At 66.1% G+C, this 56099-nt stretch carries 58 protein-coding genes (1 of these 58 only partly in view); 23 read left to right on the top strand and 35 right to left on the bottom strand.

The window, feature by feature from the left end:
- Positions 1 to 82: 82 nt before the first annotated feature.
- On the bottom strand, positions 83 to 1933 hold the full coding sequence (locus LG299_RS01125) for a DEAD/DEAH box helicase (RefSeq protein ID WP_404434761.1): 1851 nt from the start codon (positions 1931 to 1933) through the stop codon (positions 83 to 85).
- A gap of 152 nt (positions 1934 to 2085) precedes the next feature.
- Here LG299_RS01125 and LG299_RS01120 point away from each other — a divergent pair, with 152 nt between their 5' ends.
- On the top strand, positions 2086 to 2946 hold the full coding sequence (locus LG299_RS01120) for an SGNH/GDSL hydrolase family protein (RefSeq protein ID WP_404432709.1): 861 nt from the start codon (positions 2086 to 2088) through the stop codon (positions 2944 to 2946).
- 4 nt (positions 2947 to 2950) lie between these two features.
- Here the strand turns inward: LG299_RS01120 and LG299_RS01115 are convergent, their stop codons facing one another.
- Complete coding sequence (locus LG299_RS01115) at positions 2951 to 3763, bottom strand: TrmH family RNA methyltransferase (protein ID WP_404432707.1); 813 nt, start codon at positions 3761 to 3763, stop codon at positions 2951 to 2953.
- A gap of 66 nt (positions 3764 to 3829) precedes the next feature.
- Here LG299_RS01115 and LG299_RS01110 point away from each other — a divergent pair, with 66 nt between their 5' ends.
- Both LG299_RS01110 and LG299_RS01105 read left to right on the top strand, forming a co-directional pair.
- Complete coding sequence (locus LG299_RS01110) at positions 3830 to 4672, top strand: Sir2 family NAD-dependent protein deacetylase (RefSeq protein WP_404432705.1); 843 nt, start codon at positions 3830 to 3832, stop codon at positions 4670 to 4672.
- Between the two features lie 28 nt (positions 4673 to 4700).
- Positions 4701 to 5315, top strand: a complete 615-nt coding sequence (locus LG299_RS01105) for a histidine phosphatase family protein (RefSeq protein ID WP_404432703.1) — start codon at positions 4701 to 4703, stop codon at positions 5313 to 5315.
- Between the two features lie 12 nt (positions 5316 to 5327).
- Here the strand turns inward: LG299_RS01105 and LG299_RS01100 are convergent, their stop codons facing one another.
- Genes LG299_RS01100 through LG299_RS01080 form a run of 5 tightly spaced genes read right to left on the bottom strand, consistent with a single transcriptional unit; the run spans position 5328 to position 11446 of the window.
- Positions 5328 to 6140: an HpcH/HpaI aldolase/citrate lyase family protein gene (locus tag LG299_RS01100; RefSeq protein ID WP_404432701.1), complete on the bottom strand. Its 813-nt coding sequence runs from the start codon at positions 6138 to 6140 to the stop codon at positions 5328 to 5330.
- Positions 6137 to 6637 (bottom strand): MaoC family dehydratase, encoded by a 501-nt coding sequence (locus LG299_RS01095; RefSeq protein ID WP_404432699.1) that lies wholly within the window; start codon positions 6635 to 6637, stop codon positions 6137 to 6139. Before LG299_RS01095 ends, LG299_RS01100 begins: the two co-directional genes overlap by 4 nt.
- 27 nt (positions 6638 to 6664) lie before the next feature.
- Positions 6665 to 7816: an acyl-CoA dehydrogenase family protein gene (locus tag LG299_RS01090; RefSeq protein ID WP_404432697.1), complete on the bottom strand. Its 1152-nt coding sequence runs from the start codon at positions 7814 to 7816 to the stop codon at positions 6665 to 6667.
- Between the two features lie 16 nt (positions 7817 to 7832).
- Positions 7833 to 9836 carry an acetyl/propionyl/methylcrotonyl-CoA carboxylase subunit alpha gene (locus tag LG299_RS01085; protein ID WP_404432695.1) on the bottom strand — a complete coding sequence of 668 codons (2004 nt, stop codon included), beginning with the start codon at positions 9834 to 9836 and terminating at the stop codon, positions 7833 to 7835.
- A gap of 5 nt (positions 9837 to 9841) precedes the next feature.
- A complete protein-coding gene (locus LG299_RS01080) occupies positions 9842 to 11446 on the bottom strand; it encodes a carboxyl transferase domain-containing protein (RefSeq protein ID WP_404432693.1) in 1605 nt (534 codons plus the stop codon).
- Positions 11447 to 11551: 105 nt separating this feature from the next.
- On the opposite strand from LG299_RS01080, the gene LG299_RS01075 reads away from it, so the two are divergent.
- Complete coding sequence (locus tag LG299_RS01075) at positions 11552 to 12148, top strand: TetR/AcrR family transcriptional regulator (RefSeq protein ID WP_404432691.1); 597 nt, start codon at positions 11552 to 11554, stop codon at positions 12146 to 12148.
- Between the two features lie 18 nt (positions 12149 to 12166).
- Here LG299_RS01075 and LG299_RS01070 read toward each other — a convergent pair whose 3' ends face one another.
- The 3 genes from LG299_RS01070 to pdhA are packed head-to-tail and all read right to left on the bottom strand — an operon-like array spanning position 12167 to position 15692.
- A complete protein-coding gene (locus LG299_RS01070; RefSeq protein ID WP_404432689.1) occupies positions 12167 to 13558 on the bottom strand; it encodes a dihydrolipoamide acetyltransferase family protein in 1392 nt (463 codons plus the stop codon).
- Positions 13555 to 14565, bottom strand: a complete 1011-nt coding sequence (locus tag LG299_RS01065; protein WP_404432687.1) for an alpha-ketoacid dehydrogenase subunit beta — start codon at positions 14563 to 14565, stop codon at positions 13555 to 13557. Before LG299_RS01065 ends, LG299_RS01070 begins: the two co-directional genes overlap by 4 nt.
- A complete protein-coding gene (gene pdhA / locus LG299_RS01060) occupies positions 14562 to 15692 on the bottom strand; it encodes a pyruvate dehydrogenase (acetyl-transferring) E1 component subunit alpha (RefSeq protein ID WP_404432685.1) in 1131 nt (376 codons plus the stop codon). The genes LG299_RS01065 and pdhA overlap by 4 nt, the downstream gene beginning before the upstream one ends.
- 165 nt (positions 15693 to 15857) lie before the next feature.
- On the opposite strand from pdhA, the gene LG299_RS01055 reads away from it, so the two are divergent.
- The gene (locus LG299_RS01055; protein ID WP_404432683.1) at positions 15858 to 16331 is read left to right on the top strand and encodes an Lrp/AsnC family transcriptional regulator; all 474 of its coding nucleotides are present in this window, start codon (positions 15858 to 15860) and stop codon (positions 16329 to 16331) included.
- Here the strand turns inward: LG299_RS01055 and LG299_RS01050 are convergent.
- Positions 16303 to 17316 (bottom strand): EamA family transporter, encoded by a 1014-nt coding sequence (locus LG299_RS01050; RefSeq protein ID WP_404432681.1) that lies wholly within the window; start codon positions 17314 to 17316, stop codon positions 16303 to 16305. The genes LG299_RS01055 and LG299_RS01050 overlap by 29 nt on opposite strands.
- A 73-nt stretch (positions 17317 to 17389) precedes the next feature.
- Here LG299_RS01050 and LG299_RS01045 point away from each other — a divergent pair, with 73 nt between their 5' ends.
- Positions 17390 to 17944, top strand: coding sequence for a CGNR zinc finger domain-containing protein (locus LG299_RS01045; protein ID WP_404432679.1), 555 nt, complete (start codon positions 17390 to 17392; stop codon positions 17942 to 17944).
- Here LG299_RS01045 and LG299_RS01040 read toward each other — a convergent pair.
- Entirely contained in the window at positions 17904 to 18803 is a 900-nt protein-coding gene (locus LG299_RS01040; RefSeq protein ID WP_404432677.1) for an alpha/beta fold hydrolase, read from the bottom strand. The two genes, LG299_RS01045 and LG299_RS01040, sit on opposite strands and share 41 nt — an antisense overlap.
- A 62-nt stretch (positions 18804 to 18865) precedes the next feature.
- On the opposite strand from LG299_RS01040, the gene LG299_RS01035 reads away from it, so the two are divergent.
- Entirely contained in the window at positions 18866 to 19576 is a 711-nt protein-coding gene (locus LG299_RS01035; protein WP_404434760.1) for an exonuclease domain-containing protein, read from the top strand.
- A 50-nt stretch (positions 19577 to 19626) separates the two neighbouring features.
- Here LG299_RS01035 and LG299_RS01030 read toward each other — a convergent pair whose 3' ends face one another.
- From LG299_RS01030 to glgA, 3 genes are all read right to left on the bottom strand, one after another.
- The gene (locus tag LG299_RS01030) at positions 19627 to 19878 is read right to left on the bottom strand and encodes a type B 50S ribosomal protein L31 (protein WP_404432675.1); all 252 of its coding nucleotides are present in this window, start codon (positions 19876 to 19878) and stop codon (positions 19627 to 19629) included.
- An 89-nt stretch (positions 19879 to 19967) separates the two neighbouring features.
- On the bottom strand, positions 19968 to 20753 hold the full coding sequence (locus LG299_RS01025; protein WP_404432673.1) for an ABC transporter ATP-binding protein: 786 nt from the start codon (positions 20751 to 20753) through the stop codon (positions 19968 to 19970).
- Positions 20754 to 20763: 10 nt separating this feature from the next.
- On the bottom strand, positions 20764 to 21957 hold the full coding sequence (gene glgA, locus LG299_RS01020) for a glycogen synthase (protein WP_404432671.1): 1194 nt from the start codon (positions 21955 to 21957) through the stop codon (positions 20764 to 20766).
- A 47-nt stretch (positions 21958 to 22004) separates the two neighbouring features.
- Between glgA and LG299_RS01015 the strand changes: the two genes are divergently transcribed.
- The 3 genes from LG299_RS01015 to LG299_RS01005 are packed head-to-tail and all read left to right on the top strand — an operon-like array spanning position 22005 to position 24668.
- A complete protein-coding gene (locus tag LG299_RS01015) occupies positions 22005 to 23249 on the top strand; it encodes a glucose-1-phosphate adenylyltransferase (RefSeq protein WP_404432669.1) in 1245 nt (414 codons plus the stop codon).
- 46 nt (positions 23250 to 23295) lie between these two features.
- Positions 23296 to 23937, top strand: a complete 642-nt coding sequence (gene serB, locus LG299_RS01010) for a phosphoserine phosphatase SerB (protein WP_404432667.1) — start codon at positions 23296 to 23298, stop codon at positions 23935 to 23937.
- A gap of 38 nt (positions 23938 to 23975) precedes the next feature.
- A complete protein-coding gene (locus tag LG299_RS01005) occupies positions 23976 to 24668 on the top strand; it encodes an alpha/beta fold hydrolase (protein WP_404432665.1) in 693 nt (230 codons plus the stop codon).
- A 7-nt stretch (positions 24669 to 24675) separates the two neighbouring features.
- Here LG299_RS01005 and LG299_RS01000 read toward each other — a convergent pair whose 3' ends face one another.
- Positions 24676 to 25386, bottom strand: a complete 711-nt coding sequence (locus tag LG299_RS01000; RefSeq protein ID WP_404432663.1) for a beta-ketoacyl-ACP reductase — start codon at positions 25384 to 25386, stop codon at positions 24676 to 24678.
- 112 nt (positions 25387 to 25498) lie between these two features.
- On the opposite strand from LG299_RS01000, the gene LG299_RS00995 reads away from it, so the two are divergent.
- The 4 genes from LG299_RS00995 to LG299_RS00980 all read left to right on the top strand — a co-directional run bounded on the left by LG299_RS00995 (position 25499) and on the right by LG299_RS00980 (position 27533).
- The gene (locus LG299_RS00995; RefSeq protein ID WP_404432661.1) at positions 25499 to 26017 is read left to right on the top strand and encodes a DUF4190 domain-containing protein; all 519 of its coding nucleotides are present in this window, start codon (positions 25499 to 25501) and stop codon (positions 26015 to 26017) included.
- A gap of 67 nt (positions 26018 to 26084) precedes the next feature.
- Complete coding sequence (locus LG299_RS00990) at positions 26085 to 26456, top strand: DUF3099 domain-containing protein (protein WP_404432659.1); 372 nt, start codon at positions 26085 to 26087, stop codon at positions 26454 to 26456.
- Positions 26453 to 26662 (top strand): hypothetical protein, encoded by a 210-nt coding sequence (locus LG299_RS00985; protein WP_404432657.1) that lies wholly within the window; start codon positions 26453 to 26455, stop codon positions 26660 to 26662. The genes LG299_RS00990 and LG299_RS00985 overlap by 4 nt, the downstream gene beginning before the upstream one ends.
- Positions 26663 to 26672: 10 nt before the next feature.
- A complete protein-coding gene (locus LG299_RS00980) occupies positions 26673 to 27533 on the top strand; it encodes an SURF1 family protein (RefSeq protein ID WP_404432655.1) in 861 nt (286 codons plus the stop codon).
- A 75-nt stretch (positions 27534 to 27608) separates the two neighbouring features.
- Here the strand turns inward: LG299_RS00980 and LG299_RS00975 are convergent, their stop codons facing one another.
- The gene (locus tag LG299_RS00975; RefSeq protein WP_404432653.1) at positions 27609 to 29207 is read right to left on the bottom strand and encodes an ABC-F family ATP-binding cassette domain-containing protein; all 1599 of its coding nucleotides are present in this window, start codon (positions 29205 to 29207) and stop codon (positions 27609 to 27611) included.
- Between the two features lie 187 nt (positions 29208 to 29394).
- Between LG299_RS00975 and LG299_RS00970 the strand changes: the two genes are divergently transcribed.
- Positions 29395 to 30027 carry a biotin transporter BioY gene (locus LG299_RS00970; RefSeq protein WP_404432651.1) on the top strand — a complete coding sequence of 211 codons (633 nt, stop codon included), beginning with the start codon at positions 29395 to 29397 and terminating at the stop codon, positions 30025 to 30027.
- A 62-nt stretch (positions 30028 to 30089) separates the two neighbouring features.
- On the opposite strand, the gene LG299_RS00965 is transcribed toward LG299_RS00970, so the two are convergent.
- Genes LG299_RS00965 through sufB form a run of 12 tightly spaced genes read right to left on the bottom strand, consistent with a single transcriptional unit; the run spans position 30090 to position 41693 of the window.
- Entirely contained in the window at positions 30090 to 31115 is a 1026-nt protein-coding gene (locus LG299_RS00965; protein ID WP_404432649.1) for an ABC transporter substrate-binding protein, read from the bottom strand.
- Positions 31116 to 31146: 31 nt separating this feature from the next.
- Positions 31147 to 31989, bottom strand: a complete 843-nt coding sequence (locus LG299_RS00960; protein ID WP_404432647.1) for an ABC transporter ATP-binding protein — start codon at positions 31987 to 31989, stop codon at positions 31147 to 31149.
- Positions 31986 to 32999 (bottom strand): FecCD family ABC transporter permease, encoded by a 1014-nt coding sequence (locus tag LG299_RS00955; protein ID WP_404432645.1) that lies wholly within the window; start codon positions 32997 to 32999, stop codon positions 31986 to 31988. Before LG299_RS00955 ends, LG299_RS00960 begins: the two co-directional genes overlap by 4 nt.
- A 14-nt stretch (positions 33000 to 33013) precedes the next feature.
- On the bottom strand, positions 33014 to 34036 hold the full coding sequence (locus LG299_RS00950; RefSeq protein ID WP_404432643.1) for a FecCD family ABC transporter permease: 1023 nt from the start codon (positions 34034 to 34036) through the stop codon (positions 33014 to 33016).
- A complete protein-coding gene (locus LG299_RS00945) occupies positions 34033 to 34965 on the bottom strand; it encodes a siderophore-interacting protein (protein ID WP_404432641.1) in 933 nt (310 codons plus the stop codon). Before LG299_RS00945 ends, LG299_RS00950 begins: the two co-directional genes overlap by 4 nt.
- 49 nt (positions 34966 to 35014) lie before the next feature.
- Positions 35015 to 36409 carry an MFS transporter gene (locus tag LG299_RS00940; protein WP_404432639.1) on the bottom strand — a complete coding sequence of 465 codons (1395 nt, stop codon included), beginning with the start codon at positions 36407 to 36409 and terminating at the stop codon, positions 35015 to 35017.
- Positions 36406 to 37569 carry a MalY/PatB family protein gene (locus tag LG299_RS00935; RefSeq protein WP_404432637.1) on the bottom strand — a complete coding sequence of 388 codons (1164 nt, stop codon included), beginning with the start codon at positions 37567 to 37569 and terminating at the stop codon, positions 36406 to 36408. The genes LG299_RS00940 and LG299_RS00935 overlap by 4 nt, the downstream gene beginning before the upstream one ends.
- A 34-nt stretch (positions 37570 to 37603) precedes the next feature.
- Positions 37604 to 37933 (bottom strand): metal-sulfur cluster assembly factor, encoded by a 330-nt coding sequence (locus tag LG299_RS00930; RefSeq protein ID WP_404432635.1) that lies wholly within the window; start codon positions 37931 to 37933, stop codon positions 37604 to 37606.
- A gap of 9 nt (positions 37934 to 37942) precedes the next feature.
- Positions 37943 to 38725, bottom strand: a complete 783-nt coding sequence (gene sufC, locus LG299_RS00925) for a Fe-S cluster assembly ATPase SufC (RefSeq protein ID WP_404432633.1) — start codon at positions 38723 to 38725, stop codon at positions 37943 to 37945.
- On the bottom strand, positions 38726 to 39052 hold the full coding sequence (locus tag LG299_RS00920) for a non-heme iron oxygenase ferredoxin subunit (protein WP_404432631.1): 327 nt from the start codon (positions 39050 to 39052) through the stop codon (positions 38726 to 38728). It lies immediately after the preceding gene.
- A complete protein-coding gene (gene sufD, locus LG299_RS00915; protein WP_404432629.1) occupies positions 39049 to 40239 on the bottom strand; it encodes a Fe-S cluster assembly protein SufD in 1191 nt (396 codons plus the stop codon). The genes LG299_RS00920 and sufD overlap by 4 nt, the downstream gene beginning before the upstream one ends.
- 35 nt (positions 40240 to 40274) lie before the next feature.
- Complete coding sequence (gene sufB, locus LG299_RS00910; protein ID WP_404432627.1) at positions 40275 to 41693, bottom strand: Fe-S cluster assembly protein SufB; 1419 nt, start codon at positions 41691 to 41693, stop codon at positions 40275 to 40277.
- 270 nt (positions 41694 to 41963) lie between these two features.
- On the opposite strand from sufB, the gene LG299_RS00905 reads away from it, so the two are divergent.
- Both LG299_RS00905 and LG299_RS00900 read left to right on the top strand, forming a co-directional pair.
- Positions 41964 to 42941 carry a heme A synthase gene (locus tag LG299_RS00905; RefSeq protein WP_404432625.1) on the top strand — a complete coding sequence of 326 codons (978 nt, stop codon included), beginning with the start codon at positions 41964 to 41966 and terminating at the stop codon, positions 42939 to 42941.
- An 87-nt stretch (positions 42942 to 43028) separates the two neighbouring features.
- Positions 43029 to 43448, top strand: a complete 420-nt coding sequence (locus LG299_RS00900; protein ID WP_404432623.1) for a dinucleotide-utilizing enzyme — start codon at positions 43029 to 43031, stop codon at positions 43446 to 43448.
- Between the two features lie 67 nt (positions 43449 to 43515).
- Here the strand turns inward: LG299_RS00900 and LG299_RS00895 are convergent, their stop codons facing one another.
- Positions 43516 to 44454, bottom strand: a complete 939-nt coding sequence (locus tag LG299_RS00895) for a heme o synthase (RefSeq protein WP_404432621.1) — start codon at positions 44452 to 44454, stop codon at positions 43516 to 43518.
- A gap of 309 nt (positions 44455 to 44763) precedes the next feature.
- Here LG299_RS00895 and tkt point away from each other — a divergent pair, with 309 nt between their 5' ends.
- Genes tkt through pgl form a run of 6 tightly spaced genes read left to right on the top strand, consistent with a single transcriptional unit; the run spans position 44764 to position 52870 of the window.
- Entirely contained in the window at positions 44764 to 46842 is a 2079-nt protein-coding gene (gene tkt, locus LG299_RS00890) for a transketolase (protein WP_404432619.1), read from the top strand.
- Positions 46839 to 47957, top strand: a complete 1119-nt coding sequence (gene tal / locus LG299_RS00885) for a transaldolase (RefSeq protein ID WP_404432617.1) — start codon at positions 46839 to 46841, stop codon at positions 47955 to 47957. Before tkt ends, tal begins: the two co-directional genes overlap by 4 nt.
- On the top strand, positions 47954 to 49576 hold the full coding sequence (locus tag LG299_RS00880) for a glucose-6-phosphate isomerase (RefSeq protein ID WP_404434758.1): 1623 nt from the start codon (positions 47954 to 47956) through the stop codon (positions 49574 to 49576). The genes tal and LG299_RS00880 overlap by 4 nt, the downstream gene beginning before the upstream one ends.
- Before the next feature lie 12 nt (positions 49577 to 49588).
- The gene (gene zwf / locus LG299_RS00875; RefSeq protein WP_404432615.1) at positions 49589 to 51139 is read left to right on the top strand and encodes a glucose-6-phosphate dehydrogenase; all 1551 of its coding nucleotides are present in this window, start codon (positions 49589 to 49591) and stop codon (positions 51137 to 51139) included.
- Positions 51136 to 52098 (top strand): glucose-6-phosphate dehydrogenase assembly protein OpcA, encoded by a 963-nt coding sequence (locus LG299_RS00870; RefSeq protein WP_404432613.1) that lies wholly within the window; start codon positions 51136 to 51138, stop codon positions 52096 to 52098. The genes zwf and LG299_RS00870 overlap by 4 nt, the downstream gene beginning before the upstream one ends.
- On the top strand, positions 52091 to 52870 hold the full coding sequence (gene pgl, locus LG299_RS00865) for a 6-phosphogluconolactonase (protein WP_404432611.1): 780 nt from the start codon (positions 52091 to 52093) through the stop codon (positions 52868 to 52870). The genes LG299_RS00870 and pgl overlap by 8 nt, the downstream gene beginning before the upstream one ends.
- Positions 52871 to 52894: 24 nt before the next feature.
- Here the strand turns inward: pgl and LG299_RS00860 are convergent, their stop codons facing one another.
- The 5 genes from LG299_RS00860 to gap form a co-directional block, all read right to left on the bottom strand.
- Positions 52895 to 53251: an RNA polymerase-binding protein RbpA gene (locus LG299_RS00860; RefSeq protein WP_404432609.1), complete on the bottom strand. Its 357-nt coding sequence runs from the start codon at positions 53249 to 53251 to the stop codon at positions 52895 to 52897.
- Positions 53251 to 53499 (bottom strand): preprotein translocase subunit SecG, encoded by a 249-nt coding sequence (secG, locus tag LG299_RS00855; RefSeq protein WP_404432607.1) that lies wholly within the window; start codon positions 53497 to 53499, stop codon positions 53251 to 53253. Before secG ends, LG299_RS00860 begins: the two co-directional genes overlap by 1 nt.
- A gap of 64 nt (positions 53500 to 53563) precedes the next feature.
- On the bottom strand, positions 53564 to 54382 hold the full coding sequence (gene tpiA, locus LG299_RS00850) for a triose-phosphate isomerase (protein WP_404432605.1): 819 nt from the start codon (positions 54380 to 54382) through the stop codon (positions 53564 to 53566).
- Positions 54370 to 55587, bottom strand: coding sequence for a phosphoglycerate kinase (locus tag LG299_RS00845; protein ID WP_404432603.1), 1218 nt, complete (start codon positions 55585 to 55587; stop codon positions 54370 to 54372). The genes tpiA and LG299_RS00845 overlap by 13 nt, the downstream gene beginning before the upstream one ends.
- A gap of 8 nt (positions 55588 to 55595) precedes the next feature.
- A protein-coding gene (gene gap / locus LG299_RS00840; RefSeq protein WP_404432601.1) for a type I glyceraldehyde-3-phosphate dehydrogenase crosses the window boundary here: on the bottom strand, positions 55596 to 56099 show its 3' portion. It continues 507 nt past the right edge of the window; 504 of the gene's 1011 nt are visible here — the last part of the coding sequence; its start codon lies beyond the right edge, outside the window; its stop codon occupies positions 55596 to 55598.

Genomic DNA, 56099 nt, shown 5'->3' with positions numbered 1-56099 from the left:
CCACGCTAGTGATCGGGCGCGCGCGTCACCCATCAGATGGCGGGATTGCCAGCATTTCGGTGTTCCGAACGGTCAGGATGCGTCAGGACCTGACGCGCGAGCGCAGCACGTCGATGCGCGCCTGAAGCTGCGCGACGGTCGCGTGCGAGACAGCCGGACCGCCGCAGATACGTCGAAGCTCGGCGTGCACGGATCCGTGCGGTTCGTTGCTCTGACGTGCATAGAGACCGACCAGGCTGTTGAGCAGTTGTCGCTGCTCTTTCAAGGTGCGGTGCAGCGCCGCAGGGGGGGCGTCGACGGTCGGCGCGCCGGACGCCGACTCTTGCGCCTCACGCGCGCGTCGATGCCGTCCCTGGCGCGACTGACGCTGCATGAGGAGCTCATGCACGTGCTCGGGCTCCAGGAGGCCCGGGAGCCCGAGGAACTCCTCCTCTTCGGGGGTGCCGGGCACGGCGAGCTGTCCGAACTCCCGACCATCGAAAAGAACGCGGTCGAAGTGCGCGAGCGACCCGAGGGCTTGGTAGTCGAACTCATAGGTGAGTTCTTCCGATGCCGAATCCCCCGCCTCGGCCTGCGCGAGGAGGGCATCATCGAGTCCGTCCTCGTCGCCCGAGTCGCGATCGAGCGCGTGATCGCGTTGCCGCTCGAGTTCGTGGGCGAGTGCGAGCAGCGACGGCACGTTCGGGAGGAAGATGCTCGCGGTTTCGCCGCGACGCCTCGCCCGGACGAAACGGCCGATCGCCTGGGCGAAGAACAGCGGTGTCGAGGCGCTCGTGGCGTAGACACCGACCGCGAGCCGGGGCACGTCCACACCCTCCGACACCATGCGCACGGCGACCATCCATCGCGTGGTAGACGAAGAGAACGCGTCGATGCGGGCGGATGCCTCGGCTTCATCCGACAGCACGACCGTGGGCTCCTCGCCCGTGATCTGCGCGAGGATCGCGGCGTAGGCGCGGGCGGCAGTCTGATCGGTCGCGATCACCAGACCCCCCGCATCCGGAACCTGCTCGCGGACTTCGCTCAGTCGGCGATCAGCTGAACGCAGGACGGCGGGAATCCAGTCGCCCTCGGGGTCAAGCGCCGTGCGCCAAGCTTGCGCCGTGATGTCCTTCGTGTTGTCTTGGCCGAGTTGGGCTTCCATCTCTTCACCCGCTCGCGTGCGCCACCGCATCTGCCCCGCGTAAACCAGGAACAGCACCGGTCGAACGACACCGTCTTCGAGCGCACGACGGTAGCCGTAGCTGTAGTCGGTCCGCGAAATGCGGATGCCCTTCTCGTCGGGGTGGTACTCGACGAACGGGATGGGTGCGGTATCGCTGCGAAACGGTGTGCCGCTGAGCAGAAGGCGCCGTGTCGCGCGGGCATACGCCTCGCGCAGCGCGTCGCCCCAACTCAGAGCGTCACCGCCGTGGTGCACCTCATCGAGGATCACGAGGGTCCGGTGATCCATGATCAGTTTCTGGTGAACGGATGCCTTCACCGCGACCTGCGCATAGGTCACCGCAACACCGTGAAAGTGGCGCGCGGGCGCGGAATGACGATTGCTGAAGGCTGGATCGAGCCGGATGGACACCTTGGCGGCAGCATCCGCCCACTGCGTTTTGAGATGCTCCGTCGGTGCCACGACGACGATGCGGTCGATCACCTTGCGGCGAAGGAGTTCGCTCGCGAGACGCAACGCGAACGTGGTCTTGCCGGCGCCCGGGGTCGCGGCGGCGAGAAAGTCGCGCGGACCGGCGCCGGGGCCATCCGGACCGTCGAGCGCGAAGTACTGTTCGAGCGCTTCTACTTGCCATGCACGCAGTGCCTGCGCTGTTCCCCACGGCGCGCGCTGGGGGTAGGTCGGCGAGAGATGCTCGGCCGCGAACCCGCCGAGATGGGACTCGGAATGGCCATGCTCAGAGGCCGCGCCGTGTGAGGAATCGAACACGAGCGAGTCGTCCACCGGGCCCCCTTCCACGGTCTGCGCGGCCCCGCTTTCCGAAGACGCACGAGTCACCACCCTAAACGCTGCCGGCGACACGGCCGTGGTGGCATCCCGCACGGGGCTACCCTCGAAAGTGGTCACGAACAAGGAGAGAGATGTCTCATCGCGACGATCACCACACCGTCTTCCCCGCTAACCCCGCGCAGCACCCCTGGCGACGCTACGTCGCGATCGGGGATTCTTTCACCGAGGGCATCGGCGATCCGATCGCAGAGACCCCGGATGCGCACCGCGGATGGGCAGACCGTCTCGCCGAAGTCCTCGGCTCGAAGGTCGACGACTTCGCGTACGCCAACCTCGCGATCCGCGGAAAACTCATCTCGCAGATCGTCGGCACCCAGATCGAGCCAGCCCTCGCTCTCAAGCCCGACCTCATCACGTTCTCGGCCGGCGGCAACGATGTCATTCGCCCGGGCAGCGACCCCGACGCGGTGTCGGAGGTCTTCGAAGATGCCGTCGTGCGGCTCACCGACAGCGGAGCGACCGTCGTACTCTTCACAGCGATCGACACGAACTTCACCCCCGTCTTCCGCGGAATCCGCGGCAAGGTCGCGATCTACAACGAGAACATCCGCGGCATCGCAGAAAAATACGACTGCATCGTGGCCGACCAGTGGGCGCTCAAGCAGATCCAAGACATGCGGTTCTTCGACGACGACCGACTGCACCTCAACTCGCTCGGTCATCACGAGGTCGCCCGGATGGTGTTGCGGACACTCAACGTGCCGAACGACCTGCAGCCCATGCAGCCCGACCCGTTCCCCACGCGCACATGGCGCGAAGCGCGAGCGGTCGACCTGGTGTGGGCGCGTGAATATCTCGTACCGTGGGTGCTGCGCCGCGTGCGTCACCAGTCCTCCGGCGACCACATCACTGCCAAGCGTCCCGATGCGCTGCCGATCGTGACCCTTGCCCCCGGGCCGGAAGCCGCGGCGACACGCGGCGAAGAGGTCTGACGCTTCAGCCGCCGCGTGGACGAAGCTCCCACAGCGCGACGGCGCTCGCCGCGGCGACGTTGAGCGAATCCACACCGCCGGCCATGGGAATCGTGACGAGCGTGTCTGCGGCCTCGAGCGCCCAGCGGCTGAGGCCGTCGCCTTCGGCACCGAGCATCAACGCGACGCGCTCGTGCCCGACAGCGGCGAACTCGTCCAGCGCCACGGCATCGTCAGCGAGTGACAGCGCCGCAAGATGAAAACCAACGTCGTGCAGGATGTCGCGTGCCCGGCGCCACTCGGGAAGTCTGGTCCACGGCACCTGAAAGACCGTCCCCATGCTCACCCGCACGCTCCGGCGATACAGGGGGTCGGCGCAGCGCGGAGTCACCAGCACCGCATCCGCACCGAGCCCCGCAGCCGCGCGGAAGATCGCCCCGACATTGGTGTGGTCCATGATGTCTTCGAGAACGACGATGAGCCGGGCGTCCGCGATCACCTCACGCACGTCGGCGGGCACGGGTCGGTGCATCGCCGCCAACGCACCGCGATGGACCGCGTAGCCGGTGAGCGCTTCGGCGATCTCGGGCGTGACGACGAAGATGTCGACATCGTCGTTGTCTACCAGGAGCGCTTCGACGTCGTCGAGCCACTTCTCTTGCACGAGCACCGAGCGCGGATCGTGACCGGCCGCGAGCGCCCGGCCGATGACCTTCGCAGATTCGGCGATGTACAAGCCGCGCTCAGGCTCAAGCAGACGACGAAGCGCGACGTCGGTCAGATCGCGGTAGTCCGAAAGTCGGGGGTCATCGGGCGACTCGATCGACACGCGGGGCACTCCCCCACTATCGCACGCGTAACATGCCCGAAAACCTGTCGCCCTACACTCGAGCAAGGGGGTGTGATGACGACCGTGGCTGACCAGGCGACATCTGCGCAGGTCGCCGCGGCGATCGCCGCCCTGTCGGGTCGCCGCCTCGCGATCCTCACCGGTGCCGGAGTATCGACCGACTCGGGCATCCCCGACTATCGCGGCAAGGGCGCCCCCACGCGCACTCCGATGACGGTCGATCAGTATCTGGCGAGCGACGAGGCGCGGCGTCGCTACTGGGTAGGCAGTCATCTCGGTTGGCAGGCATTCGCCGCCGCCGCGCCGAACCCCGGGCACCTCGCCCTCGCGACGCTCGAGAACCGCGGGCTGGTCAGCGGAGTGATCACGCAGAACGTCGACGGATTGCACGTGCGCGCCGGCAGCAGGCGCGTGGTCGAACTTCACGGCACAATGCGGCGGATTTTCTGCACGCACTGCGGGCAGGTCTTCGACCGCCGGGATCTCGCCCTGCGCGTTGAAACCGACAATCCCTGGATCACCGTCCCCGAGAACGTTGCTCTCGGGCCTGACGGAGATGTCCTGCCCGCGAGCACCGAAGGCTTCATCGTTCCCGACTGCAGTGTCTGCGGAGGAATGCTCAAGCCCGACGTGGTCTTCTTCGGCGAGTTCATCCCCGCCGAGAAGTTCCGCGAGGCCGAGCAGCTCGTGCAGGGCAGCGACGCCTTGATCATCGCCGGCTCTTCACTGGTGGTGAACAGCGGCATCCGGCTTCTCGAACGCGCGCGCCGGCGGCGGTTGCCGATCGTCATCATCAACCGCGGGGCGACCCGTGCCGACCACCGGGCGACCGTGAAGATCGACGCGGGGGCCAGCGAAGTACTGCAGAGTCTGGCCGATTCTCTGCCCGACCGGTGAGCTCACAGCCGCCGGTTAGGCTCGGACAATGACCACCCTCCTGCTCGTGCGGCACGGCGAGACCGACTGGAACGCGGCACGCCGTATCCAAGGGTCGACCGACATTCCGCTCAACGACACCGGCAGGCAGCAGGCCAGGGATGCCGCGACCGCCCTCCGCGGTGTGCTGAACGAACTCGGCGGTGTCGTCCCGGCGGTGGTCTCCAGCGATCTCTCTCGCGCCTGCGAGACCGCGCAGATCATCGCCGACGAACTCGGAGTACCCCACTCCGGCATCTACCCCGCCCTCCGCGAACGTGCGTACGGGCAGGCCGAGGGCCTGGAGGTAGAGGAGTTCTTTGCGCGCTGGGGCCCGTGGCACACCGCCGAGGTCCCGGGTGCTGAGATCCGCGCCGATCTGCGTGATCGGGCACTCCGCGCTCTCCGCAACGTCACTCGCGACGTCCGACGACGGACTGCTCCGGTCTCCACCCCCATCATCGTCGTCAGCCACGGTGCGCTCATTCGCGAGGTCCTCGGCCGCGCGACCGCCGAAGAGCTTCTCACTCCCGGCGTGCGGATCGCCAACGGCGCCCATTTCGTCCTGCGTTGGGAACGCGACCACGTCACCCTGCGCGGCCACGCACCGGGCGCTCTCGTCTGAACGGGCGACTCGCTAGTGCCCCGCTCTGCGCAGCAACGAACGGGCGTGGCGGAGCACCGGCTCGTCGACCATGCGTCCCTCGTAGGTGAACACTCCGCGCTCGGTCTCGGCGAGGTCGAGCACCGCGCGGGCCCACTCCACGGCTGACTCCTCGGGACGATAGGCCTGGCGAATGATCTCCACCTGGCTCGGGTGGATACACGCCGTGGCGGTGAATCCGGATGCCGCGGCATCCGTCGCCTCAATACTCAATCGCTTCGTCTCGGCGATATCCAAGTGCACGGCATCGATCGCCGCCTTGGCTCCGGAACCTGCGGCCAGAAGCACCCGCGCCCGGGCGAGGCGGGCGATGTCACGGTAGCGGCCGTTGGGCTTGCGACTGGAGGTACCGCCGATGCTGGCGACGAGGTCTTCGGCCCCCCACATGAGCGCTGCGACATTGTCGAGTTCGGCGATGCGCTCTGCCTGCGCGACGCCCTTGGCCGTCTCGCACAGCGCGATCACGTCGAACCGGCCGTCGATCTTCTTGAGCTGTTTGGGCGACTCTGCCTTTGCGACCATGATGCGCCGGTAGTCGGTCTGCGACAGCGTGGCGAGGTCGGAGGTGAACGCCTCTGTTCCGGGTGGGTTCACGCGCACGATGACGCGCGACGGGTCAAGCTCCGACTCGATCAGATACCCGCGTGCGGGCGCCTTCGCAGGCCCCGACACGGCGTCTTCGAGGTCGAGGATCACTCCGTCGGCACGCTCGAGCGCCTTTGCGTAGCGCTCTGGGCGATCGGCGGGACAGAACAGCAGCGCGGGCCCGAGAGTGAACGTGGTCACTGTGTTCCTTCCAGAGATTGTTCTCCTTCGCCGACAGGACGACACCACATGAGGGCGACACGGGTCGCGGTAGCGACGATCTCGTCACGTTGGTTGCGACCCGTGTGGCGCATCGTCACGATCCCCTGCCCCGGTCGCGAACTCGACAAGCGTGCATCGAGGATCTCGGTCTCGGTATAGAGCGTGTCACCGTGAAAGAACGGAGCCGGGAAGGCGATGTCGCTCAGCCCGAGTTGGGCGACGAGCGTCCCCTGGGTGATCTGAGTGACGGATGCTCCCACCATCGTCGCCAGCGTCCACATCGAGTTCATCAGCCGCTGCCCGAAGGGCTGCGTCTCGGAGAACGCGGCATCGAGGTGCAGCGCCTGAGTATTCATCGTCAGGGACGAGAACAGGACGTTGTCCGCCTCGGTCGCGGTACGTCCGGGGCGATGGAGGTAGCGCGCTCCGACCTCGCACTCTTCGAAGTACAGGCCACGTTGGACGATGTCGGTCACGGCTTTACGCTACCCGTCGCGGCGCGCTCAGACGAGGCCGAGCGCGCGCGAGATGACCAGCAACTGCACCTCGGTCGTACCCTCGCCGATCTCGAGGATCTTCGAGTCGCGGTAGTGACGGGCGACCGGGTACTCGTTCATGAACCCATTGCCGCCGAAGATCTGGGTGGCATCGCGGGCGTTGTCCATGGCCGCGTCACTCGCGGTGAGCTTGGCGATCGCTGCCTCGACCTTGAAGGGCTTTCCGGCGTCGCGCAGGCGCGCCGCGTGATGCCAGGCGAGGCGGGCGTTGTGCACCCGAAGCTGCATTCGCGCAATCGTGAACTGGATGCTCTGGCGGGTCGACAGCGCTTCACCGAAGACAGTGCGCTTCTTGGCGTAGTCGATCGCTGCTTCGAGGCATCCCTCCGCGGCACCCGTCGACAGCGCCGCGATCGCGATGCGTCCCTCGTCGAGGATGTGCAGGAAGTTCGCGAAACCACGCCCACGCTCACCGAGGAGGTTCGCCGCGGGCACCCGCGCGTCGATGAAGGTGAGCGGATGCGTGTCGCTGGCGTGCCAGCCCACCTTGTCGTACGGCGCCTCGACGGTGAAACCGGGGGTGCCGCTGGGCACGATGATCGTCGAGATCTCTTTGCGGCCGTCCTTCTCGCCCGTGACCGCCGTCACCGTGACGAAGCGCGTGATCGAGGTGCCCGAGTTGGTGATGAACTGCTTCGAGCCGTTGATGACCCACTCGTCACCGTCCAGGCGGGCGGTCGTGCGCGTAGCGCCGGCATCCGAGCCCGCTTCGGGTTCGGTCAGACCGAACCCTGCGAGCGCCGTACCCGCTAGCAGGGCGGGCAGCAGTTCTTGCTTCTGCTCTTCGGTACCGAAGCGGAAGACCGGCATCGCACCGAGGCTGACCCCCGCCTCGAGCGTGATCGCGAGGGACTGGTCGACGCGGCCGAGCGCTTCGATCGCCAAGCACAGCGCGAAATAGTCGCCACCCTGCCCGCCATACTCTTCGGGAAACGGCAGTCCGAACAGACCGAGGGCGCCCATCTGGGCGACGACATCCATCGGGAGGGTCTTCGTGCGGTCTGCCTCGTACGAGACGGGCGCGACAACCTCCTCGGCGAAGGCGCGCACCATCCCGGCGAGCTCGCGCTCGTCGTCGGTGAGATTGCGGTGGTCCATGGTGCTCCTCGGTGTGTCAGGAAGCGGATGCCTCGGGACCGGGTTCGGCCGAGACGTGGGCAAGGATCTGGTCGCGGCGCACCTGGTCGCCGACGGCAACGTCGAGCCGGAGTACGCCGTCGTGGGGGGCGAGCACCGGGTGCTCCATCTTCATCGCCTCGATCGTGACGATGCGGTCTCCAGCGGCGACGGTGGCGCCGTCGGCATGGTGGAGCGCGACGACGGCACCGGGCATGGGCGCGCGGAGTTCGGGCGACGTGGCGGCGGATGCTGCGTCCCGTTGTGCGAGCCGGTGGTCCATGGCCGCGCGGCGGGACAGGGGCTTGAGCCGGTGGGTTGCGCCGTCGGTGTGGATCCAGAGCCAGCCCTCGGCGTCCGATGCGATGGCAGGGCCGGCCTGTGCGTCCCTTGATGTGTCAGTGGATGCCGCGTGCGCGCGCCCCCAGCGGCCACGAATGCCACTCGTGCCACTCGAGGGCACCGCTACGGCATGCGTCGCGCCGTCCTCGTCGAGCACGGTCACCATTCGTTCGACCGGGTCTGCGCCGATTCGCCAGCCGTTGAGCGAGCGCCACGCTCCGCTGGCCTGACGAAAACTCCCGGTGCCGAAGTAGTCCACGCCGCTCGCCGCGATGGTCAACGCGGTCGCGGACGGCGCCGGGTTTTCATAGGGCGGCAACCGGTCGATGAGTCCCGTGTCGAGGTCGCCCGCCCGCACCGCATCGTCGGCGATGAGCGTCCGCAGAAAGCCGATGTTCGTATCGATCCCGAGCACGACCGTGTCGGCGAGCGCCGCGTCGAGCAGGGCGAGCGTCTCGGCACGATCGGCGCCGTGCGCGACGACCTTGGCAATCATCGGATCGTAGTCGGCAGACACTGTCGAGCCCGACTCGACCGCGGCATCCGTTCTCACTCCCTCAGCGGCGCGCCACGCGAGCACCGTGCCCGCAGCAGGCAAGAAGCCGCGAGCGGGACTCTCGGCGTAGACGCGGGCCTCGATCGCGTGACCGTCGAGGCGCACGTCGTCCTGCGCGATGCCCAACGGCAACCCCGCGGCGATGCGTAGCTGCTGCTCGACGAGGTCGATCCCGGTGACGAGCTCGGTCACCGGATGCTCCACCTGCAGACGCGTGTTCATTTCGATGAAGAAGAACTCGTCCGGTCGGTCCCCCGCGACCAAGAACTCGACGGTGCCCGCTCCGCGATAGTCGACGGACGCTGCGGCCGCACACGCGGCGGCACCCAAGCGCGCACGGATCGAAGCATCCACCACTGGCGACGGAGCCTCTTCGATGACTTTCTGATGCCGGCGCTGGAGCGTGCACTCGCGCTCGCTGAGGTGGATGACGTGTCCGTGTGAATCGGCGAGCACCTGCACCTCGATGTGCCGTGGGCGTTCGATGAGCCGTTCGAGCAGGAGGGTGTCGTCGCCGAAGGACGCAGCAGCGATCCGGCGGGCCGTGGCGAGCGCGTCGACGAGATCGTCGTGCGACCGCACGACCTGCATGCCCTTGCCGCCACCTCCGGCGGAAGGCTTCACCAAGAGCGGATAGCCCGTGCGCGCCGCGGCATCGGCGATGGAAGCATCCGTCATTCCCGCCGCGCTGAAGCCCGGGACTGTCGGCACACTGTGGGCCTCGACGTGCGCCTTCGAGCGGATCTTGTCGCCCATGACGTCGAGCGCTCGCTCACCCGGTCCGATGAAGACGATTCCCGCCACCGCGCACGTACGGGCGAAGGCGACGTTCTCGGAGAGGAATCCGTAGCCGGGATGCACTGCTTGCGCGCCTGACTCCACAGCGGCCGCGACGACGGCGTCGATGTTGAGGTACGAGGCGGATGCTGCGGCCGGGCCGATCCGGACGGCCACATCGGCTTCGCGGACGTGCGGCGCGTCGACGTCAGCATCGCTGTAGACGGCAACCGAGCGGATGCCGAGATCCTGCAATGTGCGGATCACCCGTCGGGCGATTTCGCCACGGTTGGCGACGAGAACGGTGTCGAAGAGTTTGTCACTCATGGCGATCACATCCGGAAGACGCCGAAGCGCGGTTCGGGTAGGGGCGTGCGCGACACGACATCGAGCGCGAGGCCGAGCAGATCTCGAGTGTTCATCGGGTCGATGACGCCGTCGTCCCACAGACGCGCGGTGGCGTAGTAGGGGCTCCCCTGTTCTTCGTACTGGGCGCGGATCGGTGCTTCGAACTCGGACTGCGCCTCAAGAGACCACTCCTCGCGACGGGCCTCGAGCTGGTCACGCTTGACGGTCGAGAGCACGGACGCGGCCTGCGGACCGCCCATCACCGAGATGCGGCTCGCGGGCCAGGTCCACAAGAAGCGCGGCGAGTACGCCCGTCCGCACATCGCATAGTTGCCGGCACCGAACGAGCCGCCGATCACGACGGTGAGCTTCGGCACCCTGGTCGTCGCCACCGCGGTGACCATCTTCGCGCCGTCCTTCGCGATCCCGCCGGCCTCAGCGTCGCGACCGACCATGAAGCCCGAGATGTTCTGCAGAAACAGCAACGGCGTACCCCGCTGGTCGCAGAGTTCGATGAAGTGCGCACCCTTCTGCGCAGACTCGCTGAAGAGCACCCCGTTGTTGGCGACGATTCCGATCGGGTGGCCGTGCAGGCGCGCAAAGCCGGTGACCAGGGTGTCGCCGTACTCGCGCTTGAACTCGTGGAACTCACTGCCATCGACGAGGCGCGCGATGACCTCGCGCACGTCGTACGGTTGGTTGACGTCGACCGGCACCACACCGTACAAGTCGGATGCATCGACCTCCGGTTCCCGCGAGGGCAGCACGTCCCACGCGGGCGGGGCTGGCTGCGGCAAGGTCGCCACGATGTCGCGGACGATCTCGAGCGCGTGTTCGTCGTTCTCCGCAAGGTGATCGACCACTCCCGACCGTGTCGCGTGAAGTTCACCGCCACCGAGTTCTTCGGCAGTGACGACCTCACCGATCGCGGCCTTCACCAGCGGCGGACCACCGAGGAAGATCGTGCCCTGGTTTCGCACGATGACCGTCTCGTCGCTCATGGCGGGCACGTACGCACCACCCGCCGTGCACGACCCCAGCACGGCGGCGATCTGCGGAATGCGGGCCGCCGACAGCCGTGCCTGGTTGAAGAAGATCCGGCCGAAGTGGTCGCGATCAGGAAAGACCTCGTCCTGCATCGGAAGGAACGCCCCTCCGGAATCGACGAGGTAGATGCAGGGCAAACGGTTCTCGAACGCGATCTCCTGCGCACGCAGATGCTTCTTGACCGTCAGCGGATAGTACGTGCCGCCCTTGACGGTCGCGTCGTTGCAGACGACCATGACGTGCCGACCGTGCACCAGCCCGATGCCCGCGATGACGCCGGCAGCCGGTGTCTCGGCGTCGTACACGCCGTCGGCTGCGAGGGGCGACACCTCAATGAAGGGACTCCCCTCATCGAGCAGTCGCGTGACCCGGTCGCGGGGCAGGAGTTTGCCACGGGCGACGTGACGCTCGCGAGATGCGAGAGGGCCGCCGAGGGATGCGTGCGCCAGTCGCTGGCGAAGGCTTGTGGCGAGCTCGGCCTGCGCCTTTTCGGTGCGCGTGAACTGCCCGTCGTGCGCGAGTGCGGTCGCGAGCGTACCCATGTCATCTCCGTCGACGTCACGATCACGTCACAGCCGTTGTCGCGGCAGGGCGTGATTGGTTAGTGTTCACTAACTGAGTGTCTAGGTTAGCGAGGATTAACTGAAATGCCAACCCCTGCGACTGATCGAAAGCGGGCGAAGGCCGATCGCAACACCGCGCTTCTGCGCGAGGCGGCGCGGCTCTTCGCTGCGCGCGGCTACAGCGGTGTCAGCCTCGAAGAACTCGGCGCTGCCGTCGGCGTGACCGGCCCCGCTGTGTACCGCCACTTCGCCGGGAAACAGGCCCTCCTGAGCGAAATTCTCGTGCGTGTGAGTGAGGGTCTCTTGACAGGTGGACGCGCCGTCATCGACGACCAGTCCGACGCCGCCTCGCGGCTACGAGTGCTCATTGGCTTCCACGTCGACTTCGCGCTCGCTGACGCCGACGTCATCCGGGTCCAAGACCGGGATCTCGACAATCTCGCCGACGAAGACCGCCACACCGTGCGCCGACTGCAGCGCGAGTATGTCGACATGTGGATCGGGGTGCTGAAAGAACTGCATCCCAACCGCTCGGAATCCGACCTCCGCGTGCGCGCGCACGCGTGCTTCGGCTTGATCAACTCCACGCCCTACAGCGCCCGGGCATCGAGCAAGATGCCCGCGCAGAGCACCGTGCGCGGCATCCTGGAATCGATGGCCACCGCCGCACTCACAGAGTAGAGCGACCTGCGACGGGCCTCAGCGCAGCAGCATCGCGCGACCGGGCTCGCGCAGGACGCCTGCGACCTCGACGAGGAACTTCGAGCCTTGCTCGCCATCCACGAGGCGATGGTCGAACGACAGCGCGAGGGTCATGACATCGCGGAGGGCGACCTCGCCGCGGTACTCCCACGGCTGACGACGCACGGCGCCGAGCGCCAGGATCGCCGCCTCACCCGGGTTGATGATCGGCGTACCCGCATCCACGCCGAAGACGCCGACGTTGGTGATCGAGAAGGTGCCGCCCATCATGTCGACCGGCGGAGTCTTGCCTCCGCGTGCCGTCTCAGCGAGAGTGCGAATCGCGTCAGCCAGCTCGGCCAGCGTGAGATCCTGCGCGTCGCGGATGTTCGGAACGACGAGTCCACGGCCCGTAGCTGCCGCGATGCCGAGGTTCACGTAGTGGTGCTGGACGATCTCGCCCGCCGCGTCATCCCACGCGGAGTTGAGCTCGGGATGCCGGCCGAGGGCAAGGCAGACGGCCTTGGCCGCGACCGCCATGATCCCGATCCTGTGCTCGGCGAGCGACCGATCCGCCTTGAACGACGTGATCAGCTCACTCGTCGCCGTGACATCGACCGTGAGGAATGTCGTGACGTGTGGAGCGGTGAAGGCACTGCGCACCATCGCGGCCGCGGTGTGCTTGCGGACGCCTCGGATCGGCGTACGCGTCGTGCGTTCGCCTGAGCGCGGGGTGAGCTCGGCGATGTCGAGCGATTCTTCCGCGACCGTCTGCGACCCGACGGCGGTCGCGCCCGCGCGGGCGGCGAACTCTTCGACGTCTGTGCGCGAGATCACGCCCGAGACACCGGATGCCTCCACCAGCGCGAGATCTATGCCCAGTTGCTTTGCCAGCGCCCGGACGGGCGGCGTCGACCGGGGGCGCTCTCGCGGAGCCTCCGAGACCTCGGGCGTGTGGATCACATCGTGAGGTGCCGCCTCGAGCACGGCAGTGTCGGATGCTGCGGCACGGACAGCGACCGAGCGCGCGCGGCGCTGGGGTCGTGCCGACGAACGGGGCGCGGCGCCGTACCCGACGAGGTTCGGCTGCGCCTTCTCGCCGGCGTCGGCTTCGGCTGCGCCCTCGGCGCGGGCTTCGGCCACCGGCACTTTCGCGCCGCCGGCGTCTCCCCCACCGAGGTCGAACGAAATGAGCACGGCACCGACTTCGACGACATCTCCGGCGGCCGCGTGCAGGGCTTTCACGACACCGGCGTGCGGCGACGGAAGCTCGACGATCGCCTTCGCTGTCTCGACCTCGGCGATGGTCTGGTTGAGCTTCACGGTGTCGCCTTCGGCGACCATCCACTGCACAAGCTCAGCTTCGGGCAGACCCTCTCCGAGGTCGGGCAGACGGAATTCCTCGATCACAGGGTCACCCCGCTCATGCTGTTCGGACGATCCATGACGCGGTCGACCGCATCGAGGATCCGGTCGAGGTCAGGCAGGTGGAACTTCTCGAGCTTCGCCGGCGGATACGGGATGTCGTGCCCGGTCACGCGAACCGGTGCTGCTTCGAGGTAGGAGAAGCACCGCTCGGTGACGCTCGCGATGAGTTCTGCACCGACGCCAGCTTCGCGCGCCGCTTCATGGGTCACGACGACTCGGCCGGTCTTACGCACCGATGCCGTGACCGTACGGTAGTCCACCGGCGAGATCGAACGCAGATCGATGACCTCGATCGACACTCCCTCGTCTTCGGCGGCGGTCGCAGCATCCATCGCCACGGCGACCTGCGCACCGTACGTGAGCAGCGTGACGTCCGTGCCCTCGCGCGCCACGCGGGCAAGGCCCATTGGCGCCGCATCGGCCAGGTCGACACCGAGGTCGACCTCTCCCTTGGAGTGGTACAGCCGCTTGGGCTCGAAGTAGACCACTGGGTCATCGCACGCGATGGCTTGGCGCAGCATGACGTACGCGTCCTGCGGGTTCGAGACCGCGACCACACGCAGACCGGACGTGTGCACGAAGTACGCCTCGGGCGACTCGGAGTGGTGTTCAGCCGCACCGACGCCGCCCGCCCACGGAATGCGGATCGTGATCGGCATCTTCACGTTGCCGCGCGTGCGATAGTGCAGCTTCGCGACCTGGCAGACGATCTGATCGAACGCCGGATAGACGAATCCATCGAACTGGATCTCGACGACCGGACGATATCCACGGAAGGCCAGGCCCACCGCGGCTCCCATGATTCCCGATTCGGCCAGGGGGGTGTCAATCACGCGCTGAGGCCCGAACTCGGTGATCAGGCCGTCGGTCACCCGGAACACTCCCCCGAGCTTGCCGATGTCTTCGCCCATGAGCAGAACTTTGGGGTCATCGGCCATCGCGCGCCGCAGTCCCTCATTGATGGACTTTGCCATGGTGAGCTGAGTCATCGCGCCACCTGCTCCGAGTCGAAGCCCTCGAGGTACGAGGCGTACCAGTCGCGCTGCTCTGCGAGACCGGAGTGCGGCTCGGCGTACACGTTGTCGAATACCGCGATCGGCGGCCGTGTGACGGCACCGAGAGTCGCGGCCCGCACCTCGGCGCCGAGCTTGTCGGCCTGAGCTGCGACGTCGGAGATGAAGTCATCGTCGAAGGCATCCTGCGAGCGCAAGAGAGCCTCTATGCGGGCGATCGGGTCGCGGCGTCGCCACTTCTCAACCTCGTCGCTGTCGCGATAGCGCGTGGGGTCATCTGAAGTGGTGTGCGGGCCCATGCGGTAGGTCACGGCCTCGATGAAGGCGGGACCGCTCCCCCGGCGGGCGTTGTCGACGGCCCACCGCATGGCAGCGAGGCAAGCGAGCACGTCGTTTCCGTCGACGCGCAGGCTCGGGATGCCGAATCCTGGCGCGCGACCGGCGATGGGGAACTTCGCCTGGACGGTGACGGGCTCTGAGATCGCCCACTGGTTGTTCGTGCAGACGAACACGACGGGTGAGCGGAACGACGACGCGAAGACCATGGCCTCGTTGACGTCGCCCTGGCTGGTCGCTCCGTCGCCGAAGTATGCGGCAGCGACCTGGTCGGTGCCATCGCGCTGGATGCCCATCGCGTAGCCCACCGCGTGCAGCGACTGCGCGCCGATGATGATCTGCGGCGTTGCGGTGCCGATGTCGTACGGGTTGTAGGTGGAGTGCGCTTCACCGCGCCATGCCAGCACGTAATCTTCGGGCTTCGCGCCGCGCACGAAGCTCACTCCGATTTCGCGATAGCTCGGGAAGACGAAGTCGTCAGAGCGGAAAGCCCGCGCGGTGCCTACCTGCGTCGCCTCTTGGCCCTGGCAGGGCGCCCAGAGTCCGAGTTGGCCCTGGCGCTGGAGCGCCACGCCCTCGGTGTCGATCCGACGCACGAGCATCATGTCGCGGTAGAGGCCGCGAAGGGCTTCCGCGTCGATGTCGGCTACCCAGGGATCGAGGTCGGGATCAGCGACCCGCTCCCCTTCTGGTGTGACCAGGCGCGCGACATCGTCGATGTCGATCGCCGCTTCTGCGGTGGGGTTCAGGGTGTGCATCATTGTCATCCCTCCTCGGTGACCTGCCCTCGTGAGGCGGTCGTCGTGGAAATGCCGGCAGCGTCGCCGACAGGGTTGACGATACGTTGATCTCGCACCTAGCTCAAGCAACAGAGCTCGGCTTGAGCATGTTGCCAAGCGAGCAGCGGTTCTAGCGTGCTAACGTTTCGCACTATGAGCGCACTCGATCACGTCGATCTCGAGCTTCTCGCGGCCCTTTCGGCCGATCCACGCGCAACGGTGGTCGCGCTCGCCGATCGACTCGGGCTCTCGCGCAACACCGTGCAAGCGCGCATGGCTCGCCTCGAACGCTCGGGTGTCTTCCTCTCGTACGAGCGCGCGATCTCCGCCTCGGCGCTCGGATACCCGATCGAGGCGTTCATCAGCGCGATCGTGCGCCAGGCCGAGCTGCCGCGCATCACTTCAGAACTCGCACGCATTCCCGAGATCGTCCAGGCCCATGGGCTCAGTGGTCAGGTCGACATCCTCATTCGCGTGGCATGCCGCGACACCCAGCATCTGTTCGACACCGACGCGCGGATCCTCGCCATCGAGGGCGTCGAACGCACCGAAACCTCGCTCGTAATGGGCGAGGTCATCGGTCACCGCGTGGGGCCTCTCATGGAGTTGGCACGACGGGAGGGATAGCGACCGCGCTCTCTTCCTCGGGTCGGTCGGTCGAAGCATCCATTCGCACCAGCACCACACCGACGAGAATCAGCAGGCCACCGACGAACTGAATGGGCGCGGGAGCTTCGCCCAGCAAGAGCCACGCGAACCCGAGCGCGAAGAGCACTTCCGACAGCCCGACGAACGAGGCGATGCGGGAGCCGACGCGAGGAACCGCCATCGTTCCGAACGCATAGCCGATCGTGGTCGCAATCAGCGCGACCCAGCCCATCGGAACCCACCAGGGCACGCTCACCCCGCCCAGCACCACATCGACCGCCGGCGCGACCACCGGAAAGACCCCCACGACACCAAGAAGTGCCACCAGCGCCGTACCGACGAAGAGTCCCCCTGAGGCGAGCGCGAGTGGTGGCAGGTCTTCCCCCGCGCGTTCGGCGATGAGAAAGTACGCGCCCACGCACACCGCGGCCGCGAGCGCGAAGATCGTGCCGAGGAGGTCGAAGGTCGCGCCCGAGATGTCGACCACCAAGATCAGGCCGACGATGGCGACGAGCGATCCGGCGATGACCAGGCGCGAGGGCGCCGTGCGCGTGCGCACCCATGCGAGCAGGACGAGCAGGACAGGTGCCAAGTATTGGATGAGAAGCGCCACGGCGACGGGCATGCGCTGCATGGCCGAGAAGAAGAAGATCTGGCATCCCGCGACCGCGGTGAGCCCGAACCCGATGATGAGGACGCCGTGACGACGCAGAAACCCGGGCTGCCGTCGGATCGCCAAGAACAGCGCAGGAGCGAGAACAAGCCCCGACACTCCCATACGCACGAGAAGGGCCGCGCCCAGAGACCACCCTGCCTCCAACAGCGGCTTCACCAACGGTCCGCTCGACGAGAAGGCGAGGGCGGATGCTACGGCCAGCACGATGCCGGAGGTCATCCGGTTCGGCACGACCGCGTATGCAGGAGTCGGCGGAATGACCGGAATGGCGGCGGTCGAGGTGGTCATGCGAGATCCGTCTGTCAGGAGTGAATCGTGCGTACACTGGTGACGATATCCGTTTCCCCCGTCAGGAGTCAACATGGTTTTCATTCGTGACACGGAACAATCCCTCCGCGCCGCCGTCCACCTGGTCAACACGCTTCCGGGTTTCGACAGTGACGACCAATTCGTGACCGCCGCGGACCTCGATGCGTACCTCGAGGTGAACCCCTACACGGGCGCGATTTCGCGCGACGTCGACGAGATCACGGCGATCCGCGGCATCCGCCCCCGCCTGCGCGCGCTGTGGGACGTCGACCGCGACGGCGCTGTTCCCCTGGTGAATCAGATGCTCGCCGACGGGCAGGCGCTCCCCCGTTTGGTGATCCACGACGAGTACGACTGGCATATTCACGCGACCTCTGATGAGGCACCGCTCGCGACGCGAATTCTTGTTGAGGCAGCGATGGCATTTGTGGACGTCATCCGCGCAGACGAGTACGACCGCGTGCGCGTGTGCTCAGCCGACGACTGCGAATCGGTCTACGTCGACTACTCGCGCAACGGATCCAAGCGCTACTGCGACACCGGCAACTGCGGCAACCGCATGAATGTCATTGCGTATCGCGAGCGGAAGGCCCAAGAAAGCGCGTGATCGCCTCGGCCGCAGGGGCCGGGGTTTCGTAGTGAATGAGATGCCCAACGCCGTCGATTTCGACGAGTTCGGCATCGACAATGAGCGTGGCAAGGTGACGCTCGGCCTCGATCGGCGTGATGTCGTCTTGGACCGCGGCGACGAGGAGCGTCGGCACATCGATGCGCGGAGCAAACTCCCGCACATCGTGTGAGACCGACGCCACAAAGGCGTCGTGCAGAACACCGCGGTCGGCGAACCGCGAGAAGTACGTGTCGTGTTGGTCGTGGATGAACTGGCGCAGGTCGGGGTCCTTCGTCTTGGCCATCGACACGCTCATCACCCGCACGATTGCTCCGTTGCGCAACAGAGCGTCGCCGATGCGCTGGGGAAGACGTGCGCCAGCCCAGTAGTAGAACACCGCAAGCCGAGTCAGGAGGCCTCGGGGCCCCTCGAGTGCCGGGGCGCCGATCGGGTTCACCAGGATCAGCTTCGGGGTCGCAAGGCCGGCGGCAACCGCTGCAGCAGAGACAATGGAGCCGAACGAATGCCCCAGCACGACCGCGCCGGGCGCCACCTTCGCCGCGAATTCCGTCAACCACTCCACATACGCGGTCAGGTCGTGCGTGCGGCCCGGAAGGGGCACTGTCTCGCCGAAACCCGGCAGATCGGGCGAAATCACCCGGAACTGCGGCAATTGTGCGACGACGGGCTCGAGCCCGTGGTGTTCGCCCCGGTAGCCATGAACGGCGAGGATCGTGACCTCCGCGTCTTCGGGGCCGTACACCCAGTACGCGGTCACTCCCCCGTGCACCTCCACCTCGCGACGGACCACAGGAATCGCATGCAGCTTCGCGGCGTAGGGGTTGGGTGCACTCACCCGTCGAGTCTACGAGCGCAACGAGTCTATGAAACGCAATGTCGGTACCCGCGCATACCGTCATGCGCATGGAACTTCGCTCGCCGGAATGGCTGAAGGTGGTCGGGGTCTTCGACCTCGAGACCACCGGCGTCGACGTCACGTCCGATCGCATCGTGACCGCACACGTCGGACTCCTCGATGCGGCAGGCGGCGTGATCCGCGCCAGAGACTGGCTCGCTGATCCGGGCATCGACATTCCGCAGGGCGCGACCGACATTCATGGTGTGACTTCTGCTCATGCTCGCGCCCACGGGCGACCCGCTGGCGAGGTGGTGGGCGAAGTGAGCCGGGCGCTGCACGCGTTGCTGACCGCCGGCATCCCCGTTGTCGCATACAACGCGGCGTTCGATTTCTCGTTGCTCGCCCACGAGTCCGTGCGGTACGGACTCGAACCGCTCCGTGACCCTGCGCCGGTGATCGACCCCTTGGTGATCGACAAGCGCTATGACAAATGGCGCCGCGGCAAGCGCACACTGGCCGTAGTCGCCGCGCACTATGCGGTGCCGCTCGACGGTGCGCACGAAGCCGCTGCCGACGCAGTCGCGGCAGGCCGCGTCGCACAAGCCCTCGCACAGCGGTACGCCGCGTGGCTCCCCGCAACAGCGACCGAACTGCACACGCGCCAGATCGGCTGGGCGCGTGCGCAGGCCGAGAGCCTGACGGAGTACTTCATCCGAATCGGCCGACTTGACCCTGAGCAGCGACTCGACGGCAATTGGCCGGTGCGGTGAAACCTGGAAACACAAAAGCCCCGCCGAAGCGGGGCTCTCGCGTGTACGGCTTACTTGCCGCCGAAGTTCTTGAAGCGCTGGTTGAACTTCTCGACGCGACCGGCAGAGTCCATGATGCGCTGCTTACCCGTGTAGAACGGGTGCGATGCCGACGAGATCTCGACGTCGATGACGGGGTACTCAACACCGTCGAGCTCGATCGTCTTGTTGCTGGTCACCGTCGAACGGGTGAGGAAGGTTTCGCCCGAGCCGAGGTCGCGGAACACGACTGCCTGGTAGTCGGGGTGAATGTCAGTCTTCATGATTGTCCTCTAGGGAATGGTGCTCTGGATTTTGCCAGGGCGTGAAAGTCTGCGGTGCGAACGCACCAAGGAACGATCTTACCAGAGTGCTACGCGGATGCTCGCGCCGCGTAGCGGCCGTCCGCTTCGGTGAGCACGATCGGCACGCCGAATGTCTCGGTCAACGCCTCTGCGGTGAGCGTCTCGGCCAACGGACCAGCGGCGACCGCGCGACCATCGCGCATCAGGAGCACATGCGTGAATCCGACCGGAATCTCCTCAACGTGATGAGTGACCATGATCATGGCTGGCGTCGTCGGGGCCTTCGCGAACCCGCTCAGGAGGGTGAGAAGCTCTTCGCGGGCGCCGAGGTCAAGGCTCGCGCTGGGCTCGTCGAGCAGGAGCATCTCGGGGTCGGTCATGACAGCTCGCGCGATCTGCACCCGCTTCTGCTCGCCGTCGCTGAGCGTTCCGAACGTACGATCGGCGAGGTGATCGAGCCTCCACTCGGCCAGAACACGCATGGCGCGACGCTCGTCGATATCTTCGTACGACTCGTTCCAGCGGCCCAGCACCGAGAACGCGGCCGTGAGGACGACATCCAGCACGGTCTCTTCGGGCGGAACACGCCGGGCCATGGCTGAAGAGGCGAAGCCGATGCGGGGCCTGATCTCGAAGACGTCGGTGCGACCGAGTCGCTCACCCAGGATCGTGACCACTCCGGAGGTCGGGTGAAGCAGCGTGTCGGCGAGTTGAAGGAGCGTGGTCTTGCCCGCGCCGTTCGGTCCGAGAATCACCCACCGATCTTCATCCGAGACCGACCAATTCAGATGGTCGACGATGTCTCGGGCGTTTCTGCGGACGACGACGTCGGAGAACTCGAGCACCTGCGGCATGCTGTCCAGCCTATCGGGCCGAAGCGATGACCTCCGCGTACAGCGCCTGGGTTTGCTCGGCAATCTGCCCCCAACTGAAGTCATGCGTCGCCCGCTCCCTGCCCGCGACGCCGTACGCCGCAGCCTGGGTCGGGTCCGACACAACCTCGGTCAGCACGCGTGCGAGATCGGCGACATAGCGTTCGGGGTCGACGGGGGTTCCGGTGCCGTCCTGGACCTGCTCGATCGGCACGAGACGACCGGTGACGCCGTCGACGACGACTTCGGGGATGCCTCCGGTCGCTGTTCCGACAACGGCTGCGCCGCACGCCATCGCCTCGAGGTTGACGATCCCCAGCGGTTCGTAGACCGACGGACACACGAAGGTGGTTGCCGCCGTCAGGATCGTGCACAACTCTCGACGCGCCAGCATCCGATCGATCCAGACCACGCCCTCCCGGGTTCCTTGCAGATCGCGCACTAGTCCCTCGACCTCGGCCATGATCTGCGGCGTGTCCGGCGCACCCGCGCACAGAATGACCTGCACATCGGGCGGGAGAAGGGCCGCGGCACGCAGGAAGTACGGCAAACCCTTCTGCCGAGTGATCCGACCTACGAACACTACCGACGGCTTGCTGGCGTCCACGCCCAGTGATGCCAGCAGTTCAGGATCTTCGACGGGATGCCAGGCCTCCACGTCGATGCCGTTGTAGATGACACGGACCTTGTCGGGGTCAAGGCTCGGGTAGCTGCGCAGGATGTCGGTCCGCATCCCGTCGCTGACCGCGATCACTGCCGCCGCGCCCTCATAGGCGGTCTTTTCGATGTAGCTCGACACGGCATAGCCGCCCCCGAGCTGTTCGGCCTTCCACGGGCGTAGCGGCTCGAGTGAGTGCGCGGTCACGACGTGCGGAATTCCATGAAGCAACGATGCGAGGTGCCCGGCGAAGTTCGCGTACCAGGTGTGGCTGTGCACGACATCGGCGCCCGCGACATCCGTGACGATCTCGAGGTCGGTGCCGAGCGTCTGCAACGCACCGTTCGCTGCGGAGAGCTCGAGCGGCACGCCGTAGGAGGTCGTGGAGGGCTCGTCGCGTTCGGCGCCGAACGCACGAACCTCCACATCGATGCTCTCGCGCAGTGCTTTGACCAGTTCTGTGGCGTGAACTCCGGCCCCTCCGTAGATCTCGGGCGGGTACTCCTTGGTGACGATGTCGACGCGCATGTGACGAACGCTAGTACACGGGCCCGAACGCGTCATAGTGTGGTGCCATGCCTACAGCGCCGAAGGTCTTCGGAATCGTCCTCGCCGGGGGTGAGGGTAAGCGCCTCATGCCCCTCACCGCCGACCGTGCCAAGCCTGCCGTCCCATTCGGCGGCCAGTACCGCCTGATCGACTTCGCGATATCGAACCTCATCAACTCGGGGCTGAGACAGATCGTGGTGCTGACGCAGTACAAGTCGCACAGTCTCGACCGCCACATCTCGCAGACGTGGCGGATGTCGGCACTCTTGGACTCGTACGTGGCGTCGGTCCCCGCGCAACAGCGGCTCGGCAAGCGATGGTTCTCGGGTTCCGCCGACGCGATCCTGCAGAGTCTGAACCTCGTCAACGACGAGAAGCCCGACATCGTCATCGTGATCGGTGCCGACCACGTGTATCGCATGGACTTCCAGCAGATGCTGGCCGCGCACATCGAGTCGGGCGCACGGGCGACTGTCGCCGGGATCCGCCAGCCGATCGGGCTGGCGAACCAGTTCGGCGTGATCGATGTCGAGCCCACCGACCCGGCGAAGATCCGCGAGTTCCTCGAGAAGCCGCAGAACGCGACCGGACTCGTCGACTCCCCCGGTGAAGTGCTCGCCTCGATGGGTAACTACATCTTCAACACCGACGCGCTCATCGAGGCCGTCGAGTCCGACGGTGAGTTGGCCACCTCCAACCACGACATGGGCGGCGACATCATCCCGTACTTCGTCGGACGTGGCGAGGCCGGTGTCTACGACATGAACCGCAACGACGTGCCGGGATCCACGGATCGCGACCGGTACTACTGGCGCGACGTGGGAACGATCGAGTCGTTCTTCGACGCGCACATGGATCTCATCTCGACGCTGCCGATCTTCAATCTCTACAACATGGCGTGGCCGATCCACTCGCAAGCGGTCAACTCACCGCCCGCGAAGTTCGTCCGCGACGGTGTCGGCCGTATCGGTAACGCCATCGACTCGGTGGTCTCGCTCGGCTCGGTGCTCTCGGGCACGCACCTCGAGCGCAGCGTGGTGGGGCCGTGGACTCTGGCCGGCGGCGGATCGACGATCACCGACTCGGTGCTGTTCGATCACGTTCACGTCGGCGCTGGCGCTCGCATCCATCGCGCGATCCTCGACAAGAACGTCTCGCTGGCTGAGGGCGCGACCGTGGGCGTCGACCGTGCACGAGATCTCTCTCGCGGATACACCGTGACCGAAACGGGAATCACCGTCGTCGGCAAGGGAATCCACGTCGAGCGCTGACGTCACACCGTCGTCGAGGGCGATCGGCCGCGACTACCGTGGAGGCATGACCGGCGCTTCCGCACGCTTCCTCGTCGTCCTTGATGCCGACTCGACTCTGATCCGCAACGAAGTCATCGAACTCATCGCCGATGAAGCCGGACGCGGTGCCGAGGTGGCCGCGGCCACCGAAGCGGCGATGCGTGGTGAGGTCGACTTCGCCACGAGCCTTCGATCGCGCGTGAGCGCGTTGAGCGGGGTCCCCGTCAGCGCATTCGCGCGAGTCCTCGCGCGCATCGAGCCCACGCCCGGAGTGCGAGAACTCATCGCCGAGATACACGCCCGCGGCGGGCTCGTGGGGGTCGTGTCCGGCGGGTTTCACGAAATCCTCGACACAGTTGCCCCCGATCTCGGGGTCGATCTCTGGCGTGCGAACCGTCTGACGGTCAGCGACGGAGTGCTGACCGGCACGGTCGACGGCGAGATTGTGGATGCTGCGGCAAAGGCCTCCTCGCTGCGGGAGTGGGCCTGCGACGCCGGAGTGCCCGCGCGGCTCACCTTTGCGATCGGCGATGGCGCGAACGATCTGACCATGCTGGGAGCGGCCGGACTCGGCATCGCCTTCAACGCGAAACCCGCGGTGCGCGCTCGGGCCGACCTCGTCGTAGGTCCGGTGGATCTCCGCGAGGTCATCCCCCTCCTCCCGTAGGCCCCCAGAATGTCGGAGGTTGTCGGTAGCGTCGCCGTATGAACGTGATTCTCGTCCCCGGACTCTGGCTCGATGCATCCTCGTGGGATGACATCATTCCCGCCCTTCGCGCGGCGGGCCACACCACGCGCGCACTCACCTTGCCCGGTGTCGGCGCACCCGGGAGCGACTCAGCCCAGATCGGCATCGCCGACTGGGTCGATGCGGTCGTCTCCGAGATCGACAAGATAGATGGGCCGGTCGTGCTCGTCGGGCACAGCGGCGGCGGCAATGTGGTCTGGGCGGCTGCAGAAGCGCGGGCTCAGAGAGTGGCGAGAGTCATCTTCGTCGACACTGTGCCTCCGCCGGATGGTGCGCAGATTTCAGAGTTCGAGGTCGTGGACGGGGTCGTCCCGTTTCCCGGGTGGGACTTCTTCGACGACGATGACGTTGCTGATCTCGACGCAGAGACCCGGGCGCGCACGACCACCACCGCACGGAGCGTCCCGGGACGTGTGCCCACCGACCCCCTGAGCCTTGCCGGCACCGATCGCTACGGCGTGCCGGTGACGGTGCTGTCGGGGGGCATGGATGACGCGACTTTCCGCGAGGTCATCACGCAGTGGGGTCCCTACGCAGAAGAGTTCGCGGCGATCGCCGATACCGAGGTCGTTCGACTCGGCACAGGTCACTGGCCCCAGTTCTCGAAGCCGGCTGAGCTTACTGAAGCGCTGCTGAACGCCATCCGCTGACGACGGATCAGTGCCCCATCCCGAGCCCACCGTCAACGGGGATGACAGCACCTGAGATGTACGCAGAATCGTCCGACGCGAGCCACGTGACCACTCCGGCCACCTCGTCCGGTGTCGCGAATCGTCCGGCAGGAATGCTCTTCTTGTACTCGGCTTGCACGTTTTCCGGCAGCTCGGCCGTCATATCCGACTCGATGAAGCCAGGAGCCACGACGTTCGCGGTGATCCCGCGCCCCCCGAGTTCGCGAGTGAGTGAGCGAGCGAAGCCCACTAACGCGCTTTTGGATGCCGCGTAGTTGACCTGACCGGCTGATCCGTATAGTCCGACCACGGAGGAGATCATGATGACCCGACCCCACCGTGCTCGCAGCATCCCCTTCGACGCTCGCTTGACGACGCGGAACGTTCCGCCGAGGTTCGTGGCGACGACCGAGTCGAAGTCATCTTCGGTCATGCGCAGAAGAAGTGTGTCTTTCGTGATGCCGGCGTTCGCGACGAGTATCTCGATCGGTCCGAGTTCGCTCTCGACCTGGGTGAAGGCGGCATCGAGCGCTGCGGAATCCGTTACGTCGGCGCGAACCGTGAGCGTACCGGAGGGTCCCTCGCCCGAGCGCGCGGTCACGGCGACCCGATAGCCTTCGGCAACGAAACGCTCGGCGATCGCTCGCCCGATACCTCGGTTTCCGCCGGTGATAAGGACGACGCGATCACTGGACATGGTGGTGCTCCCGGAGTTGTGTGACGTATTCGCACCAGCCTATCGGCGTGGTGTTTGACACCCCCGCTCACGCACTGGGACGCTGGTGACGAATCTGACGAAAGGCCTCCCCATGACCGACCCGACATCCTCCGGTGCCGATATCACTCCGAGTGACACGCAGCCGACGGTGCCGTACGCGCCACCCACCGGACCTGCCTATGGTCACGTCGCTCCGCCTGCGTACGGCCAGGCGGCTCCGCCTGCCTTCTCTGGCCCTACGCCGCCGCCGTACGGCAGCGCACCCGCGTATGGCGGTGCTGCGCCTGCCTACGGCTCCGTGCCTGTGTACGGCAACGCACCCGCCTACGGAGCGTACGGGGCGGCGAAGACCAACACGCTCGCCGTCGTGTCCCTCATCGCCTCGATCGCCGGCATGCTCTTCGTGCCGTTCATCGGTTCGCTCGTCGGTGTGATCACGGGTCACATGTCGCTCAGCCAGATCACACGGACGAGTGAAAGCGGTCGCGGCATGGCTTTGGCGGGCACAATCATCGGCTGGGTCGGAGTGGGGCTCTCCGTCGTCGGCATCATTGTCCTGCTCGCCCTCATCCCGTGGATGCTGACCTTCTCGGAGATATCAACCGCCTGATCGGCAATACAGTGATCGTTCGCCAGACCGCTCCGATTCCTTCCGCGCGGCGTAGTCTGGATGCACCGTGAAGTCCTCGCAGATCCCACCGTCCACCACGTCTCTGCCGCCGTCGCCGCAAGACGAGGCGGCTGCGCGGTCGATGCGCTATTTGATCCTGATGGGCTTGCGTATCGTCTGCATCACCCTCATGGTCATCGTCCAGCCTTTCGGTTGGTACACCTGGGTTTTCGGGCTGGGTGCAGTGTTCCTGCCCTACATCGCCGTGGTGTTGGCCAATGTCAGTTCGAGCGTCGGCGGCGCGACCGCCGAGAACCCCGAACTCGCCCTGACTGCCGAGCCCACGGTCGTGATCCCCGACGCCGAGCCGAGCGAACCGACCGTCTTGCGAATCGAAGAGACTCGGCCGATCAATCCCCCTGCGGCGACCGGAACGTGACCACCGACGTCCCCGCATCCACGTGCTCACGGGCAGGATGCCGCGCAGCCGCGCTCTGGCGGGTGGAATGGCGCAATCCCCGCATCCACTCCTCCGAACGCCGCAAAGTCTGGCCGGCGTGTGACGAGCACGTGCAGTTCCTGCGGGACTACCTCGCCGCGCGCAATTTTCCGGTCGAGGTTCGCGCCTTCGTTGAGGCGCAATGAGGACGGCACCATGAGTAGACAGAACGCACCGGCAGCAGTGCGGTGGACGGCGTATGTCGCCGTGGCGATCGTCTTCGCCATCGCGTGCGCCTTCCTTGCGAACTGGCAGTTCACGAGGAATTCTGCGCGCGCCGACCAGCTTGCGCTGATCGATGTCAACTTCGATGCCCGGCCCGCACCGCTGGGCGAAGTGTTGCCCGCGGGAAGTGATTTCGACCCTTCGGACGAGTGGCTGCCCGTTGTTCTCACTGGTCAGTACCTGCCCGAGGATGAGTTGCTCGTGCGCAACCGTCCGCACGGCGGCACTGCGGCGTTCGAGGTACTCGTGCCTTTTCGCCTAGATGACGGTCGCGTGATACTCGTCAACCGCGGCTGGGTGAGACCCGGTATCGATCAGCCTGATCCGGACGTCGTGCCCGCACCGCCCGAGGGCGAGGTCACGGTGGTCGTGCGGCTCCGACCGAGCGAACCACTCCCCTCCTCGGGTCGCTCCGCGCCCGAAGGCCAGGTGCCGACGATCAGCCTCCCGCTCATCGCCGACCTGGTGGGACCGGCTTCTGCCGGGCTCGACACCAGCGCCTTCGGCATCCTGGAATCTGAAGACCCTGCCCCGAGCACGAGTCCCGCGTTGCTCGAGCCGCCGTCCGCGGACCCCGGCCCGCATTTGTCGTACGCGATCCAGTGGATCCTGTTCGCAGTCATGGGGTTCATCTTCATCGGCTACGTGATCCGCACAGAACTGCGATATCGGCGAGAAGATGCCGAAGACCGGGCTGCCGGTCAGCTCCCCCCGCGCGTGCGTCGCCCGACGCGCAAGGCCGATCAAGACATGCAGGACGAAGATTCGCTCTTGGATGCCGCGGGCCGCTGACCTCGCGTACCCACTACGAGCGTCAGGCTAGGCCGTGTCTCGATACGGCGCTGGCGCGCCTACTCGACAACCGGCTCACGCAAGCGAGATCAGGTCTTGGTAGTCGCGGTTCCAGAGGTCTTCGACGCCGTCCGGAAGGATCAGAACCCGCTCGGGGTTCAGCGCCTCGACGGCGCCCTCGTCGTGCGACACCAGCACCACAGCGCCCTCATAGTGCGACAGAGCGCCCAGGATCTCTTCGCGCGACGCCGGATCGAGGTTGTTCGTCGGTTCGTCCAGCAGCAGCATGTTCGCCGATGACACGACAAGCGTTGCCAGCGAAAGGCGCGTCTTCTCGCCGCCCGAGAGCACTCCCGCGGGCTTGAGCACGTCGTCGCCGGTGAACAGGAAGGAGCCCAGCACTTTGCGGGCCTCGGTGGCCGAGATGTCGGGCGCCGCCGACATCATGTTCTCGAGCACCGAACGACCGACGTCCAGGTTCTCGTGCTCCTGGGCGTAGTAGCCGACCTTCAGGCCGTGCCCCGGTTCGAGCTGACCTGTGTCGGGCTTGTCCACCCCGGCGAGGATGCGCAGGAGCGTGGTCTTGCCCGCACCGTTCAGTCCGAGCACGACGACCTTGGATCCCCGATCGATCGCGAGGTCGACATCCGTGAAGATCTCGAGCGATCCGTACGACTTCGACAGCCCGGAGGCCATGAGCGGAGTCTTTCCGCACGGGGCGGGCTTGGGGAACCGCAGCTTCGCCACGCGCTCGACCTGACGCACTTCGTCCAGGCCCGCGAGCATCTTCTCCGCGCGCGCGACCATCTGGTGCGCGGCCGCGGCTTTGGATGCCTTGGCGCCGAAGCGGGCAGCCTGCATCTGCAGCACGCTGGCCTTCTTCTCGACTCCGGCGCGCTCCTTCTTGCGGCGCTCCTCGTCGGCGACCCGTTGGCGCAGGTAGTTCTTCCAGTTCATGTTGTAGACGTCGATGACCTGGCGGTTCGCGTCCAGGTAGAACACGCGGTTCACCGTCTCGCCGACGAGTTCGACATCGTGGCTGATCACGATGAGCCCGCCGCGGTAGTTCCTCAAGAATTCGCGCAACCAGACGACACTGTCCGCGTCGAGGTGGTTGGTCGGCTCATCGAGGATCATCGAGTCGGCGTCGGAGAAGAGGATGCGGGCGAGCTCGATACGGCGACGCTGGCCGCCCGAGAGCGTGCTCAGCGGCTGGTCCAGTATGCGGTCCGGCAACGAGAGGTTGTGCGAGATCGTCGCGGCTTCCGCCTCGGCGGTGTACCCACCGAGTGCTTCGAACCGCTCAGTGAGGCTCGAATAGCGCTTCATCGCCTTGGCCGCGACATCCGGGTTCTCATCGCCCATTTCGACGGATGCTTCCTGCATGCCTTCCGCGAGAGATCCGAGTCCGCGGGCGTCGAGGATTCGGGTGCGAGCGAGCATCGACGGGTCACCCGAACGCGGGTCCTGCGGGAGGTAGCCGAGCTCACCGATGCGCTCGACACGGCCGTCGGCGGGGAGCAGGTCCCCGGCCAGGACTTTGGTGAGCGTGGTCTTGCCGGCACCGTTGCGTCCCACCAACCCGACCTTGTCGCCCGCGGACACGCGGAATGACACGTCCGACATGAGCACGCGAGCGCCCACGCGGATCTCGAGGTCGTGTACGGCGAGCACGGCAGACGTCCGATTCTACAATTTGGGAGGCGGCCGATCGGCCAGCCCCCAAGTCTACCGGTGGCGTACCTGAAGGTTTCCCACAGCGATCTTCGCCCAGAGTGTTGGACTCGGTCCAAGAAGTACCTCGCCCCCGCCCCTAGGCTGAGGACGACGAAACCACTCCCTCCGCACAACAAGGAGCCTCATGTCCTCGATCGCCCTCCCGACACGTCGCCGCGTGCTCGCCGACGTCATTCCCCACCCCTCCTCGCGCGCGCGATCCTTTGCCCTCGACGCCGTCCTCGTGGTCACAGGTGCGGCGGTCGTCGCTGTACTCGCGCAGGTCGAGATTCCGCTCTGGCCGGTTCCGATCACCGGACAGACACTGGGCGTCATCATCGTCGGTGCATCCCTGGGGGCATGGCGGGGGGCCGCCGCGATGGTCACCTACATGTTCGCGGGTCTTGCCGGACTCCCGATCTTCGCGGGGTTCACCGGTTCCGTCCTGGCGATCGGCAAGCCCAGTTTCGGCTTCATCATCGGCTTCAGCTTCGCGGCATTCGTGGCCGGATGGTTCGCCGAGCGCGCGTGGGATCGCAAGCCCGCACTCGCCTTCCTCGGATTCGCGGCGGCGAGCGTCGTGCCGTTCCTGTTCGGCATCCCGTACCTCGCTGTCGTTCTCAACGCGGTCTTGGGTCTTGAGCTGTCCGCGTGGGAGATCCTCGAGGCCGGGTTGTTCCCGTTCATTCTCGGAGGCCTCATCAAGGCGGGCATCGCAGCGGTGATCATCCCATCCGCCTGGGCGCTGGTTCGCAAGGTCGACGCCACGAAGAGCTGACAAGACCCACGACGAAAGGGTCCCGAGCGCATGCGCTCGGGACCCTTCTGGTGTCGCGTGACTTAGCCCTGCGCGACCGCAGCGGCCTCAGCCAGCCGCTCGGTGAGCGTCGGGAGGATCCACGGAAGGGTGAGCGGGGTCGGGGTGAGAGCCGAGATCTCTTCCACTCCGACCAGAGACGCGACCGCACCGGACTGGACGGCGGGAATCAGCTGCGCCGTGGTCGACGTGAGCATCGCATCGAGCACCTCCTGCGAATCTACGAAGGTCAGCACGACATCCGCATCGATCTTGTCGAGGCTCTCGGGGCTGACGGTGGTGTAGAACGTCGACTCACCGCTGTCGAGCTCGGTGACTCCGGGGGCGCTGACGAATCCGAGGTCTTCGAGGATCTCGACCCGCGGGTCTGCGGGCAGGTACAGGTACCAGGTACCGGCCGAGTCCGTCGGCACGGCGATCGATGTGCCCTTGAACTCAGGATTCTCGGCCGCCGCCGCTGCCACGTCCTCGTCGAGACCGTCGAGAATCTCCTCGGCCTCTGCATCCATTCCCAGCACCTGACCGGTGACCGTGACGACATCGCGCCACGGAGTCGCCCAGGCGGCTTCTTCGTAGGCCACGACGGGGATGCCCGCAGCGGTCACCTCGTCGAACTCTTCTTGCGTGAGGCCCGAGTACGGTGCGATGAGCACGTCGGGGTCGGTGGCGAGCAGTTCTTCGACCGAGAGTTCATACGTGGTGTTGTCGAGGATCACGGGGGCCTCTCCCCCGAGCTCGTCGAGCGCGTCCTGCACCCACGGTGCTATGCGGTCGTCACCGCCGGAGTAGTCGTCGGACGGGATGGCGACCGGCACGATCCCCAGCGCGAGCACAGCATCCGTCGCTCCCCAGCCCCACGTGGCGATGCGCGTGGGGACCTCTTCGATCACCGCGTCGCCGAGAGCGCTTGAGACGGTCATCGGGAAGGCCGCGCTGTCGCCGGACCCCGTGGTCTCTGACGAGGCGTCGGATGCAGTGGCGCAGCCTGCGAGGCTGGCGACGAGGACTCCGGCCGTGGCCAAAGCCCCCGCTGTGCGGAAGTGAGACATGAATTTCCTTTCCTGGTGGTTCGTGAGGTGTTCAGCCCGCATCAGCGGACGTATGGGAGCCGCCGGGCCGAGGGATGACCAGCGGGGTATGGGTGAGCGGATCCGAAATGACGATCGACTCCAGCGCGAAGGCTTCGGCAATCGTTTCGGCGGTCAAGACGTCGCCGGGGGCGCCGTGCGCGATGACGCGACCGTCCACCATGACGATGAGGTCATCGGCGAACCGGGCGGCGAGGTTCAGATCGTGCAGGACGACCACGATCGTCGTTCCCTGCTCACGATTGAGCGTGCGCAGCAGTTCGAGCAGGTCGAGCTGATGGCTCAGATCGAGGAAGGTCGTGGGTTCATCCAGCAACAGGATCGACGGGTTTTGCGCGAGCGCCATTGCGATCCACGCGCGCTGACGCTGGCCGCCGGAAAGATCGCCCACCGGTCGTTCGGCGAGCGCGGTCATTCCCGTGCGCTCCATCGCCTCGTCGACGATGGCGGTGTCGAGTGAACTCCACCGGGCGAACAGCCCGCGATGCGGATGTCTTCCGCGCGAGACGAGCTCGGCCACTGTCAGTCCTTCGGGAGCGATCGGATGCTGCGGCAACAGTCCGACCTGGCGCGCGTACTCCGTCCGAGGAATGCGGGCGATGTCGGCACCGCCCAATTCGATGCGACCCGATAGCGGTGCACGAAGCCTGGCCAGGGCACCGAGGAGTGTGGACTTGCCGCACGCGTTCGCGCCGATGATCATCGTCACGCGTCCGGCCGCGATCTCGAGGTCGAGTCCATCGATCACCGTACGGCCGGGGTAACCGGCAACGAGCTCGTGCACGCTCAGCTGCGGGGCAGCGACCAGCTCGCCCGCAGGTGTGTGTTCCGTCATAGTGCGCGTCCCTTCGACGTCGCCAGCAACCACAGCAGGAAGACCGCGCCTAAGGCTCCGGTGACGATGCCTGCGGGCACCGAGACTCCGGGAATCGCGAACTGCGCGACAAGGTCAGAGGCACACAGCAGCAGTGCGCCGACCAGCGCGCTCGGGCCGAGAGCGAGCGAGCCGTGCGCGACGAGCGGCCGCGCAATCGCCGGCGCACACAGCGCGATGAACGAGATCGGACCGACGAAAGCACATGTCACGGCGGTGAGCAGCACGGCCAGGAGGACCACCAGAATTCGGACGACGCCCGGCCGCACTCCCAGACCTACGGCGGTATCTGCACCGAGGATGGCAACCGGAAGCTTGCGAGCGAGGATGGCGAGCACCGGCAGCGCGAGCACCCATGTCATGCCCAACACGACGACCTGCCACCAGGGGGTGCTCGAGAGGGTGCCGGTGAGCCACACGAGTGCACTCTGGGTCTGCTGCAGCTGGACGCGGGTCATCAAGAAGCCGATGATTGATGCCGAAAGGAACGACACACCGATCCCGGCGAGGATGAGCCGCAAGCCGGCCGCCTGCCCGCGCGCCGCCGCGAGCAGAAGAAGCGATGCGACGAGGCCGCCCCCGAACGCTGCGGCAGCAAGAGCTGGCCCGGTGACGCCCAGCACGAGCAAAGCGTAGACCGCCGCGACCGAGCTTCCGCCAGAGATTCCAAGCAGGTCAGGGCTCGCAAGCGGGTTGCGGAGCATTCCCTGCAGCAGGGCACCCGCGACGCCGAGCGCGGCTCCGGATAGCAGTGCCATCAGCAGCCTGGGGAGCCGCACCTGCAACACGACGTATTGCTCGGGCCGTGTCCCGCCGCCGAGGAGCACCTCGCCGATCTGCGCCGGGGTAAGCGGGTAGTCACCGAGCACCATCGCGCTCATTGCGACCACCACCATGGCGATTCCGACACCGATCCACACCAGCATCCGACGCCGTGCCGCGTGCTGGCGGACGAGGAGCACGCCCCTCACATCAACCGCATTGCTCACATCGCCACCCGCTTTCCGCGAAGGACGAGGGCGATGAGCACGGGAGCCCCGACGAAGGCGATGACGACGCCCGCTTGGACTTCGCCCGGCGGCGCAATGACCCGTCCGATGACGTCCGCAAACAGGAGAAGGGCGGCGCCGAAGGGGATTCCGGCCGCCATGAGCCGGCCGTACGAACCGCCGATCACCGCGCGAAGGGCGTGCGGAACGACGAGCCCGAGAAACACAATAGGTCCCGCAAGCGCGGTGGCGCCGCCCGCGAGCAGCACGGTCGCGGTGATACCGACGCCTCGGGTTCGAGCGACACTGTGCCCGAGGCCGGTCGCGGTGTCTTCGCCGAGTGCGATCAGATTCAAGCCGCGCGCGGTCGTGAGCGCCAGCAGAACCCCGATGAGCAGCGGCGCGAGTACGACCGCGACGGTGTCGAGTCCCCGTCCGGTGAGCGACCCTACCGACCAGAAGCGGTAGACATCGAGCGCTGCCGACTGGGTCGTGAGGATGAGCAGAGTGACGGCCGTCAGGCCGGCGGTGACCGCCGCGCCCGTGAGCGCGAGCTTCGCGGGGTTCGCGCCATCTGGACCCCGTGACCCGATGGCGGCTACCACGAGAGCCGCAACCGCCGCAGCGGCGAACGCGAACCACACAAACCCTTCCGGGCGGGTCACGCCGAATACGGTGATGGCCACCAGCACCGCCGTCGAGGCACCGGCGTTGACGCCAAGAAGACCGGGGTCGGCGAAGGGGTTGCGCGTCAGCCCCTGCATCACCGTGCCCGCGAGCGCGAGTGCAAGTCCTGCGAGAAGTCCGATCAGCGTTCGCGGAATCCGCTGCGTCACGACAACCACGTGGTCGTTGTTCGAGGGGTTGTAGTTCACGAGCGCGTCGAGAACGACCGAGGGCGCGACCGGTCGCGCGCCGACTCCGAGACTCAGAACGATGGCGACCATCGCGAGCGCGACCGCACCGACGAAGACCACGACGAACCGCACCGACCCCGCTGAGCGAGGGCGCGCGCTCATTCGATGCGCTCGGAAAGACCGTACCGCCAGTAGCCCATGAAGGCCACTCGCTTGCGGTCAACACCGCACTCAGACACGAGGTGGCGTCGGGCGACTTTCACCGCAGCAGCCTCGCCGGCGATCCATGCATAGAACTCCCCTTCACCGTCATCGGGTGAATCCCACAGCAGTTCGACATCGACGTCGACATCGGCCAGGACTTGCTTGCGGGGCGCGGCAGCCCGGCGCAAGAGTGCGGTCTCCTGCCGCGTCCATGCGTGAAGAGCCTTGGGGAAGAGGGCGCCGTAGGTGTCACCCTCGGCGCGGACGAGCCAACGGACATCGACCGCGGCTGCGGAAGGTGTCGGCACGATGTCGTCGTGCGAGGGGACCTCGAGAAAGACGTCCGCAACGGTGTCGGGACCCAGCTGGCTGAGGATCGAGCAAATCGCCGGCACTGCCGTTTCGTCTCCGGCGAGGAGGACCCGTGTTGCCGTCCCGGGGTGCCAGTCCCGCCCGCCGCCCGGAGCGGTGCTGCGCTGATCGGGACCCACGATGACCACGGTGGATCCTGCGACGGCGTTCTCCGCCCAGCGTCCGGCCGGACCGGGTTCGTGATGGATGACGAAGTCGACGTCGAGTTCGCGAGCCTGCGGATCGATGCGGCGGACCGTGTACGTCCGGAAGATGTTGCGCGCGCCCGTGGGGAGCGCACGCCAGCGGTCATACCAATCGCCCGCTTCGTCATACTGCCCGAAGTCGGAGTATTCGCCGTCTCCGCCGGGAAGGACGACCTTGATCCGCTGATCGAATCCGACCGTTCCGAAGTGCTCGAGGCCATCCCCAGTGAACGTGATGCGCACGAAGTGCGCCGTGACCGATTGCACGCGCAGCACACGAAGGACGAACGGGCGGTAGGCCGGGCGTACGGCGGTCTGTGCGAGGGTCACCTGGTAAGGCTAGCCTTACCTCATCGGCGGCGCAAACCGAGGCATCACATCATGCGTGTGGAGCCGTCACCTCGCGATGCGCGGCAGCCTTCTCGTGAGCGTGGCCCATCCGCAGGCCTGGCACCAGCGCAAGGGCTGCCAGCGCTGCCGCCAACACGAAGACAGCAGGGAACCCGGCATCCGTCCCCACCAACGCGGTGAAGACGAGGCCCATGGCAGCGATTGCGCTCGCTGCGCCCACCGAGTCCGAGATAGAAAGTGCCGACGAGTTGAACCCCTGGTTTGCGGGTGTCGAGTACGCAAGTGTGAGGACTGTCAATCGCGGATACATCAGGCCCATACCGCCACCCGCGAACGCCCACCCCACCACCAGCACTATCGGGTGCAGATGCCACACCGCGACGCTCGCCGCGATCAGCGTTGCGACGATCAACTGCGCCGAACCGATAAGCGTGATGCGTGCGTTGCCGAGCTGGTCGCCATACCGTCCCTGTACATCTGAGGCGATGGCCCACGCGATCGCAGCAGTCGTGAGTCCCAAACCCGCCCAGGTCGGCGAGAAGCCGTACTGATCGATCAAGAGGTAGGGGATGTAGATCTCGGCTCCGAACAGCGCCCCCGCGATCAGACCGCGCATCAACACAACGCTCGGAAGACCACGCGTGGCGACCAACGTCCCGCGGGGAATCAACGGGCGCACGGCGAAGCCGACGACGATGACGGATGCCGCGACCCCCGCCCACGCCCACGCTCCGAGTTCGCCCGCGAGACTCAAACCGAGAAGTCCCACTGCGACGGTTGCAGCGAAAGCGAGCCGTGAAGCCACACGCGCCGACGACGGATGCTCGGTGTGCAGTCGCATCCCACCCAGCCGCAAGACCACCATGACGTACGCGACGAGCGTGAGCACCGCGACCCCGAGGAACACCCACCGCCAGTGGAAGAACTCCGTCACGGCGCCCGCCAGGAACGGGCCGATGAGCGAGGGGACGACCCAGGCGGCGGAGAACGCGGCGAAGACCCGACCGTGTAGTCCCGGCGGATAGACCCGGGCAACGACGACGTAGAGCGCGACGGTCTGTCCACCCGTTCCGAGCCCCTGTATCAACCGTCCGACTACGAGGGTCGGCATGTCCTGCGCAAAACCAGCGATGACGAGACCCACCACGAACAGAGCCACAGCGGTAGACAGCGGCGCGAGGGGCCCGGTGCGATCGCACCACGCGCCGACGGCGACCATGCCGATGACACTCGTCGCGAGGGTTCCCGCAAACGCGACCGCGTACAGAGCGTCACCGTCGAGGTCGGCGCTGACCACCGGCATGACGGTGGTCACAGCGAGCGACTGCATCGCGGCGAGGAAGATGAGGGCAATTGCGCCGATCGTCACCCAGACGAAACGCCCGTCCCAGATCCCCGGCGCCGTTGTGGCCGGGGCGGTCACGATGAGGCCAGCGTTCCCATCCGCGTCACGGCCTCACGCAACACGTCCGGTGAGCACCCGAAGTTGATGCGCACGTGGCCGCTCCCCTCGTCGCCAAACTGCGGACCGAGGTGCAGGGCAACCTTCGCGTCACGCAGGACCTTGACGGCGGGGTTCTCTCCCCAGCCGAGATCGGTGAGGTCAACCCACGCGAGGAACCCGGCATCCGGAACCCGGTACTTCGCCCGGGGCACATGCTCTGCGAGCAGGTCAGCGAGCAGACGGCGATTCTCGTCAAGCGTCGCGAGAAGACTGTCGAGCCATTCGTCGCTCTCTTCTGAGAAGGCGGCGACCGCGGCAATCGCACCGAACAGACCGGTACGCCACTCCACCTCGACCGGAAGGGTCCGCACGAGGGCGGCGGTTTCATCTGTGGCTGTCACCATGAGCGCGCACTTCAGCCCCGCGAGGTTGAACGCTTTGCTCGCGCTGGTGACCGAGTACCCCACCTGGGCGGCGGTGGCCGAGGCGTCCAGGAACGGCGTGAACGTCACGCCCGGGTGAATGAGCGGTGCGTGGATCTCGTCGCTGATGACGGATGCTCCGTAGTCAGCCGCCAGATCGGCCAGAGCGGCCAGCGACTCGCGCGAATGCACCGTGCCCGTCGGATTGTGGGGGTTACAGAGCAGCACCGCGCGCGCACCCCCGGCAAGTGCCGCTTCGACGCCCAGGAGATCAAGCTCCCACCCGGCGCCCGCGTCCGTGAGGGGTACACGCTCGACGACTCCCCCGGCTTCGGGAATGCAGTCGAAGAACGGCGGGTAGACCGGCGTCGTCACGATGACGCGGTCCCCTGGCTCGATCACGAGCCGCAGGATCTCGACGACGCCCATCATGACATCGCACGTTGTGCGGACCCGCGACGGGTCGATCTCCGAACCGAACCGTCGTCGCGCGAAGCCCGCGTAGGCGGCGGCAATGCCCGGTTCGGGCGGGGTATACCCCGTGTCGCCGATTTCTACGGCGCGCGCGAGCGCACGGGCAATCGGCGGTGCCAGCGGGAAGTCGGTCTCAGCGACGAACAGCGGCAGAACATCGTGCGGGTACCGGCGCCACTTCGTGCTCGTCCGCTCACGCAGAATGTCAAGGGGCAGGGCTCGAAGGGGTGTCGCGGCGCTCACCACTCGAGCCTATCGAGCCTGACGGCGGCCGTTCTCAGATCGCGAAACCGAGCGCCCGCATCATGTCGCGGCCGTCATCGGTGATGCGCTCGGGACCCCACGGTGGCATCCACACCCAGTTGATCCGGAAGCGGTCCACGACGTCGTCAAGAGCCTGCGCCGTCTGCTCCTCCAAGACGTCCGTCAGCGGGCACCCCGCCGACGTCAACGTCATATGAATGATCAGCGCGTCGTTCTCGTCGTCCCACGCGAGGTCGTAGATCAACCCAAGATCGACGACGTTGATCCCCAGTTCGGGGTCCATGACATCCTTGAGGGCCTCGTGAACCTCGTCGTACTTCTCAGGCGCGAGAGTTGCGGTCATGTAACGATTCTACGCTTCCACGTCGGCCGTGGCATCGGCCGGTGTCTCGATGAAGCGGTCGTAGCCTTCATTCTCGAGGCGATCGGCCAGTTCGGGCCCACCTTCCTCGACGATTCGACCGCCCACCATGACGTGCACGAAGTCCGGGCGGATGTAGCGGAGGATGCGGGTGTAGTGCGTGATCAGCAACACGCCGAGGTCGGTCTGCTCCTTCGCGCGGTTCACACCTTCTGAGACGATCTTGAGAGCGTCGACATCGAGGCCCGAGTCGGTCTCGTCGAGGACGGCGATCTTCGGACGCAGAAGCTCGAGCTGAAGGATTTCGTGGCGCTTCTTCTCGCCGCCCGAGAACCCCTCGTTGACGTTGCGCTGGGCGAACTTCGGGTCCATCCGCAGTGCCTTCATTGACGACTTGACATCCTTGGTCCACGTCCGGATCGAGGGCGCTTCGCCGTCGATAGCCGTCTTCGCGGTGCGGAGGAAGTTGGTCACGGTGACGCCGGGGATCTCCACCGGGTACTGCATCGCGAGGAAGAGCCCGGCACGTGCGCGCTCGTCGACAGACATCGCCAATACATCTTCGCCGTCCAGCGTGATCGACCCGCTGACCACGGTGTACTTGGGGTGCCCGGCGATCGTGTACGCGAGGGTCGACTTACCCGACCCGTTGGGGCCCATGATCGCGTGGGTCTGGCCCGTGCTGATCGTGAGGGTGACTCCGGTGAGGATCGGGGTGGTTCCGGCATCCGTCTCGACCGTCACGTGGAGGTCGCGGATTTCGAGGACTGACATTCAGGCTTCTTTCTGGGGCGTGGGGTCGATGAGCACGTCGTCGCCGTCGATCGTGACGGCGTAAACGGGGACGGGCTCATACGCGGGGAGATTGAGGGGACGGCCGGTTCGCAACGAGAAAGCGGACCCGTGGGCCCAGCATTCGAGCGTTTCGCCGTCGACGAAGCCCTCGGCGAGCGAGATGTCGCCGTGGGTGCACGTGTCACCGATCGCATGGACGACGCCGTTGGAATCGAGAACGACGGCCATCGGGACGCCCTCGATCTCGACGCGGATCGCGGCGTCCTGTTCCAGCTCGCTCAGGGCGCAGACACGGGTCGCGGTCACGACGCCGCTCCTTCCTCGAGCTCACGCTCGATGGCATCGGTGAGTTCTTGTTCCAGCGCAGGAATACCGATGCGCTGCACGACTTCGCTGAGGAAGCCGAGCACCACGAGGCGGCGCGCCTCGTCTTCGGAGATGCCGCGTGCCTGCAGGTAGAACAGTTGTTCGTCGTCGAAGCGGCCGGTCGCGCTGGCGTGGCCAGCGCCGACGATGTCGCCGGTCTCGATCTCGAGGTTCGGGATCGAGTCGGCGCGCGCGCCGTCCGTGAGTACGAGGTTACGGTTCGCCTCGTACGAGTCGGTGCCGACAGCATCCGGACCGATGAGAACGTCGCCGATCCAGACGCTCCGCGCGTCCTTGCCTTGAAGGGCGCCCTTGTAGAGCACGTCACCCTTGGTGTGCGCGCCCTTGTGGTGCAGGTACACCTGGCTTTCGAGGTGCTGCCCGGCGTCTGCGAACGACAAACCGAACAGGCGCCCCTCGGCGCCCGCGCCGGCGAGCTCGACGGACGGGTTCACGCGCACGACTCCCCCACCGAAGCTGATGACGAAGTGGGTGAGCAGTGCATCGCGCTCGACGCGCGCCTGATGGGATGCCACGTGCACAGCACCTTCGTCCCACCGCTGCAAGCTCAGCACCGTGAGGGCTGCGCCATCACGGACGATGATCTCGACGTTCTGCGCGTGGTGTGCGGCTCCGGTGTGGATGAACAGCACGGTCGCACGGGAGTTCGGTGCAGCCTCGAGCACGACATGAGCGTGTGCGAGACCCTCGGTGCCGGTCAGCCGAATGACGACGGGCTCCGACAGCTCGACGCCCTCGGGGATGCGAATGAGCGGCGCATCCTCTTCCTGCGTCCATGCAATTGCGCTCGGTAGATCCTCCGGGGAGAAGACCTCACCGCGGGGCGCCTCACCGATGCGCAGCGTGCGCTGCTCGACGATCTCAGGCGCGTCGACCTCGACCTGCACGACGCCGTGACGGCCGCGCTCGTTCACGAACAGCGGTGCGACACGGTCGGTAGGTGTGTGCTTCCAGTTGACCTCGCGGCCGGTCGGGGTCGCGAAGTCGGCCGGGTCGAATGACCGCGGACGCTCGGAGCGCGTCTGCACGGGCCGGAAGGCCCCCGCACCGTCGGAATGCGCTGTGGAACCCGGCACCGTGGCCGGTGCCTGTGTGGTTGTCGCCATCTAGCCGACACGTCCTTTCACGAGCGAAGCGGCGGTCATCCGACGCTCCCCTCCATGCCCATTTCAATGAGCTTGTTCAGTTCCATCGCGTACTCCATTGGCAACTCGCGCGCGATGGGCTCGATGAAGCCGCGCACGATCATCGCCATGGCTTCGTCTTCGGGCATTCCGCGGGACTGCAGATAGAACAGCTGTTCTTCGCTGACCTTCGAGACCGTGGCCTCGTGACCGAGTTGCACGTCATCGACACGGATGTCGATCGCCGGATAGGTGTCCGATCGCGAGATCGAGTCCACCAGCAGAGCGTCGCAGCGCACGGTGTTCGCAGAGTGGTGGGCGTTAGCATCCACCCGCACTTCACCGCGGTAGCCGGCTCGACCGCCACCGCGCGCAATCGACTTCGACACGATCGAGGACTGCGTGTACGGAGCCATGTGGACCATCTTGGCGCCGGCGTCCTGGTGCTGGCCGGGGCCCGCAAAAGCGACCGAGAGCGTCTCACCCTTGGCGCGCTCGCCGACCAGGAAGATCGACGGGTACTTCATCGTGACCTTCGAGCCGATGTTGCCGTCGATCCACTCCATCGTCGCGCCCTCGTGCGCGATCGCGCGCTTGGTGACGAGGTTGTAGACGTTGTTCGACCAGTTCTGGATCGTCGTGTAGCGCACGCGGGCGTTCTTCTTCACGATGATCTCGACGACGGCCGAGTGCAGCGAGTCGGACTTGTAGATCGGGGCCGTGCAGCCTTCGATGTAGTGCACGTACGAACCTTCGTCGGCGATGATCAGCGTCCGCTCGAACTGTCCCATGTTCTCGGTGTTGATGCGGAAGTAGGCCTGCAGCGGAATCTCGACGTGGACGCCCGGAGGAACGTAGACGAACGATCCGCCCGACCACACCGACGTGTTCAGCGCGGCGAACTTGTTGTCGCCCGATGGGATGACAGTGCCGAAGTACTCCTCGAAGAACTCGGGGTGCTCGCGCAGCGCCGTGTCGGTGTCCATGAAGATGACACCCTGAGCTTCGAGCTGCTCGTTGATCTGGTGGTAGACGACTTCGGACTCGTACTGTGCGGCGACCCCGGAGACCAGACGCTGGCGCTCAGCCTCGGGGATGCCCAGGCGCTCGTACGTGTTGCGGATCTCTTCGGGAAGCTCTTCCCACGACCCCGCCTGCTTCTCGGTCGAGCGCACGAAGTACTTGATGTTGTCGAAGTCGATCTCGCTGAGATCGGCGCCCCAGGTCGGCATCGGCTTGCGGCCGAAGAGCTGATAGCCCTTCAGTCGCGCCTTGAGCATCCACTCGGGCTCGTTCTTGAGCGCGGAGATCCCGCGGACGACATCCTCGTTGATACCGCGCTGCGCGACGGCACCCGCGGCATCGGCGTCGTGCCAGCCGAACTCGTATTGCCCGAGGCTCGAAAGCTCGGGCCGGTCAATCAGCACATCCGACATCGTCACACTCTCCTCCGGGCCGTGGTGGTTCATCCACCCCGGCACTCCTGCGCCTGCGGTGGAGTTACCGAAGGGGGAATGCCGCTGTGGGCCCATTCAACCGGCGCTGGTCATCGCGCCTAAACTGTCGGTGATGCACATTGCGTAGCCGCACGCATCCGACCCTCCGATTCTACAGGCACGATGCTCACTGCGGGGGGCCGCCCCGTCCCGGCACCCACCGGGCACCATCACGGCACCGATAACCTCAGCAGCCAGGAGGCCGCGCGCATGACCTCGGAACCCACGACCAGCAACCGCGCCGAAGAGTCGTCGACGGGGTTCACTGCGCTCTGGAACCGACTCCCGGATCGTGTCGGCCGCGGTACTCGAGTTTTGGCGTGGCTCGTGCTCATCAGCAACATCCTGATCGTCGGCACCGGAGGACTCGTGCGCTTGACGGGCTCGGGCATGGGATGCCCGACGTGGCCCTACTGCACCGCTGACTCACTGATTCCGACGGATGCGCTCAGCTGGCACAGCATCGTCGAGTTCGGTAACCGCACACTGACCGGCGTGCTCGTCGTCATCGCCCTGCTCGCGTTCTTGTCTGTCGTGCGCCTGCGAGCTCAGCGCCCCGAACTGTTCGCGCTGACCTTCGCCAACGGCATCGGCATCATCCTGCAGGCTCTCATCGGCGGTGTCGTGGTGTGGCTACACCTGCCCCCGAACCTCGTCGGCGTGCACTTCTTCATCTCTGCTGCTCTCGTGGCGAACGCCGCCGCATACGTGTGTCGGGTCTACGGCAACCCGGGACCGCGGGTTCGGTCCGTGACTGCGCGCTACGCACTTCTGGTTCATCTCACGAGCTTCGCCGTCGCGGTGACGGTGATCGTCGGCATCATGCTCACCGGCGCAGGCCCGCACGCCGGCGACGACGCCGCCACCCGAAACGGGCTGGACCCGGTGTTCTGGCAACACGTGCACAGTTGGCCCGCCTACGTCACGCTCGCGCTTACCCTCGCGATCGTCGTAGGGTCGTTCTCGACACCCACCGCGTTGAAGCTGCGGCGGTGGACGCTCCTCCTCCTCAGCATCGAGCTGATTCAGATCGCCGTCGGAGTTTGGCAGGCTCGCACCGGGCTTCCGATCGTCCTCGTGAACATCCACATGGTGCTGGCCGTGACCCTGGTGGCGGCAATGACCGCTGTCGTGATGAACCTCAAGGCGCCCGCGCGCACCGAGCTTTCGCACACAGAACTTTCATAGGTCCCGCAGAGGCCGCTCCAGGACGCGTTTGCGAAACTGTTTCATGTACGCGGCAGATGCCGCCCGCAAACCTTTGGAGATTCACCCATGGCACTTCGCCCCAGCCTTGTCCGCAGCATCCCGTTCTGGATCCTTCTTGCGGGGTCGCTCGCCAGCGTGATCGCAGGCGCTCTGCTCGTGGTCGACAAGATCGGAGTCATGTCGACGGCACTGCTCGCCGGCACCGCGACGGGTGTCGAGGTCTACGTGGGACAGTCGTGGATCGTCGTCGGCGGTGCGTTGATCGCGGCCGGACTGATCGGTCTCGTCACCGTTCTCGGCCTCGCTGTCGTCCGCAGCCTGATGCCCGCAACGCCCATTGAGGTCTTCGAACCCGTAGCCGACGCAGACGAAAACGACGATCACGAGGTTGTCATCGACGAGCCGGTCGCCGAAGAGTCCTTGGGTGAAGAGGCCTTGGTCGAAGAGCCCGTCGTCGAGCAGCCCGTCGCCGAGCCCACGCGCTGAGCCACCTCTTCCGACCAACGAAAGGCCGGAGATCGCCCTGACTCAGGGGATCTCCGGTCTTCTGCCTTTAGAAGGGAAGTAGCGGGTCGATCGCGATCGCGACGAAGATCAGGGTGAGGTACGTGATTGATGCGTGGAAGACTCGCATCGGGCGCGGCTCCGTCCCGCGCACTGCGCGGTTGTAAAGGCGGTGCGATTCATAGATGAACCAGCCGCCGAAGACCAGCGCCGAGACCGTGTAAACCAGCCCCATTCCGGCAACGGGAATAAGCAGGAGCGAGCAGACCACCGTCGCCCACGCATAGAGGATGACCTGAAGCCCGACCTGCGAGCCATCACGCGTCGCGCCCAGCATGGGCACGTGAACGTTCTCGTACTGCTCCTTGTACTTCATCGACAGCGGCCAGTAGTGGGGCGGCGTCCACAGGAACACCAGCGCGAAGAGGATGACCGGCGGCCACGCAAGCGAACCCGTCACCGCGCTCCAGCCGATCAGAACAGGGAAGCACCCGGCGATGCCTCCCCAGACGATGTTCTGCTCGGTGCGGCGCTTGAGGATCATCGTGTAGATCACGACGTAGAAGAAGATCGCCCCGGCCGACAGTGCGGCGGCGAGCCAGTTCGTCGTGACGAGCAACCAGATGGTGGATGCCACAGCCAGCGTCCATGCGAAGACCAAGGCGCCGCGGGGTGAGACTTCACCGGTGACCAGCGGCCGGTTCACGGTGCGCTGCATGTGGGCGTCGATGTCGCGGTCGAGGTACATGTTGAACGCTGCGGCCGAGCCTGCGCTCAGCGAGCCGCCGATGACCGTTGCAAGCACCAGCCAGAGGTTGGGCAACCCGCCCTGGGCGAGGATCATCACCGGGACCGTGGTCACCAGCAGCAACTCGAGTACGCGTGGCTTTGTGAGCGCGATGTAGGCCCGTAGCGTGCGTCCGAAGGTGCGGCTCTGTTCGTGTCGGACCGGGGATGCCCCAGTACCAACCGTTGTGGTGATGTCCATCGCCCCCGCAATCGCCGCTCTTGGAACCCGCCCAAGTCTAAGGCATTGACGCCGAGCCCGACCGCGACGCCGACCCTCACAAACGGCCACTAGCCCGCGTGAGGAGAATGTCACGGCGGCGACTCCGCGATGATACAGAGGGCGGCGACGGGCGCGCAATGGTTTGTCACACAGACACTTCGCATAGCCGGAGCGGCATAGCCCTTCGCTATGCTGAAACGAACACGCGCGCCCCGCGCCGACTCCCCCTCGCCTACTCGAGGGCCGCGGAACGGTGACGTCTGGGCGCACAATGAGAGAGGCGACCTGGTGTCCGATCTGCGTTGGGATGAAATCGATGAGCGCGCGGTGAACACCGCTCGCGTGCTTGCGGCGGATGCTGTGGAGAAGGTCGGCAACGGCCATCCCGGCACCGCTATGAGCCTCGCTCCTGCGGCGTACCTCCTGTATCAGCGGGTGATGCGCCACGATCCTCAAGACACCCATTGGGCGGGGCGCGACCGGTTCATCCTGTCGGCCGGCCACTCGTCGCTGACGCAGTATGTCCAGCTTTACCTCGGTGGCTTCGGCCTCGAACTCGATGACCTCAAGGCGCTGCGCACGTGGGGTTCCCTGACTCCGGGTCACCCCGAGTACGGCCACACCAAGGGTGTCGAGATCACCACAGGTCCGCTCGGCCAGGGACTGGCCTCGGCCGTGGGCTTCGCCTACGCCGCTCGCTACGAGCGCGGACTGTTCGACCCGGAGGCCGCCCCCGGTACGAGTCCCTTCGATCACTTCATCTACGTGATCGCGAGCGACGGTGACCTGCAGGAAGGTGTGACCTCCGAGGCATCCTCCCTCGCCGGCCACCAGGAGCTCGGCAACCTGATCGCGATCTACGACTCCAACCAGATCTCGATCGAGGACGACACCAACGTCGCCTTCACCGAAGATGTCGCGAAGCGCTACGAGTCCTACGGCTGGCACGTCCAGACCGTGGACTGGAAGAAGACCGGCGAGTACGTCGAAGACGTGGCCGCGCTGAACTCCGCCCTCGAGGCCGCGCAGAGCGAGACCGACAAGCCGTCGATCATCATCCTGAAAACGATCATCGGCTGGCCCTCGCCTGGCAAGCAGAACACCGGCAAGATCCACGGTTCGGCGCTCGGCGCAGACGAACTGGCCGCCACCAAGAAGGTCCTCGGGTTCGATCCCGAGAAATCCTTCGTCGTCGCAGACGACGTGATCGAGCGCACGCGCTCGCTCGCCGAGCGCGGGGCAGAGACGCGCGCGGAATGGCAGACCGGGTGGGATGCCTGGGCCACCGCGAATCCCGAGTCCAAGGCCCTGTGGGACCGCCTGGAGTCCGGCGAGCTCCCCGCCGACATCTCGGTTCCGTCCTTCGAGTCCGGCAAAGAGGTCTCGACCCGTGCCGCATCCGGCACCGTCATCAACGCGCTTGCCGCGCAGCTGCCCGAACTGTGGGGCGGCTCGGCCGACCTCGCCGAGTCGAACCTCACCACGATCAAGGACGCCCGCTCGTTCATCCCGGCGCAGTGGTCGACCCACGAGTGGAGCGGCGACCCGTACGGTCGCGTGCTGCACTTCGGCATCCGCGAGCACGCGATGGGAGCGATCGTCAACGGCATCGTCCTGCACGGGCCCACCCGGGCCTTCGGCGGTACGTTCCTGATCTTCAGCGACTACATGCGCCCCTCAGTGCGCCTGGCCGCGCTGATGGACATCCCGTCGATCTTCGTCTGGACGCACGACTCCGTCGCCCTCGGCGAAGACGGTCCGACACACCAGCCGATCGAGCAGCTCGCGGCACTGCGCGCCATCCCGAACTTTGCCGTGGTCCGTCCGGCAGACGCCAACGAGACCGCCGCTGCGTGGCTCGAGATAGTCCGCCGCCAGGCCGGCCCCGCAGGAATCGCGCTCACGCGCCAGAACATTCCGGTGTTCCCGCGCGGAGAACACGGATTCGCAACCACCGACGCAGTGGCGAAGGGCGCCTACGTCCTCATCGACGCCCCCGCAGGCACGCCCGACGTGATCCTGATCGCGACGGGCTCCGAGGTGCAGCTCGCCGTCGCCGCCCGCGAAACGCTCGCCGCCGAAGGAATCAACGCGCGGGTCGTCTCGGCGCCCTCGCTCGAGTGGTTCGCTGAGCAGGATGCGGCCTACCGCGAAAGCGTCCTCCCCAAGGCCGTGAAAGCCCGCGTGTCGGTCGAGGCTGGAATCGCGCTCACCTGGCGCGACATCGTCGGCGACAAAGGCCGCTCGGTATCGATCGAGCACTTCGGCGCATCCGCCGACTACAAGACCCTGTTCGAGAAATTCGGCATCACCGCCGAAGCGGTCGTGGAAGCGGCGCGCGAAAGTGTCAAGGAGAACAACGCATGACCACCCCCACCGCAGACCTCTCGGCCGCCGGCGTCAGCATCTGGCTGGATGACCTATCGCGCCAGCGCATCACCACAGGCAACCTGCAAGAACTCATCGACACGCGCGACGTGGTCGGTGTGACGACGAACCCGTCGATCTTCCAGGCGGCGATCTCGGCCGGCATCGGCTACGAAGAGGCGATCTCTGCGCAGGCCGCGAAGGGCTCCGACACGGACGCGACGATCTTCGCGCTGACGACGACCGACGTGCGCGACGCGTGCGACATCTTCCGTCCGCTGTACGACTCGACAAAGGGGGTGGACGGCCGTGTGTCGATCGAGGTCTCCCCCGATCTCGCACACGACACCGAAGCGACCATCGTCGAGGCGAAGGCACTGTACGCGTCCGTCGATCGCCCCAACGTGTTGATCAAGATTCCCGCAACGAAGGCGGGCCTTCCGGCGATCACCGAAGTCATCGCCGCCGGAATCTCGGTCAACGTGACGCTCATTTTCTCGCTCGAGCGCTACGCCGAGGTCATCGCCGCGTACCTTGCGGGGCTGGCTCGCGCACACAGCGCAGACTTCGACCTCTCGTCGATCCACTCGGTTGCCTCGTTCTTCGTCTCCCGCGTCGACACCGAGGTCGACAACCGCCTGACCGCGATCGGAACCGATGAGGCACTCGCGCTCAAGAGCAAGGCGGGTGTCGCCAACGCGCGACTCGCGTACGAACTCTTCGAGCAGAAGTTCGCCGAGAAGAACGCACAAGACCTTCTCGCCTTGGGTGGGAACATCCAGCGACCGCTGTGGGCATCCACCGGCGTCAAAGACCCCGCACTCCCCGACACGCTGTACGTCACCGAGCTCGTCGCACCCGGCACCGTCAACACCATGCCCGAGAAGACGCTGCAGGCGACGTTCGACCACGGAGTGGTCACCGGCGATACCATCACAGGCAACTACGCCGACGCGCACGCCGCGTTCGACGCTCTGGCCGCGGTCGGTGTCGACCTGACCGACGTCACACAGGTACTCGAGGACGAAGGTGTCGAGAAGTTCATCGCCTCGTGGCACGACCTTCAGGCGACCGTCACGACGGCGCTGACCGAAGCGTCGAACGGCTCGCGATGAGCTTTGAGATCCACCTCACCGGACGAGTGAAGTCCGTCGTCGAACAGACACTGCCCGCACTGGTCGCTGATCTCGTCGCTTCGGGAATCACGGCAGAGGACCCCACGCTGTGGGGTCCCGACGCCGAAGAAGAGGCATCCCAGCGCCTCGGATGGGTCCAGGCGGTCAGTGTGTCGCGTCCGCTCGTGGTCGAGATCACGGCTCTTCGCGCCGAGCTCGTCGCGGCGGGCGTCACCCGCGTCGTCCTGGCCGGCATGGGCGGGTCATCGCTCGCACCCGAGGTCATCACCCAGACCGCCGGCGTCCCGCTGGTGATCCTCGACTCCACCGCTCCCGGGCAGGTCCTCGCCGCCATCGACGGCGACTCCGAGTCGGGCGGGCTCGCCCAGACCGTGCTCGTCGTCTCGTCGAAGTCGGGTTCGACGGTCGAGACCGACTCGGCGAAGCGCACCTTCGAGGCAGCGTTCCGCGATCTCGGCATCGACCCGCTCGGTCGCATCATCGTCGTGACCGACCCCGGTTCACCGCTCGATGTCGCGGCTCGCGCAGAAGGCTATCGCGTCTTCAACGCCGACCCCACGGTCGGCGGGCGATACTCGGCCCTCACGGCGTTCGGACTCGTCCCCTCGGGCCTGGCTGGCGCTGATATCTCGGAGCTCCTCGACGAGGCTGAGGCCACCCTGCTCGAGGTCGCGATAGATTCGCCCGAGAACCCGGCGCTCGTGCTTGCCGCCGCCATCGCCGGTGGCCAATCCCGCCGCGACAAGCTGGGACTCATCACTGACGGCACCCACATCGTCGGGCTCCCCGACTGGATCGAGCAGCTCGTCGCTGAGTCCACGGGCAAGTCCGGCACCGGCATCCTGCCCGTCGTCCTTCTTCCCGTTTCGCCCGAACTCGAATCGAAGCCGGACGACCTGCAGATCGTGCGGATCGTCGACGAGGCGAACGAGTTCCACTTCCGTGAGCGTCACGAGGGCGAAGTGCTCATCAGCGGGTCGCTCGGCGCGCAACTTCTCGTCTGGGAGTACGCGACGGCGATTGCCGGACGGATGCTGGGCATCAACCCCTTCGACCAGCCCGACGTCGAGTCCGCGAAGATCGCGAGCCGGGGCTTGCTCGATGTACGCCCTGAGATCACTCCCGCCGCTTTTGCGTCGGACGGTGTCGAGGTGCGTGTGTCGGACCCCGAGCTTGCCGCATCCGGAACACTCGCCGGCGTGCTCGACGCACTGTGGGCGCGCATTCCCGAGGGCGGCTACGTCTCGGTACAGGCCTACGTCGACCGCACGCGACTCCCCCAGCTTCAGGGCCTGCGTGAGCTCGCCGCTGCGGACTCCGGACGACCCACGACCTTCGGGTGGGGGCCCCGGTTCCTGCACTCCACAGGCCAGTATCACAAGGGCGGACCGGCGAACGGCGTCTTCCTCCAGATTCTCGAGCAGACCGACGTCGACCTCGAGATTCCCGGACGCCCGTTCACCTTCAGTCAGCTGATCGCGGCCCAGGCCGCGGGCGACGCGAGCGTCCTCGCAGACGAGCACGGCCGACCGGTCGTCACTGTGACGCTCACCGACGCGCAGGCCGACGTCATGACGCTTTTCGAAGCAACGCAGTAGGAGTAGACCGGCATGACCGTGGAGATCTCACGCGGGAGCAATCCGCTCCGCGACCCTGAAGACCACCGACTCAATCGCATCGCAGGCCCCTCGGCACTGGTGATCTTCGGCGTGACCGGCGATCTCTCGCGCAAGAAGCTCATGCCGGCGGTATACGACCTCGCCAATCGAGGCCTGCTTCCGCCGGGCTTCGCGCTGGTGGGTTTCGCTCGCCGCGACTGGGAAGACCAGGACTTCGCGCAGGTCGTCAAGGACGCGGTGAAAGCCCACTCGCGTACCGAGTTCCGCGAAGAGACGTGGCAGCAGCTGCTTCAGGGCATCCGCTTCGTCTCGGGCAAATTCGACGACGCCGATGCGTTCCGCCGGCTGCGCGAGACCGTAGATGCGTTGGACGCCGAGCGCGGCACGATGGGCAACCACGCGTTCTACCTTTCGATCCCGCCCAAGGATTTCCCGCTGGTCGCCGAGCAGCTGAAGGCGTCCGGTTTGGTCGACGACACCGCCGACCAGCCTGAGCGCTGGCGTCGCGTCGTGATCGAGAAGCCGTTCGGTCACGACCGCGCATCCGCTCAGGCGCTCAACGACGCGCTGCGCTCCGCGTTCCCCACCGACTCGATCTTCCGAATCGACCACTACCTCGGCAAAGAAACGGTCCAGAACATCCTGGCCCTGCGCTTCGCAAACGAGTTGTATGAGCCGATCTGGAATGCGAACTACGTCGATCACGTGCAGATCACCATGGCCGAAGACATCGGCGTCGGCGGTCGTGCGGGGTACTACGACGGCATCGGCGCCGCGCGCGACGTCATTCAGAACCACCTTTTGCAGCTCATGGCGCTCACCGCAATGGAAGAGCCGATCTCGTTCGACGCCAAGAACCTTCGTGCCGAGAAAGAGAAGGTACTTGCGGCTGTCACCCTGCCGAAGGATCTGGCACGCTCGACCGCGCGCGGTCAGTACGCCGGCGGCTGGCAGGGCGGCGAGAAGGTGCTCGGCTTCCTCGAAGAGGACGGGATGAACCCCGAGTCCACCACCGAGACCTACGCCGCCATCACCCTCGAGGTGAACACACGGCGTTGGGCGGGAGTGCCGTTCTTCCTGCGCACCGGCAAGCGCCTCGGTCGCCGTGTCACCGAGATCGCCGTCGTGTTCAAGCGCGCCCCTGAGCAGCTGTTCTCACGCAGTCAGACCTCGGGTCAGGGCCAGAACGCCCTCGTGATCCGTGTGCAGCCCGATGAGGGTGTGACGATTCGCTTCGGCTCGAAGGTGCCCGGCGCGGGCGCGCAGGTGCGCGATGTGACGATGGACTTCGGCTATGGCCACGCGTTCACCGAAGCGAGCCCCGAAGCCTACGAGCGTCTTATCCTCGATGTCCTCCTGGGTGACCCGCCGCTCTTCCCCCGCCACGAAGAGGTCGACCTCTCGTGGAAGATCCTCGACCCGATCGAGGAGTTCTGGACCGCGCAGGGCGGACCGCTCGAGCAATACGCCCCTGGTTCGTGGGGACCGGATTCCGCGGATGAGATGCTCTCCCGCGATGGACGCACCTGGAGGCGACCGTGATCGTCGATCTGCCCGACACCACCGTGAGCAAGATCTCGCGGGCGCTCGTGAACGTCCGGGAAGAGGGCGGCGCCGTCGCACTCGGACGCGTGCTGACGCTGCTGATCCTCACCCGTGAGGGAGCGCTCGAAGAAGTCATCGAGGCAGCCAACGATGCATCGCGCGAGCACCCGATGCGCGTCATCGTGGTCATGATCGACGATGCGGATGCCGATTCGCGCCTCGACGCGCAGATCCGCGTCGGCGGCGATGCCGGCGCGAGCGAGGTCATCACACTCCGCGCCTTCGGCGAAGCGGGTAGTTCCAACCTCGAGAGCCTGGTCACCGGACTCCTCCTTCCCGATGCTCCCGTCGTGGTGTGGTGGCCCAACAAAACCCCCGAATCCCCGTCGACCACGTCGATCGGGCGTATCGCACAGCGTCGCATTACGGATGCTGCGACCAAGTCCGACCCGTCGGCCTGGGTTGCTGCCCTCGGCAAGAACCATGCGCCGGGCGACACGGATCTCGCATGGACCCGCCTCACCCACTGGCGTGAGCAGTTGGCGGCCGTGCTCGATCAGCCGCCCTACGAAGCCGTGACGGCCGTCGATGTGCAGGGAGCGAGCACATCGCCCTCGACTGCCCTCCTGGCTGCGTGGCTACGACTCATGCTCGACGTGCCCGTCGATTGGCGCTACTTGCCGACCAGCGAGTGGTCTGACGGCATCAAATCGGTCCGACTGGTGCGCGAAAGCGGTGACGTTCTGCTCGAGCGCTCGTCGGCCGCGATCGCGTGTCTGACGCAGCCTGGTCAGCCGCAGCACGACCTCGTGCTCCCTCGCCGCACCTTGCGGGAGTGCCTGGCGGAGGAGCTGCGACGACTCGATCCAGACGTCCTGTATGGTCGAGTGATCACCGAAGGCTGGGAGCTTTTGGGACCGCCCGCAACGGAGCAGACGCAGGAGAAGAATGGCTGAGCACTCCTGGGAGAAGCGGGTGGTCGTTGAGGTCGATCCCGCCACTCTCGCGGGTTCCGTCGCCGCTCGGTTCGTGCATCGCGTTCACAAGCGCACTTCTGCGGGCAAGACGGTCCATATTTCGTTGACCGGCGGTTCGATGGGATCCGCGGTTCTCGCCGCCGCCGCGCACGACCCGCGCACCGCTCAGATCGACTGGTCGCGAGTGCACTTCTGGTGGAGCGACGAGCGCTTCGTCCCCGCAGGCGACGCCGACCGCAATGACGGGCAATCCCGCGCGGCTCTTCTCGATTCGATCGACATTCCTGCGGCTAACATCCACAGTGCTGCCGCGAGCGATGAGGGAATCGAACTGGATGCGGCGGCCCTGCGATACGGGCAAGAGCTCGCCGAGTTCGGCTCGGACGAGCAGCTCTGGCCGTCGTTTGACATCTGCTTCCTCGGGGTCGGCCCCGACGGGCACGTCGCCTCGCTCTTTCCGGATCGGCGAGAGATACTCATCGTCGATCAGGCCGTCGTTGGCGTGCGGAACTCCCCCAAGCCTCCTCCCGAGCGGGTCACGATGACCCGCCCCGTGATCAACTCATCCAAGCGCGTCTGGCTGGTGCTGACCGGCGCCGACAAAGCGGCTGCGCTCGGGCTGGCCCTGGCGGGCGCGAGCTACGCGAGCGTGCCTGCGGCAGGCGCCAAAGGTCGGCTCCGAACAGTCTTCTTCGTCGACCAGGCTGCAGCCGGTCAGGTACCACCCGAACTCATTGACGGCGAGTACTGAGACCGCGACTCTTGCGAACTGCGATTACGCCTGACCGCGACGATCGCGAAGCTGCTGAAGTGCGTCGTCGAGGAGCGTGACCGCTTCTTCTTCGGTACGACGTTCCTTCACATAGGCGAGGTGAGTCTTGTACGGCTCTGCCTTGGCCAGCGCCGGCGGGTTCTCTTTGTCGCGCCCAGCCGGAAGGCCGGAGTGCGGAGAGTCGATGGTATCGGGGATTTCTTCCTCAGCGATACCGGCCGCAAAGTAGCGGACCGTCTCGTTACCCAGCGCGTCCCAGTATGAGATCGAGATGCGCTCGGCGTGGAAGCCGTGGTCCTGCTCACCCATCGGGCCCGCGCCCACGCGCGTTCCCCGGATTGCGTTTCCGCCTGTAGCCATTAGAGCCCCTGGAACTTCGTGATCAGGCCGAGGGCCACGATCGAGACAAACCACGCGAGTGCCAGCACGACGGTGAACCTGTTGAGGTTACGCTCCGCGAGCCCGGAAGAACCGAGCGCAGACGTCATGCCCCCGCCGAACATGTCGGACAGTCCACCCCCGCGACCCTTGTGGAGGAGGATAAGAAGGGTCAGCAGAAGACTCGTGATGCCCAGGAGCACCTGCATGACGAACTCGAGAATCAGCACAGTGGTGAAAGCCTTTCGCGGCGATCTTCCATCGATCGCACAAACATCAAGTATACGTCGGGGTTTAGACGCCGACGTGCTTCTGGAATCTGATGATTGCCGCGAACTCATCGACCAGAAGACTCGCTCCGCCGACCAGGGCTCCGTCGACGTCGGGCTCGCGCATGAAGCTCGCGATGTTCGCCGACTTGACGGAACCGCCGTAGAGCACGCGGGTGCGGGCCGCAGCATCCTCACCCATCTTCTCTGCAATCACCGCGCGCAGGGCGGCACAAACCTCTTGTGCCTGCCCAGGCGAGGCTACCTCGCCCGTGCCAATCGCCCACACCGGCTCGTAGGCCACGACGATGTCGGCACCTGCAGGCACCCCTTCGACGGCCGTCCGCAGTTGAGCCACCGAGACAGCGGTGGGCCCGGACTCTTCGCGCTGCTCCAACGTCTCGCCGACGCATATCACCGGCGCGAGGTCGTGCCGAAGCGCTGCCTGAACCTTGGACGCAACGACCTCATCGGATTCGGCGTGGTACTGACGGCGCTCGGAGTGACCGATGATGACATACCCGCAGTCGAGCTTTTTCAGGAACGCGCCAGAGATCTCGCCCGTGTACGCGCCGGAATCCTGGGCCGAGAGGTCTTGCCCTCCCAGCGAGAACGGGATCTTGTCGGCATCGATCAGCGTCTGCACGGTGCGGATGTCGGTGAACGGCGGGAAGACCGCCACCTCAACCGTGCCGTCTTCGTGCTTGGCATCTTTGAGCGCCCAGTGCAGCTTCTGGACGAACGCGACCGCCTGAAGGTGGTCGAGGTTCATCTTCCAGTTGCCTGCTATCAGGGGCGTGCGCCCGCGGTGCGCAGCACTCGCTTGCGGATCTACAGCTGCCATCCGAGGACCTCCAGTCCGGGGAGCTTCTTACCCTCGAGGAACTCCAGGCTTGCTCCGCCGCCCGTCGAGATGTGACCGAAGTCGGAATCAGCGAAGCCGAGCTGACGTACGGCCGCGGCGGAGTCGCCGCCGCCGACGACCGAGAGCCCGTCGACCTCGGTGAGGGCCTGGGCGACGGCCTTCGTACCTGCGGCAAACGCAGGGATCTCGAAGACGCCCATCGGGCCGTTCCAGAAGACGGTGCGAGAGGTGCGGATCAACTCGGCGAAGTTCGCCGCGGTGTCAGGACCGATGTCGAGCCCAAGCCCGGAGGCACCGAAGGGGGTGTCTTCGATGGCGTCCGCGGCGGTCACGACATGCTCAGCGTCCGCCCCGAACTTCGATGCCACCACGACGTCGGTGGGAAGAATGAGCTCAACGCCCGCCTGCTGGGCAGCTTTCACATAGCCGCGAACGGTCTCGAGCTGGTCGGATTCGAGCAGGCTCGCACCGACGCTGTGCCCTTCGGCCGCCAGGAAGGTGAACAGCATCCCGCCGCCGACGAGGAGGCGATCCACGCGCGGCAGGAGGTGCGAAATCACACCGAGCTTGTCGCTGACCTTCGACCCGCCGAGTACAACCGTGTACGGGCGCTCGGGGTTTTCAGTCAGTCGGTCGAGTACGTCCAGTTCGGCGGCGATCAGGAGCCCCGCCGCCGACGGTAGGATCTCGGCCAGCTCGTAGACCGACGCCTGCTTGCGGTGCACGACACCGAAGCCATCGGACACGAGTGCGTCTCCAAGCTCTGCGAGCTGGCCTGCGAAAGCTCCGCGCTCCGCGTCATCCTTCGCTGTTTCTCCGGGGTTGAATCGGAGATTCTCGATGACCGCCACGTCGCCGTCGGCAAGGGCGGCAACCGCTTCGTTGGCGGACTCCCCCACCGTGTCGCGTGCGAATGCGACGGGCTTGCCCAGCAGCTCGGAGAGCCGCTGCGCGACCGGCGCGAGGCTGTACTTCGCATCGGGCGCACCATCGGGCCGACCGAGGTGCGAACAGATCACCAGTCGGGCACCCTGGGCGATGAGGGCGTTGAGGGTGGGAAGCGACGCACGCACGCGGCCATCGTCCGTGATCGCGCCGTCCTTGAGAGGAACGTTGAGATCACAGCGGACGATGACCCGCTTGCCTGCGAGCGACCCCAGCGAGTCGAGGGTGCGCAGAGCCATCAGCTGACTCAGAGTCGCTCGGCGACGTACTCGGTCAGGTCGACGAGACGGTTCGAGTAGCCCCACTCGTTGTCGTACCAGGCCGAAACCTTGACCAGATTGCCACTGACGTTGGTCAGTTCGGCGTCGAAGATCGAGGAGTGCGGGTTGCCCTGGATGTCGCTCGAAACGATCGGGTCTTCGGTGTACTGCAGGTAGCCAGCTAGGCGACCATCAGCGGCAGCAGCCTTGTACTCGGCGTTGATCTGCTCGGCGGTCAGACCGTCGGTCGGCGTCACGATCGTGAGGTCGACGATCGAGCCGGTGGGCACAGGCACGCGGTAGGACGAGCCGCTCAGCTTGCCGTTGAGCTCGGGCAACACGTGACCGATGGCCTTGGCGGCGCCGGTCGATGCGGGAACGATGTTGATGGCGGCACCACGAGCACGGCGCAGGTCGCTGTGCGGGCCGTCCTGGAGATTCTGGTCGGCCGTGTAGGCGTGAGCGGTCATCATGAAGCCGCGCTCGATGCC

The organism is Microbacterium lacus, assembly GCF_044794305.1.
GTDB lineage: Bacteria > Actinomycetota > Actinomycetes > Actinomycetales > Microbacteriaceae > Microbacterium > Microbacterium lacus_B.
The sequence above is the reverse complement of the archived record's forward strand: the minus strand, read 5'-3'. Positions and strand labels throughout refer to the sequence as shown.

Coding starts and splice junctions, on each gene's coding strand:
- LG299_RS00880 (WP_404434758.1), top strand. CDS start 47,954: ATGAGCTTTGAGATCCACCTCACCGGACGAGTGAAGTCCGTCGTCGAA.
- LG299_RS00860 (WP_404432609.1), bottom strand. CDS start 53,251: ATGGCTACAGGCGGAAACGCAATCCGGGGAACGCGCGTGGGCGCGGGC.
- LG299_RS01005 (WP_404432665.1), top strand. CDS start 23,976: ATGAACGTGATTCTCGTCCCCGGACTCTGGCTCGATGCATCCTCGTGG.
- LG299_RS00970 (WP_404432651.1), top strand. CDS start 29,395: ATGTCCTCGATCGCCCTCCCGACACGTCGCCGCGTGCTCGCCGACGTC.
- LG299_RS00845 (WP_404432603.1), bottom strand. CDS start 55,587: ATGGCTCTGCGCACCCTCGACTCGCTGGGGTCGCTCGCAGGCAAGCGG.
- LG299_RS01055 (WP_404432683.1), top strand. CDS start 15,858: ATGAGCGCACTCGATCACGTCGATCTCGAGCTTCTCGCGGCCCTTTCG.
- LG299_RS00980 (WP_404432655.1), top strand. CDS start 26,673: ATGAGTAGACAGAACGCACCGGCAGCAGTGCGGTGGACGGCGTATGTC.
- tal (WP_404432617.1), top strand. CDS start 46,839: ATGACCACCCCCACCGCAGACCTCTCGGCCGCCGGCGTCAGCATCTGG.
- sufB (WP_404432627.1), bottom strand. CDS start 41,693: ATGTCGGATGTGCTGATTGACCGGCCCGAGCTTTCGAGCCTCGGGCAA.
- tpiA (WP_404432605.1), bottom strand. CDS start 54,382: ATGGCAGCTGTAGATCCGCAAGCGAGTGCTGCGCACCGCGGGCGCACG.
- LG299_RS00905 (WP_404432625.1), top strand. CDS start 41,964: ATGACCTCGGAACCCACGACCAGCAACCGCGCCGAAGAGTCGTCGACG.
- LG299_RS00965 (WP_404432649.1), bottom strand. CDS start 31,115: ATGTCTCACTTCCGCACAGCGGGGGCTTTGGCCACGGCCGGAGTCCTC.
- LG299_RS01090 (WP_404432697.1), bottom strand. CDS start 7,816: ATGGACCACCGCAATCTCACCGACGACGAGCGCGAGCTCGCCGGGATG.
- LG299_RS01110 (WP_404432705.1), top strand. CDS start 3,830: ATGACGACCGTGGCTGACCAGGCGACATCTGCGCAGGTCGCCGCGGCG.
- serB (WP_404432667.1), top strand. CDS start 23,296: ATGACCGGCGCTTCCGCACGCTTCCTCGTCGTCCTTGATGCCGACTCG.
- LG299_RS00960 (WP_404432647.1), bottom strand. CDS start 31,989: ATGACGGAACACACACCTGCGGGCGAGCTGGTCGCTGCCCCGCAGCTG.
- LG299_RS01035 (WP_404434760.1), top strand. CDS start 18,866: ATGCGCATGGAACTTCGCTCGCCGGAATGGCTGAAGGTGGTCGGGGTC.
- LG299_RS01085 (WP_404432695.1), bottom strand. CDS start 9,836: ATGAGTGACAAACTCTTCGACACCGTTCTCGTCGCCAACCGTGGCGAA.
- LG299_RS00930 (WP_404432635.1), bottom strand. CDS start 37,933: ATGACCGCAACTCTCGCGCCTGAGAAGTACGACGAGGTTCACGAGGCC.
- glgA (WP_404432671.1), bottom strand. CDS start 21,957: ATGCGCGTCGACATCGTCACCAAGGAGTACCCGCCCGAGATCTACGGA.
- LG299_RS01025 (WP_404432673.1), bottom strand. CDS start 20,753: ATGCCGCAGGTGCTCGAGTTCTCCGACGTCGTCGTCCGCAGAAACGCC.
- LG299_RS01065 (WP_404432687.1), bottom strand. CDS start 14,565: ATGACTCAGCTCACCATGGCAAAGTCCATCAATGAGGGACTGCGGCGC.
- LG299_RS01075 (WP_404432691.1), top strand. CDS start 11,552: ATGCCAACCCCTGCGACTGATCGAAAGCGGGCGAAGGCCGATCGCAAC.
- LG299_RS01120 (WP_404432709.1), top strand. CDS start 2,086: ATGTCTCATCGCGACGATCACCACACCGTCTTCCCCGCTAACCCCGCG.
- LG299_RS01030 (WP_404432675.1), bottom strand. CDS start 19,878: ATGAAGACTGACATTCACCCCGACTACCAGGCAGTCGTGTTCCGCGAC.
- LG299_RS01015 (WP_404432669.1), top strand. CDS start 22,005: ATGCCTACAGCGCCGAAGGTCTTCGGAATCGTCCTCGCCGGGGGTGAG.
- LG299_RS00895 (WP_404432621.1), bottom strand. CDS start 44,454: ATGGACATCACCACAACGGTTGGTACTGGGGCATCCCCGGTCCGACAC.
- zwf (WP_404432615.1), top strand. CDS start 49,589: ATGACCGTGGAGATCTCACGCGGGAGCAATCCGCTCCGCGACCCTGAA.
- pgl (WP_404432611.1), top strand. CDS start 52,091: ATGGCTGAGCACTCCTGGGAGAAGCGGGTGGTCGTTGAGGTCGATCCC.
- LG299_RS01045 (WP_404432679.1), top strand. CDS start 17,390: ATGGTTTTCATTCGTGACACGGAACAATCCCTCCGCGCCGCCGTCCAC.
- LG299_RS00950 (WP_404432643.1), bottom strand. CDS start 34,036: ATGAGCGCGCGCCCTCGCTCAGCGGGGTCGGTGCGGTTCGTCGTGGTC.
- sufC (WP_404432633.1), bottom strand. CDS start 38,725: ATGTCAGTCCTCGAAATCCGCGACCTCCACGTGACGGTCGAGACGGAT.
- LG299_RS01050 (WP_404432681.1), bottom strand. CDS start 17,316: ATGACCACCTCGACCGCCGCCATTCCGGTCATTCCGCCGACTCCTGCA.
- LG299_RS01000 (WP_404432663.1), bottom strand. CDS start 25,386: ATGTCCAGTGATCGCGTCGTCCTTATCACCGGCGGAAACCGAGGTATC.
- LG299_RS00900 (WP_404432623.1), top strand. CDS start 43,029: ATGGCACTTCGCCCCAGCCTTGTCCGCAGCATCCCGTTCTGGATCCTT.
- pdhA (WP_404432685.1), bottom strand. CDS start 15,692: ATGACAATGATGCACACCCTGAACCCCACCGCAGAAGCGGCGATCGAC.
- LG299_RS01105 (WP_404432703.1), top strand. CDS start 4,701: ATGACCACCCTCCTGCTCGTGCGGCACGGCGAGACCGACTGGAACGCG.
- sufD (WP_404432629.1), bottom strand. CDS start 40,239: ATGGCGACAACCACACAGGCACCGGCCACGGTGCCGGGTTCCACAGCG.
- LG299_RS00995 (WP_404432661.1), top strand. CDS start 25,499: ATGACCGACCCGACATCCTCCGGTGCCGATATCACTCCGAGTGACACG.
- LG299_RS01080 (WP_404432693.1), bottom strand. CDS start 11,446: ATGGGTACGCTCGCGACCGCACTCGCGCACGACGGGCAGTTCACGCGC.